The 55,678-nt window shown below is 43.2% G+C and carries 50 protein-coding genes and 1 pseudogene (1 of these 51 only partly in view); 14 read left to right on the top strand and 37 right to left on the bottom strand.

All coding sequences use genetic code 11. The annotated features are described in order from the left end of the window. From BLW54_RS20865 to BLW54_RS14355, 6 genes and pseudogenes are all read right to left on the bottom strand, one after another. Positions 1-227 (bottom strand): annotated as a pseudogene (locus BLW54_RS20865) (group II intron reverse transcriptase/maturase); the annotation flags it as partial. A gap of 578 nt (positions 228-805) precedes the next feature. Next, positions 806-1,402: a lysozyme family protein gene (locus BLW54_RS14375; protein ID WP_074735313.1), complete on the bottom strand. Its 597-nt coding sequence runs from the start codon at positions 1,400-1,402 to the stop codon at positions 806-808. An 87-nt stretch (positions 1,403-1,489) separates the two neighbouring features. Continuing rightward, positions 1,490-2,500 carry a TDT family transporter gene (locus BLW54_RS14370; RefSeq protein ID WP_035510330.1) on the bottom strand — a complete coding sequence of 337 codons (1,011 nt, stop codon included), beginning with the start codon at positions 2,498-2,500 and terminating at the stop codon, positions 1,490-1,492. 194 nt (positions 2,501-2,694) lie between these two features. Next, positions 2,695-3,873, bottom strand: a complete 1,179-nt coding sequence (locus tag BLW54_RS14365; RefSeq protein ID WP_074735310.1) for a type III PLP-dependent enzyme — start codon at positions 3,871-3,873, stop codon at positions 2,695-2,697. Positions 3,874-3,896: 23 nt separating this feature from the next. Then, complete coding sequence (locus tag BLW54_RS14360; protein ID WP_074735308.1) at positions 3,897-5,843, bottom strand: IucA/IucC family protein; 1,947 nt, start codon at positions 5,841-5,843, stop codon at positions 3,897-3,899. Further along, on the bottom strand, positions 5,815-7,656 hold the full coding sequence (locus tag BLW54_RS14355) for an IucA/IucC family protein (RefSeq protein WP_074735306.1): 1,842 nt from the start codon (positions 7,654-7,656) through the stop codon (positions 5,815-5,817). Before BLW54_RS14355 ends, BLW54_RS14360 begins: the two co-directional genes overlap by 29 nt. A gap of 222 nt (positions 7,657-7,878) precedes the next feature. On the opposite strand from BLW54_RS14355, the gene BLW54_RS14350 reads away from it, so the two are divergent. The 3 genes from BLW54_RS14350 (at position 7,879) to BLW54_RS14340 (ending at position 11,850) form a co-directional block, all read left to right on the top strand. Beyond that, positions 7,879-8,625: a hypothetical protein gene (locus BLW54_RS14350; RefSeq protein ID WP_074735303.1), complete on the top strand. Its 747-nt coding sequence runs from the start codon at positions 7,879-7,881 to the stop codon at positions 8,623-8,625. 150 nt (positions 8,626-8,775) lie between these two features. Beyond that, entirely contained in the window at positions 8,776-10,410 is a 1,635-nt protein-coding gene (locus BLW54_RS14345) for an acetolactate synthase large subunit (protein WP_074735301.1), read from the top strand. Between the two features lie 9 nt (positions 10,411-10,419). After that, positions 10,420-11,850 (top strand): aldehyde dehydrogenase family protein, encoded by a 1,431-nt coding sequence (locus BLW54_RS14340; protein WP_074735299.1) that lies wholly within the window; start codon positions 10,420-10,422, stop codon positions 11,848-11,850. Between the two features lie 41 nt (positions 11,851-11,891). Here the strand turns inward: BLW54_RS14340 and BLW54_RS14335 are convergent, their stop codons facing one another. The 3 genes from BLW54_RS14335 to BLW54_RS14325 all read right to left on the bottom strand — a co-directional run bounded on the left by BLW54_RS14335 (position 11,892) and on the right by BLW54_RS14325 (position 15,132). Beyond that, entirely contained in the window at positions 11,892-13,196 is a 1,305-nt protein-coding gene (locus tag BLW54_RS14335; RefSeq protein WP_208598924.1) for a Glu/Leu/Phe/Val family dehydrogenase, read from the bottom strand. 146 nt (positions 13,197-13,342) lie between these two features. Further along, on the bottom strand, positions 13,343-14,320 hold the full coding sequence (locus BLW54_RS14330) for a cation diffusion facilitator family transporter (RefSeq protein WP_074735297.1): 978 nt from the start codon (positions 14,318-14,320) through the stop codon (positions 13,343-13,345). Positions 14,321-14,505: 185 nt separating this feature from the next. Beyond that, positions 14,506-15,132, bottom strand: a complete 627-nt coding sequence (locus tag BLW54_RS14325; protein WP_035510322.1) for an FMN-dependent NADH-azoreductase — start codon at positions 15,130-15,132, stop codon at positions 14,506-14,508. 299 nt (positions 15,133-15,431) lie between these two features. Here BLW54_RS14325 and BLW54_RS14320 point away from each other — a divergent pair, with 299 nt between their 5' ends. Beyond that, a complete protein-coding gene (locus BLW54_RS14320) occupies positions 15,432-15,623 on the top strand; it encodes a YjzC family protein (protein ID WP_074735294.1) in 192 nt (63 codons plus the stop codon). A gap of 69 nt (positions 15,624-15,692) precedes the next feature. Here the strand turns inward: BLW54_RS14320 and BLW54_RS14315 are convergent, their stop codons facing one another. Further along, the gene (locus tag BLW54_RS14315; RefSeq protein WP_074735292.1) at positions 15,693-15,917 is read right to left on the bottom strand and encodes a hypothetical protein; all 225 of its coding nucleotides are present in this window, start codon (positions 15,915-15,917) and stop codon (positions 15,693-15,695) included. 378 nt (positions 15,918-16,295) lie between these two features. After that, positions 16,296-17,306, bottom strand: coding sequence for a DUF3231 family protein (locus BLW54_RS14310; RefSeq protein ID WP_083391541.1), 1,011 nt, complete (start codon positions 17,304-17,306; stop codon positions 16,296-16,298). Positions 17,307-17,472: 166 nt separating this feature from the next. On the opposite strand from BLW54_RS14310, the gene BLW54_RS14305 reads away from it, so the two are divergent. Genes BLW54_RS14305 through BLW54_RS14290 form a run of 4 tightly spaced genes read left to right on the top strand, consistent with a single transcriptional unit; the run spans position 17,473 to position 22,022 of the window. Beyond that, positions 17,473-18,708 (top strand): Zn-dependent hydrolase, encoded by a 1,236-nt coding sequence (locus BLW54_RS14305; RefSeq protein ID WP_074735288.1) that lies wholly within the window; start codon positions 17,473-17,475, stop codon positions 18,706-18,708. Between the two features lie 15 nt (positions 18,709-18,723). After that, on the top strand, positions 18,724-20,334 hold the full coding sequence (locus BLW54_RS14300) for an amidohydrolase (protein ID WP_074735286.1): 1,611 nt from the start codon (positions 18,724-18,726) through the stop codon (positions 20,332-20,334). Positions 20,335-20,390: 56 nt separating this feature from the next. Further along, positions 20,391-20,552 (top strand): DUF3311 domain-containing protein, encoded by a 162-nt coding sequence (locus BLW54_RS14295; RefSeq protein ID WP_244153523.1) that lies wholly within the window; start codon positions 20,391-20,393, stop codon positions 20,550-20,552. Continuing rightward, positions 20,553-22,022, top strand: a complete 1,470-nt coding sequence (locus BLW54_RS14290) for a sodium:solute symporter family protein (protein WP_074735282.1) — start codon at positions 20,553-20,555, stop codon at positions 22,020-22,022. It begins immediately after the preceding gene. Positions 22,023-22,276: 254 nt separating this feature from the next. Here BLW54_RS14290 and panF read toward each other — a convergent pair whose 3' ends face one another. Both panF and BLW54_RS14280 read right to left on the bottom strand, forming a co-directional pair. Next, positions 22,277-23,743 (bottom strand): sodium/pantothenate symporter, encoded by a 1,467-nt coding sequence (gene panF / locus BLW54_RS14285; RefSeq protein WP_074735280.1) that lies wholly within the window; start codon positions 23,741-23,743, stop codon positions 22,277-22,279. Further along, on the bottom strand, positions 23,740-24,027 hold the full coding sequence (locus BLW54_RS14280; RefSeq protein ID WP_035510305.1) for a YhdT family protein: 288 nt from the start codon (positions 24,025-24,027) through the stop codon (positions 23,740-23,742). Before BLW54_RS14280 ends, panF begins: the two co-directional genes overlap by 4 nt. A 228-nt stretch (positions 24,028-24,255) precedes the next feature. On the opposite strand from BLW54_RS14280, the gene BLW54_RS14275 reads away from it, so the two are divergent. Beyond that, positions 24,256-24,558, top strand: a complete 303-nt coding sequence (locus tag BLW54_RS14275; RefSeq protein WP_074735278.1) for a hypothetical protein — start codon at positions 24,256-24,258, stop codon at positions 24,556-24,558. 208 nt (positions 24,559-24,766) lie between these two features. On the opposite strand, the gene BLW54_RS14270 is transcribed toward BLW54_RS14275, so the two are convergent. From BLW54_RS14270 to BLW54_RS14240, 7 genes are all read right to left on the bottom strand, one after another. Next, the gene (locus BLW54_RS14270) at positions 24,767-25,474 is read right to left on the bottom strand and encodes a polysaccharide deacetylase family protein (RefSeq protein WP_074735276.1); all 708 of its coding nucleotides are present in this window, start codon (positions 25,472-25,474) and stop codon (positions 24,767-24,769) included. Positions 25,475-25,972: 498 nt separating this feature from the next. Beyond that, entirely contained in the window at positions 25,973-27,106 is a 1,134-nt protein-coding gene (locus BLW54_RS14265; RefSeq protein WP_244153520.1) for a D-alanyl-D-alanine carboxypeptidase family protein, read from the bottom strand. Positions 27,107-27,428: 322 nt separating this feature from the next. Next, positions 27,429-28,247 carry a MerR family transcriptional regulator gene (locus BLW54_RS14260; protein WP_074735272.1) on the bottom strand — a complete coding sequence of 273 codons (819 nt, stop codon included), beginning with the start codon at positions 28,245-28,247 and terminating at the stop codon, positions 27,429-27,431. A 73-nt stretch (positions 28,248-28,320) separates the two neighbouring features. After that, on the bottom strand, positions 28,321-29,256 hold the full coding sequence (locus BLW54_RS14255) for a siderophore ABC transporter substrate-binding protein (RefSeq protein WP_074735269.1): 936 nt from the start codon (positions 29,254-29,256) through the stop codon (positions 28,321-28,323). 16 nt (positions 29,257-29,272) lie between these two features. Next, positions 29,273-30,031 (bottom strand): iron ABC transporter ATP-binding protein, encoded by a 759-nt coding sequence (locus BLW54_RS14250; protein WP_035510296.1) that lies wholly within the window; start codon positions 30,029-30,031, stop codon positions 29,273-29,275. Beyond that, the gene (locus BLW54_RS14245) at positions 30,025-30,972 is read right to left on the bottom strand and encodes an iron chelate uptake ABC transporter family permease subunit (RefSeq protein ID WP_074735267.1); all 948 of its coding nucleotides are present in this window, start codon (positions 30,970-30,972) and stop codon (positions 30,025-30,027) included. The genes BLW54_RS14250 and BLW54_RS14245 overlap by 7 nt, the downstream gene beginning before the upstream one ends. Beyond that, on the bottom strand, positions 30,956-31,915 hold the full coding sequence (locus BLW54_RS14240) for an ABC transporter permease (protein WP_035510293.1): 960 nt from the start codon (positions 31,913-31,915) through the stop codon (positions 30,956-30,958). Before BLW54_RS14240 ends, BLW54_RS14245 begins: the two co-directional genes overlap by 17 nt. 610 nt (positions 31,916-32,525) lie before the next feature. Between BLW54_RS14240 and BLW54_RS14230 the strand changes: the two genes are divergently transcribed. Then, a complete protein-coding gene (locus tag BLW54_RS14230) occupies positions 32,526-32,744 on the top strand; it encodes an alpha/beta fold hydrolase (protein WP_051744219.1) in 219 nt (72 codons plus the stop codon). Positions 32,745-33,003: 259 nt separating this feature from the next. Here BLW54_RS14230 and ilvA read toward each other — a convergent pair whose 3' ends face one another. The 9 genes from ilvA to ilvE all read right to left on the bottom strand — a co-directional run bounded on the left by ilvA (position 33,004) and on the right by ilvE (position 43,312). Continuing rightward, complete coding sequence (ilvA, locus tag BLW54_RS14225; protein ID WP_083391540.1) at positions 33,004-33,963, bottom strand: threonine ammonia-lyase; 960 nt, start codon at positions 33,961-33,963, stop codon at positions 33,004-33,006. 14 nt (positions 33,964-33,977) lie between these two features. Beyond that, positions 33,978-34,583, bottom strand: a complete 606-nt coding sequence (gene leuD / locus BLW54_RS14220; protein ID WP_074735260.1) for a 3-isopropylmalate dehydratase small subunit — start codon at positions 34,581-34,583, stop codon at positions 33,978-33,980. Positions 34,584-34,587: 4 nt separating this feature from the next. Next, a complete protein-coding gene (gene leuC, locus BLW54_RS14215) occupies positions 34,588-36,000 on the bottom strand; it encodes a 3-isopropylmalate dehydratase large subunit (RefSeq protein WP_035510289.1) in 1,413 nt (470 codons plus the stop codon). A 25-nt stretch (positions 36,001-36,025) separates the two neighbouring features. Continuing rightward, the gene (leuB, locus tag BLW54_RS14210; protein WP_074735258.1) at positions 36,026-37,132 is read right to left on the bottom strand and encodes a 3-isopropylmalate dehydrogenase; all 1,107 of its coding nucleotides are present in this window, start codon (positions 37,130-37,132) and stop codon (positions 36,026-36,028) included. A gap of 17 nt (positions 37,133-37,149) precedes the next feature. After that, positions 37,150-38,694: a 2-isopropylmalate synthase gene (locus BLW54_RS14205; RefSeq protein ID WP_074735256.1), complete on the bottom strand. Its 1,545-nt coding sequence runs from the start codon at positions 38,692-38,694 to the stop codon at positions 37,150-37,152. Beyond that, positions 38,681-39,712 carry a ketol-acid reductoisomerase gene (ilvC, locus tag BLW54_RS14200; protein WP_035510284.1) on the bottom strand — a complete coding sequence of 344 codons (1,032 nt, stop codon included), beginning with the start codon at positions 39,710-39,712 and terminating at the stop codon, positions 38,681-38,683. The genes BLW54_RS14205 and ilvC overlap by 14 nt, the downstream gene beginning before the upstream one ends. Before the next feature lie 24 nt (positions 39,713-39,736). Continuing rightward, positions 39,737-40,258 (bottom strand): acetolactate synthase small subunit, encoded by a 522-nt coding sequence (ilvN, locus tag BLW54_RS14195; protein WP_035510282.1) that lies wholly within the window; start codon positions 40,256-40,258, stop codon positions 39,737-39,739. Next, on the bottom strand, positions 40,255-41,970 hold the full coding sequence (gene ilvB / locus BLW54_RS14190) for a biosynthetic-type acetolactate synthase large subunit (protein ID WP_035510279.1): 1,716 nt from the start codon (positions 41,968-41,970) through the stop codon (positions 40,255-40,257). Before ilvB ends, ilvN begins: the two co-directional genes overlap by 4 nt. Before the next feature lie 439 nt (positions 41,971-42,409). Then, positions 42,410-43,312, bottom strand: coding sequence for a branched-chain-amino-acid transaminase (ilvE, locus tag BLW54_RS14185; protein WP_035510278.1), 903 nt, complete (start codon positions 43,310-43,312; stop codon positions 42,410-42,412). Positions 43,313-43,907: 595 nt separating this feature from the next. Here ilvE and BLW54_RS14180 point away from each other — a divergent pair. Beyond that, positions 43,908-44,024, top strand: a complete 117-nt coding sequence (locus BLW54_RS14180; RefSeq protein ID WP_074735254.1) for a YjcZ family sporulation protein — start codon at positions 43,908-43,910, stop codon at positions 44,022-44,024. Positions 44,025-44,434: 410 nt separating this feature from the next. Here BLW54_RS14180 and BLW54_RS14175 read toward each other — a convergent pair whose 3' ends face one another. From BLW54_RS14175 to BLW54_RS14155, 5 genes are all read right to left on the bottom strand, one after another. Beyond that, positions 44,435-44,623: a hypothetical protein gene (locus BLW54_RS14175; RefSeq protein WP_035510275.1), complete on the bottom strand. Its 189-nt coding sequence runs from the start codon at positions 44,621-44,623 to the stop codon at positions 44,435-44,437. A gap of 30 nt (positions 44,624-44,653) precedes the next feature. Beyond that, positions 44,654-45,850: a putative lipid II flippase FtsW gene (gene ftsW / locus BLW54_RS14170; RefSeq protein WP_074735252.1), complete on the bottom strand. Its 1,197-nt coding sequence runs from the start codon at positions 45,848-45,850 to the stop codon at positions 44,654-44,656. 16 nt (positions 45,851-45,866) lie between these two features. Then, positions 45,867-47,027: a rod shape-determining protein RodA gene (gene rodA, locus BLW54_RS14165; RefSeq protein ID WP_035510273.1), complete on the bottom strand. Its 1,161-nt coding sequence runs from the start codon at positions 47,025-47,027 to the stop codon at positions 45,867-45,869. A gap of 9 nt (positions 47,028-47,036) precedes the next feature. After that, a complete protein-coding gene (locus BLW54_RS14160; RefSeq protein WP_074735250.1) occupies positions 47,037-47,627 on the bottom strand; it encodes a helix-turn-helix domain-containing protein in 591 nt (196 codons plus the stop codon). 114 nt (positions 47,628-47,741) lie between these two features. After that, positions 47,742-47,981 carry a ferredoxin family protein gene (locus BLW54_RS14155; RefSeq protein ID WP_035510269.1) on the bottom strand — a complete coding sequence of 80 codons (240 nt, stop codon included), beginning with the start codon at positions 47,979-47,981 and terminating at the stop codon, positions 47,742-47,744. A 353-nt stretch (positions 47,982-48,334) separates the two neighbouring features. Here BLW54_RS14155 and BLW54_RS14150 point away from each other — a divergent pair, with 353 nt between their 5' ends. The 3 genes from BLW54_RS14150 to rlmN all read left to right on the top strand — a co-directional run bounded on the left by BLW54_RS14150 (position 48,335) and on the right by rlmN (position 52,603). Further along, a complete protein-coding gene (locus tag BLW54_RS14150) occupies positions 48,335-49,162 on the top strand; it encodes a thermonuclease family protein (protein ID WP_074735248.1) in 828 nt (275 codons plus the stop codon). A 346-nt stretch (positions 49,163-49,508) separates the two neighbouring features. Next, the gene (locus BLW54_RS14145; protein ID WP_074735246.1) at positions 49,509-51,188 is read left to right on the top strand and encodes a serine hydrolase domain-containing protein; all 1,680 of its coding nucleotides are present in this window, start codon (positions 49,509-49,511) and stop codon (positions 51,186-51,188) included. A gap of 329 nt (positions 51,189-51,517) precedes the next feature. After that, the gene (gene rlmN, locus BLW54_RS14140) at positions 51,518-52,603 is read left to right on the top strand and encodes a dual-specificity RNA methyltransferase RlmN (RefSeq protein WP_035510266.1); all 1,086 of its coding nucleotides are present in this window, start codon (positions 51,518-51,520) and stop codon (positions 52,601-52,603) included. A gap of 123 nt (positions 52,604-52,726) precedes the next feature. Here the strand turns inward: rlmN and BLW54_RS14135 are convergent, their stop codons facing one another. The 3 genes from BLW54_RS14135 to BLW54_RS14125 form a co-directional block, all read right to left on the bottom strand. Continuing rightward, a complete protein-coding gene (locus tag BLW54_RS14135; RefSeq protein WP_035510264.1) occupies positions 52,727-52,981 on the bottom strand; it encodes a phage holin family protein in 255 nt (84 codons plus the stop codon). 257 nt (positions 52,982-53,238) lie between these two features. Next, positions 53,239-54,372, bottom strand: a complete 1,134-nt coding sequence (gene ald / locus BLW54_RS14130) for an alanine dehydrogenase (RefSeq protein WP_074735244.1) — start codon at positions 54,370-54,372, stop codon at positions 53,239-53,241. Positions 54,373-54,393: 21 nt separating this feature from the next. Further along, positions 54,394-55,678 carry the 3' portion of an aspartate aminotransferase family protein gene (locus BLW54_RS14125; RefSeq protein ID WP_074735242.1) on the bottom strand. Its footprint extends 56 nt past the window's final position, so only the last 1,285 of its 1,341 coding nucleotides appear in the window; its start codon lies off the right edge, out of view — the gene reads right to left on this strand; its stop codon occupies positions 54,394-54,396.

The raw sequence follows: 55,678 nt of genomic DNA, 5'->3' as shown, positions 1-55,678 counted from the left end.
TTGTTTCTTAAAACCTTAATCAATTTGTCAATCTGATCCATGGAAAAACCATCAATAGACCGTTGGTCTACCCCAAGGGTTAGAGCACCATCATTTTTACTTAAATTGTCATAAGCAAGTAAAAAGAAATCTGGATTGTATAATTGACGATAGAGTCTTTTATATTTATACGCATGGTCAAGACTCTTTCTTTGCAGATTGCTTAATACTACTTTTGGACATTGCATAGTGCCTTTCGCACCTCCCCAATTTAGTAGTAAGCTGACAGACTGCTCTCCTTCGCCTTGTACTAGGTTTTCCCTAGCTCTGACTACTACGAGAGCTCCGTTGCCTTATCAGATATTCATAAGCCATACTTCTTGACCGCGAGGTCTTGAAGTTCTCCTTAATAGCCATTGTTAGTGGCATTCTGACTTAGGCAATCCCCATTTAGTAAGCAAGGAACTTGCCTGCATGATATCGGATGCGAGTTTCACACGTTTCTTCCATATAGAAGTGGGCGACAGGACGACCTATTCATAGAGATGACATACAATACCTCTATGATTCCTGTCGAGTTTCGTATATAAGCACCTTCCGAAACTAGTTACGGTGGCCTCCCTAGTGCTATCGTTCAAGCAGTTTAGCTTTCATCCTTATTCATGCGTCATATCTTGCCGTTCAGTCGTGGCTTAGTGCTTAGCCAACTTACGGCTTTCTTGACATGCTATTGTCCCCTTAAAGTTTCCTTTCAAGGTCAGTCAAGTGATACTAGGTCATTAGGCCAGACCTAACGGTTTGCAATCTACCGTGTTTCCTTGCCCCCTTATGGGCGCACAATGTCCCCATAACACGCCTCGTATTGTTCCGCTTCCTGGCGAATGCAATTATATTTCCCCGTATGCTTTAATTCATCATATTTCTTTGAGGAAAATTCGATGGCCAGTTCTTGCGTATAGGTGCCTCCATGATTCCTTACATATTCAATGAATCCAGGTCCGAAATTATACGATTGGAGCGCAAGTTTAACATCTCCATCCGCCTGTTCCAATGTCCCCGCAAAATAAGCAACTCCTTGTTTAATAGAGTGTTCGGGGTCATCAATACAGCCCACTGAACCACATAAAGATTCCGAAGCCTGCATCGGATCTTTTCCCCTGCCCCCAGATTCTTGCATCATCAAGGCCAGCAAGATATCCGTATATTCGCCAATCCCCTCTTGTTCGGCATACATTGCAACCTCGTCTTCATATTGCAGCACTTGAGGAGATAAGTCAGGGCCTTCATCCCCCTCAGTCAGGCTGCTCATCATTCCATCTCCCAGTTGACTTTTCATAGATACATAGACAAGGATCAGAAGGAAAACAGGAAGAAGAAACGCCCCCCCATGCGTTTTCTTCTTTCTCTTATTCTTTTTCGTCATCTTCTCCCCTCTCCTCTCTTCATCCGACACCATTCTCCCTTTATCTTAACACGTCTTTAACTCAAAGACTGCAAGGATGCACAGATCTTAAGAAGAAGGAATTCTACGTTGATCCATATACGCTCTATGAATCCATAAAACCAACTCCCATACCAAGGCGGTCAATACAACCCACCCCCATATCATTTGTACAACTTCCTGCTCCTCGGCAAAGCTTGTTCGGTAAACAGGGGACTCGAGCATGATCATTGTAAATGCATAGAACATACCAAACGTAAAATTACGAGACCACTGGCTCACATGGTACGTGAAGAGGCCATCTTTCCACCCGTATGCACTCACACGTGAAAATGCTCGTACCACCTCAAATCCTTCTACAATCACAATTAATGCCGCAACTAGAAGCCAAAAAAATAAAACAAATGATTCCGTGAATACCCCTGTAGTCACAATTGCTAAACCTGTAATCGATAAGGCTCCATGGATAATACAGTTTGTATTTGTCCAATCCTCTACCAACGTCCAGCTTTTTTTCAAATAGCGGATCAGTATCAGAAGCAGACCGCTCACATACAGAAGGAGACCTAGAAAGATCGCACTATAAATAAGAAAAAGGGAGGGAGTTGAGATCAACTTCCCCCACAAAATGACGAGCGACTGGGTAGCAACAGTAGACAGGAGGATAACTCCATGGGTATTATTGAACATCGGACGCTGCCACAGCTCTTTGAAATTATAAGCACATAAAAACAGAAAAAAGCACCAACACAAAGAATTAATGACTGCTATACTGACAACCACCTTATCTAGAGCTGGTAAATATTTCAAAAGAACTTGACTTAATATAGATAATCCTGCAATCCATGAACCGGTAACAAATGAATTTACGGGATTATTTAAGAAAGGTTTCCAAAACCCCTTTTGAAAACTTTGTCTTAGAATCATAGCGTAAATAATGATGGAAAGCAGCAAATACCCAAACGCCAACCATTCTCCATGGGGGAAAAATTGGTCCCCTGCTCCGTAAAGAAAGATACCGATCGCCATAACAATAGCGCCAGCTGCTGGATTGATCATCTTTTCCTCTTGTTGTCTCATCTATTTCTTTCCCCTTTACCTTCACCCTGTTTCGTTCCTTTGGTCATCAGGAAAACACTTTTCCCCTGAAAAAATCTTCAATCAGGGTCCATTGGAATAATAAACAATATCATTATCCTAAACAACCTTGATTGTACGACGTTTTATTCATCTTGGAAAGAGAAAGCAAAACAAAAACCCGATCTCAGGAGAGATCAGGCTTCATGGAGGTAAACAAATTCCGGCTCTGGATGACTTAAGAATTCATGATGGGAGATTGTCCAAGCATAGGCGCCAGCATATTCAAAAATGACGACGTCCCCGGCCCGCAAACGCGGGACGTACACGGACTTAACGAGTACATCATTAGGGGTGCACAATTCTCCTGTAATGGTGACCTTTTCGTGATACACCTCCGGGCGCTCAAACGGATATGGCCATTCTTCTATGGCGTGGATTCGAAAAGGATGGTTCATTTTCCAGGCGGCCGGTAGTCTAAGGTGATGGGAACCCCCACGGAGGAGGGCAAAGGACTGGTCATGGTTCTTCTTCACATCGAGTACTTCAGTCACATAACTTCCACACGCTGCCGTTAAGAATCGACCCAGTTCAAGGACAAGGGTCAGCCCATCCATTTGATCTTCCAGTCTATGAAGGCCAGCAGCTAATGTAACCCAATCAAAAGGGTCTTCCGGATTCCAGTAATTTATCCCAATCCCACCTCCAACATCAACCATAGAAAGGGGAAGATCAAATTGATCCCGCCAGGTTTTGGATTTTCCCAGACAACTCTCCACAAATCGCAGATGGGCTTGGGCACTTAAATTGTTAGACATTGCGTGAAAGTGAAATCCTTTGATAGAAATATGATTCATGCTTTTAGCCTTCCGTAACAAGGATGGGACCTCACGCTCATCGACACCGAACTGGGTCGGGACCCCTGACATCATGTGGTGGCTTTCCGGTACATCCCGGTTCAAGTTTACTCGGATCAGGACTGGGGTCGGCGTCCCTCTTTGATTAGATAGATATCCGATACGATTTAAATCATGGAAGCTCTCCACATTCAAAGCCTCTACCCCTAAGTCCATCGCTTTTACCAATTCCCAGTCTTTTTTTGCCGGTGCCCCAAACAACAAAGGCCGTTTAAAGCGTGCTGCTTTTTCCATTTCCCCACCTGAAGCCACTTCAAATCCGTCAAGAATGGGAGCTAGTGTAGAAAGGAACCGTTCATCCGGGTTTGCCTTCACTGCATAAAACAGTCGACAAAATTCTGGCAGGCTGTTCTTCAATTCACAGGCATGGGTTTTCAATTTCTTAAGATCATAAAGATAGGCGCAAAGCGGCTTCTTACTCTGTTGCTTTTTTTGTTCTATAAAGTGTTCCATTTTCATTTAAGTACCCCTCCGACCTTCTTTTACACCAGCGGATTAGGCACGGCGTTATATCCGTCTCCTGGACTATTCGTTAGCCGCATTTTTGTTAAGGATTTATGCATAACCGTTGCCTGAAAGAGATATTTCCGATCTTCTTCCACTTGTTCAACAAGATCATTCCTCTCAGCCAATGTATCGAGTACACGTTCACACACGTGCTTTACTTCTGCCCAAAATGTTTGCTCAGGTATATCGGCATACTGGACCAGCTGCCTGATGATTTCCCCGAGATGGTTTTGAAAAACTGTGTAATACAACTTGTTGTGCATGGTTGAATGGTCATTCGTGACACTCACTGAATCAGCTGCAAACTTAGGAGAAATCCCTTGTTTTCTAAGCCGCTCTGGAAAGACACGAGCCCCGCCCCAATCCCGGAAAAAGAAACGGCTCAACCGTCCATTCTTAAACACAGGAATACTGTTTTGCAAATGACCTTCTAGCGCGACACCATATTTAACCATCATCGTTAAATAACCAGGGAGCACTCGATTTACATAAGAAGTAAAAAATTCCCTCACCGCCTGTTCTTCGGTTTGATTTGAAATGATCTGATGCTTCTGAACAAGTTCATGCAAAACTGAACGCTCACTGATCGGGGATTCAGCATAAAGACTCATGCCGGCAACGGCAACTTCCCCTTCTTCCAAATGATCTTCTATGGATTCACGAATCAACATCGTTAAATTCCGACTCTTCAACACATCCTCCGAATGAAAAGCGGCACCTCCCTTTTCATTTAAGGGAACGAATGATTCTAATTGAGGTTCATTGGCTTTGATTTGTTGTATCATTTCTGAAAAAACCGTGGAGTTCAACGCCGTCTGAGTGGAAATTGATCGGACTGTTGAAGTCATTTGACTGTTAACCGCCAGTTTCACTACCGAATGCCCACCTGTTGGTGCTACCGTCCTGAACGAAGAAGTTGCTTCAGCCTCCAGTTGTGTTTTAGGTAATAGCACAATATCACCATTCTCTATTTCTTGATCATAAATCGTCGGAACCACATGGTCATATTGCCATGGGTGGACAGGAAGAATCAAAAATTGTTTTTCCAAGCACCCAAGGTTTCTTAGTTCAGCTTTCGCCTTCTCGTTTAGTTCAGGAAAGGTGGAGGCAAAAGAAGTTCCGTTTGCAAGGATGTGTTCTTTTCTCACGGCAACCAAACGTATGGGAAAGGATTGATGATACTCTGGTGAGTATTTCCATGCATCTTTATAAGTAAGCCCAAGCTTCGTTTTTGCTCCGGGATGAAGGTGGTGACCTTCGACGACGAGCTGTTCATAGAACAAACGGGCAGCATTCCCCTTTTCTAATACGTAATCCAAAGAATTGTAGACCTCAAGACGATCGGCTTCTTCCTTGACCTTCTTTTTCCATTCTTCGTGAAACGTATAAGCTAAGGCTAGATTGGCGCTCCCATTATTCAATTCTTGGACGAAACGATCAACGTTTTTGTAACTCTCTCCCTGAAACAGAAGGTGAACAAGGTCTGAAGCTGACTCGACTGAACGCACATGAGTCCCCTTCCTCTTAACTAGAGGCACCCCGACTTCAACAAATTGAAAGGCGGACATACGCTTAATAGGAAAGAATACTTGGTTATCTCCCTGATGAATAAGTTGGTAAGTCCTTCCTTCTACTAAATCATCCTTTGGTATTCGCTTTTCTTCACTTAAACAGCCGTCGACATAAAGGTTCCCCTCTTTTTTTACAACCGCTATCGCTTTCGTCTGAATCTCTTCAAGGTTTTCCCTGAAAATAGAATTGGACAATTTAGCGAGGATTGATTTTCTCGCTCTTTCACAGTTCCTAAAGTAACAAGAGACACGGGAGGGAAAACGGTCCTTTAGGAATTGCACACACTTTTCTTCTTCCATCCAAAGGCCTTTATTCAAGCCCCTAAGATGATCGGTCAATGGCAGAATCATCCCTGCTCACCTCTTTCTTCTTCTGAAACGGACTCGGGATGTCAATATAAAGGTTATCCGTAAATTGATTGGACAGACGCATTTTCACCAACGCCTTCATCCATGCCGGCCTTTGAAATAGTTCATCCATGTCGAATAAAGCTTCTTTTAAGACCGCCTGATCCCGTTTCAACTCCCTGTACGTTTGTTCAATCGTTTTCCGTACTTCTGCCCACATCCTTTTTTCATCGGCAGCGGTGTTTCTTGCCAGGGCTACAATGATCTCCCCCAAGTGATTATGAAGAAGCGCATGTGAAAATATATCCAAGAGCTCAGAACGGTCTGTTGTTAGAAGATTGGTACTTGGGTCAATCGGTTGGTTCTCAAAGAAATGATCTAAGCGGTCATTCATTATCCGAATACCGCCATAGTCACGAAGTACCGCTCGTTTCGGTTTTCCTTCTTTAAAAATGACCACACAATTTTGTAAGTGTGCCTCCATACTAATCCCATATTTGGTCATCAATGTAAGCACACCTGGCAGAACCGTTCCTGAATAAGCAGCAATAAACGCTTCAGGAGAAGAATATTGCTGAGCCAGGTCTTCTACGATCAACTCTTCAGAAAATGGAGAACTGGCTAGCAAAGCAGCTCCCGGGATCGCCATTTCACCATCGGCCAGGTCCTTTTCTGGATTTTCGCGAAGAATAGCAGCCGCATTTTTTTGTAAAAAATGACGGTCCTTCGATTGATCAGGCTGATAATGAAGTCCACTTACCTCCCCCATTATAGAAAGCTTGCGCGCGAGGGGCGTGTCATCTTGAAAGATTCTTTGAAATAGACGTGATAACAGAGGCCCATTTTTCGTCGACGCGGCTGAAACGGTACGGATGGCACTGGTCATCTGAACGTTCACCGCCGTCTTAATATGATGTTTTTTTCGATCATTTAAGGGCGCCAGGGTACGAAACGAAATGAGCGCCGCCGTCGAAATTCTATAGTCTTTCATCGGGAGAATGTCTTTTTTTTGCAGGGATTTTTTATAATGACTGGTGATCGTATGCTGATATTGCCAAGGATGCACAGGGAGAATTTCGTAATCCTCAGGATCCAGACCATAGGATCTGCAATGATCCTGAAAAGCTGTTTTAAGCTTAGGGTAATCTTGAAATAGAACCGATTTAAACGTTTCTCCCGACCTTGAGGTCCTATGTACACGATCTTGATGCACCATTAAAGGAATGACTTCCGGACGAGCTGCCCATTCAGGAGCATAGGTAGCTATATCCTCGGGACTCAGCCCCATCCTTGTTCGCGAACAAGGATGAATGGTGTGGCCCTGAATGACCCACTGTTCAAAAAAAGTGAGTGGACTTTTTTGCTTACGTGCGAAAGACAGAGTACTTTCTCCGTCCTTATAAATCTGACGCCTCCGCTGTTCTGCAACTGTGAGAGCAAGGGCATAATTTTCTGCACTATTGCGTACTTCTTCATAAAAATCGGGCCGGTTATTTCCCGGGAAAAGTAAACGTAGACAGTCCTCTACAGTCTCAATGATCGTCCTTTTTCCGTGACGAGTCTGGAGGATAATATCTCCTCGTATATCAATATGCTGTAATATGTATACTTTAGAAACCGGTACATGCAGTTCATATTCATTTACAGCGATGATAAGTTTGGTTTGATTATATTTCCACTCATAAGGAAAAACACGTTCGCGTAAAATAGCCTGAATCAATTGATGCAAGACACTTTTGTTCGCTTTTTTTACGTTAGCGGTGTAATTTTGTTCGAGATGGGGGAAATGTTTTTGTATCAGTTTCAATGCTTCCATATGGGTCACCTCTGTAGAGGAAAATAATAGTACTTATGTATTGTAAAGCTGCCTATTCCCTAAATCAACGAATTGCAATCAGCCGGCTATTCACTCATAGGCTAAGCTTACTCCTAAGGTCCTGTCCAATATGCTCGTTCAGTTGTTCGAAGTTATTATTTATTTTATAATTGATAATAGTTATCAGCAATACAAACTATCAAAATGTTGGGAGACATCGGTATGACACGTGTTTTCGAACAAATTCAGAACGATCATCGGATGTATATCGGGGCTGAATATCAGAACCGCATTCATTTTAAAGTCGATGATCTCATAAAAGATAAACAGGCAATGATTGATTTGTTGGAGACTCAAAAACAACAGTTGAATGCCCCGAACCTTGCCATCACAGGATTATTGTTCGGTAAAATGTACTCTGTCTTAACCATGGGTCTGTTTGAAACAATCATCAAGCACGGACTGATCATTGATGCGAATCCCGAAAACATCGGCATTGAAATGAAAGAAAAAAATGCAATGAATTACATGATTGAAGAAGACGCCGTTCATAAAATCACGGACTTACCTGAAGAGAAAATAAAAGAATTCATTCATACTTTTATCTCCGAACATTTGCATCCCTTATTCCAATCAGCCGCCAAAGCTTCGAACTGTAAAATCACTCATATGCGCTCCATTGTTTCTCACAATTTGCATCAGCGTAAATGGATGTTAACGAAAGAGAAGGAAGATCATGAATGGCGCGATACCGTTTTTCATTGGTTCACCTCACAAGAGCTGTTCGAAAAGAACCGACATAACCCGCTTCATTTCAAATTCCGCTTCTATCAGGCTGAAAACGGAAAAGAAACGTACGTGCGCCAGCATTGCTGTATGAAATATATGCTCCACGACGCGGATAAATCCAAATGCTGCCCTACCTGCCCCCTCATCCCGGACGAAGAAAGAGACGACCGCATAAAGTAAAGCCCGAGTCCCAGACTCAGGGCTTTTTCATATGGTTGAATGGAATAATTTGTATGACCTGGTACACCAGAATTTGTAATAGATTTTACCTGCTGTTTTCATAACTTCGCCTCTATTGAGACAAAATAACACTGACAAGGAGGCAAAGAAATGAATGTGGCACAATTATTGGTTAAATGTTTAGAAAATGAAGGTGTTGAATACATCTTCGGTGTTCCTGGTGAAGAGAATATCGACTTGATGGATGCGTTACTGGACTCTTCCATCGAATTTATCACCACCCGTCATGAAACGAGCGCTGCTTTTATGGCTGGCACGTATGGAAGACTTACCGGCAAACCCGGCGTCTGTTTGGCCACACTAGGCCCTGGCGCCACTAATCTATTGACAGGGGTGGCGAATGCGAACATGGATCACTGTCCATTAATTGCAATCACAGGACAGGCTGGGCTCAACCGCCAGCATAAAATTTCCCACCAATACTATGATCTTGTGGACATTTACGCCCCTGTAACCAAGTGGAATGCACAAATTAAGACAGGAGAAATCGTTCCGGAAGTAGTCAGAAAAGCTTATCAGCTCGCCATGCAGGAGAAGCCTGGGGCTACACATATTGACTTGCCTGAAGATGTAGCTGAAATGGAAGTAGACGTGAGGCCTCTTCCGATTACAGGTCACTCCCTGCCACAGGCCGATGAAAAAATTATTCAAGAAGCCGTTGACTTACTTTCCAAATCGACTCATCCAATTATCTTAGCGGGAAATGGGATTACAAGAGGAAAGGCAACGGAAGAGCTCAAAGCACTTGCCGAAAAGGCAGACATCCCTGTTGTTCATTCTTTCATGGGAAAAGGAGCCCTTTCCTGGAAGCATGAACGAAGCCTTCTTACGGCTGGGCTAAGTGGGAAAGACCATATAACCTGCGGGTTTGAGCAGGCAGACTTGATCATTCCCATCGGGTTTGATATGGCCGAAACACCACCACAAAACTGGAACCCAACAGGAGAGACACCTATTTTGCATATCGATACCGAAGAAGCAGAAATTGATTCACATTATCCTGTGGCGCTTAACGTCGTCGGGGATATCAAAGAAAACTTGAAACAGCTTTCGGCAGCGGTCCCGTCCAATAACCGAAATCTCGAGTGGGCGGATTCCATCAGAAGAAAAATACTCGATGAATATGAACACTACCAACAAGATGACGGTTTTCCTGTGAAGCCACAAAAAATCATCTCAGATTTGCGAGAGGTGCTGGAAGATGAGGATATCGTCATTTCAGACGTCGGGGCACACAAGATGTGGATGGCCCGCATGTACCATACAGCAGCTCCGAATACTTGTCTAATTTCCAATGGACTTGCTTCCATGGGCGTAGCTGTGCCAGGCGCGATTGCTGCTAAGATGGCTGACCCCGACCGTAAAGCAGTAGCGGTCTGTGGTGATGGTTCTTTTTTAATGACAGGGGCCGAACTCGAAACAGCTGTCAGACTGAAAGTCCCGATCATCGTGCTGCTTTGGAGAGATGACGGTTACGGATTAATTGAATGGCACCAGATGAAAAAATTTGAGCGACCTTCCTACATCGAATTCGGCAACCCTGATTTTATTAAACTTGCCGAATCTTTTGGTATGGAAGCCATCCAAGTAAACCGGACTACTGATTTACGCAAAGCTCTGGATCAGGCTGTCGCCATGGATAAACCTGTTTTGATCGATTGTCCGGTCGACTATAGCGAAAACATGAAACTGACAGAAAAACTCAACAACATAACGTGCGACTGAGGTGAGAGCATGAAGATAGGTTCGATTATCAACGGTGACGAAATGAAACCATCCAAAGAGACCATGACAGTAACAAACCCTTACAATAATGAAGTAGTAGCTGAAATTGCCCTTGCTGCTGAAGAGGAACTGAATCGGGCGATTGATAACAGTTATGATACTTTCCATCAGACAACAAAGAAAATGCCTGCTCATGAGCGGGGAGATATTTTGCTGAAAGCATCGAATCTTCTGGAAGAGCGACTCGAAGAATTTGCAGAGACCATTACAAAAGAAGCAGGAAAACCACTTCAATTCAGCCGCGGTGAAGTTGAGCGGTCCATGCAGGTTCTTCGCTTTGCCGCAGAGGAAGCCAAACATATGGAAGGGGAAGTGCTTCCCATGGATGCTGCTATCGGTGGAAAAAACCGCTTCGGTTTTACCAAGCGTGTTCCACTCGGAGTAGTAGCCGCCATCACTCCTTTCAACTTCCCATTGAATCTCACATTGCATAAGGTTGCTCCGGCGATTGCTGCAGGGAATACCATAATTCTGAAGCCAGCGGAAAAAACTCCCCTTTCTGCTTATAAGCTTGTTCAGCTGCTTCATGAAGCCGGCCTTCCGAAAGGTGCGTTAAACCTTGTCCTTGGGACAGGAAAAGAAATTGGAGATCCCCTGGTCAAACATGAAAGAATCCATAAAGTCACTTTTACAGGAAGTCTCCCCGTGGGCAGGACCATCCGTAAAAATGCAGGATTTAAAAAAGTGACCCTTGAGCTTGGATCTAATTCACCCAACATTCTTTTTGAGGATGCTGATCTGAATGAAGCCATTCCAAGCCTTGTCAAAGGATCATTCGCTTTTTCGGGGCAAGTTTGTATTTCTGCTCAACGAATTTATGTCCATCAGAACATTTATGAATCATTTTTAAATGAATTTATTCGGCAGACCGAAGCCTTAACCATCGGAGACCCTATGAATGAAGAAACAGACTTTGGTCCGATGATCAATGAAGATGAAGCCAAACGGGCCAAAACGTGGATTGATGATGCCGTTAATCACGGGGCCACCATAAAGACAGGCGGGGAACGTAATGGAACCATACTAAAACCGACCATTATGACAGATGTGAAAAGTGATATGAAAATTATTGCTGAAGAGGTATTTGCTCCGATTGTATCGGTGATCCCTTTTTCCTCTGAAAATCAAGTCGTCAGTAAATCCAACGACTCCATCTATGGACTGCAGGCTGGTATCTTCACCAAAGACATTGACCGTGCATTCCGAATCGCGGACCAGCTCGAAATGGGCGGGGTATGGATTAATGAAATCTCAACGTACCGTCAAGATAACCACCCTTATGGAGGTGTGAAGCAGAGTGGAATCGGACGTGAAGGTGTGAAATATGCTTTAGAAGACATGACGGAAATGAAGTTCTATGGGATCAAGTTAAATGGATAAAAAGTGGTCGCCCCCATTCCCCGGGGCGACCATTTTGTTAGTTATTGATCTTTTTCACCAATCCAGCCTCTGGCATCCATAGCTTTTACTAGTTGAGTAATACCGACCATATAGGCAGCATCCCTCATTCGACATCCCTTTTCATCTCTCATTTGAATAACTTTTTCAAAACCAGCCAGCATTTTCTCTTCTAGCTGCTTGTTAATTTCATCTACTTTCCAATAGTAGTTCATATTGTTCTGCACCCACTCAAAATACGAAACCGTCACTCCACCAGCGTTACAAAGAATATCTGGGATAACAAAAGTCCCTTTCTGCTCGAGTATTTGGTCACCTGCTGGAGTTGTCGGACCGTTAGCCGCTTCTGCGAGAATTTTTGCTTGGATGGTCGGCGCGTTTTCTTTCGTAACCTGATTTTCAACCGCTGCCGGAATGAGGATATCGACAGGCAAGGCAAACATTTTTTCGTTTGTGATTGGCTCTGCTTTTTCATATTTGGAAGCGTAATTTTCCCCTTTATTTGTAAAAGCAAGTAAGTCGGGAATGTCTAAACCTTCCTCTTTGTAAATCCCGCCTTTCGCATCGGTTACGGCTACCACTTTCACACCTAGCTCATGTAAAAACTTAGCCGTCATGCTGCCGACATTTCCAAAACCCTGGATGGCAGCCGTTGCTTCTTTCATATTAATATCGAGTACGCGACAAGCTTCACGTATGGTAAAAACAACCCCTCTCCCGGTTGCCTCTAAACGTCCAAGCGAACCCCCTAAGACGACAGGCTTTCCTGTTAACATCCCTGGAATATTATAGCCGCGAAGCTGATCAAATTCATCCGTCATCCACCCCATCACTTTCGGATTTGTATTAACATCCGGTGCAGGTATATCTTTTTGCGGACCAATAATCGGCGTGATTTTCTTAATGTAATTTCTGCTCAACAATTCTAATTCCCTCTCCGTTAACTTTTCAGGATCGACAATTACGCCACCTTTTCCTCCCCCAAAAGGAAGATCAATGATCGCCGATTTCAATGACATCCATATGGAAAGGGCTTTGACCTCATCTAAGTTTACATCAGGGTGAAAGCGGATACCGCCTTTTGTCGGTCCCAGAATATCGATATGCTGGGACCGGTAACCTGTAAAGCTTTCAATCCGTCCATCATCCATTCGTATAGGAATAGATACCTCAAAAACACGCATGGGTTTCTTTAACATTTGATAAATGTTTTCATGGAACCCTAGTGATTGAACAGACTCTTTTAAAAGCCCCTTCACAATATCATAGGGGTTATGCCCATGTGTCATAATATCTGATTCCACTTTATCGTATTTTTCCTTACCCATTCCTAACACCTCGCCAATTCTAATGATGTATTTGCTTTCCATTTTTTCCGTTCTTTCATATTTAAGTTTTATCTACTTTATGTGTTTTATCCACTTTCTTCCGTTCATACAATTTCTTCCGTACCAGGTCATACATTTTCTTCCAATTAATCTGCACTTTTATCTTTTGGGTCCCAGCTTTGTTTATGATCATCTTTGTCGGATTCTATGATCACTTCAGTGACCCCGCGCTGACTGAGAATTTTCTTTTCGATGCCGTCTAATACGTCATCAATTTTTTCTATCGACATATCAGGATCAAACTCGATCTTCAGCTCGACGTGTAATTCCTCTCCTTCTTTTATGACCATCAGTTTCTGTATATCTCTGACATGAGGGTCCTCAAAGACGAATTGCCCAATTTTCTCTTCCATTTCTTCATCCGCGACTCCAAGGACTCCCTTGGCATTATCCAGAAAAATACGACCGACCACGTAAAACAACATCAATCCAATAAGGACAGATGCGTATCCTTCTGCGGTGTGGAAAGGGGTATACGTGGCAATGAGAATGGAAATCATAGCAATTAGTGCGCCAGCAGTTGCCACCATATCTTCCAAAAAAACAAGTTTCGTTGCTGGTTTAGCACTGCCGATATTTTTCAGACTCACTTTTATTACGGCTAATCCTTTGACATTTTTCTCCCCAATATCCGCGACAATTTCTTTCATCGCTTTATAAAGGACGAACGATTCAAGGATTGCAGCAATGCCGAGAACCATTAAATTTAACCAGAGCCATTCCCCGCTTTCTGGCGGATGAAGAATATGATGAATACCTTCTTTAATCGTTTCATAAGCCAGAATTCCAACAATAATAACTGCCCCTAAAAGGACTAAGTTAACCAGACGCGCAAATCCATTTGGAAACTTATCTGTCGGGGCTTTTTTACTTAAGGCTGAACCTATAAAGACAAAAAACTGGTTAGCCATATCCCCGATACTGTGCATCGTTTCAGCAAACATGGCCACATTACCTGTAATGAAATACGCAATTCCCTTAATGAGAGCAATCGTTGCGTTAATAATTGCCGCCCATAACGCCGGCCTGTTCCCTTTCTTTAATAAAACCAATAACTCGTTCATTACTAACTCCTTCCCAATCCTCAGCCTCACCCTATAGTTTCCCAAAACCACCAAAAAATCATTCCACCAATTGTCTTAAACTGTCATACCAGGTCATACAATTTCTTCCGTACCAGGTCATCCATATATTTCCAAACAAAAAAGACACCCCATTTTGGAGTGCCTTTCTTCGCTTGATCTTTTATTTAGAATGAAGCGGCGGTTGTTGCTGCTTCTTCCAGTCCGTCTTCGATAATTTCCGCTGCGCGATCAGGGTATTGGTTGTGACCTTCTACGACAAGCGTAGTAATGTCTTCCACACCCCAGAAACGGAGCATATTTTCCACATAATTAACGGCCATTTCAGCTGACTTGGCTGGTCCTTCGGAGTACACCCCGCCACGTGCGTTTAGCAGAGCTACCTTTTTATCAGGAAGCAGCCCAACAGGTCCTTCTTCCGTATAACGGAAGGTTTGCCCGGCTTGCGCAAGATAATCAAAATACGTGTGCAATACGGCTGGGATAGTAAAATTCCATAGAGGGAAGGCAAAGACTACTTTGTCCGCAGCCAAGAATTGATTCAAGTAGCCTGTAACCGTATTCGTTGCTTCCAATTCAGCTGGAGTCAGCTCCATACCTTTAGAAAGCTTAAACATACCATTAATTTTGTCTGTGTCATAATAGCCCAGGTTTTCTTCGAACAGATCAAGCTCTTCTATTTCATGATCCGGGTGGGCTTTTTTATAATTATCCAGGAAAGTGTGATACAGCTTAACGCTCACAGACTGTTCCATAGGACGAGAATTTGCTTTTACGAAAAGTACTTTTGTCATCGTAGGGACCTCCATCTATCTAAATGTATGATTCGTGTAACAACCAGGGGGGATTAACCAACAGATTAGTTATTCGAAATACCGTAGTATTTTATGTCCGCAATTCGAGAAGTTGCTACAAAAACTATTCAACATGGTATATCATATAAACTTCTCATCCACTTGTCAAACCGTAACCATTGAAAACAGGAAACTTCAACTAATGTAAAGATTTCAGAAAAAAAGTTTATATTCTTTATATCCGGTTATATACCTAATGTGCGCACAACCACAACAAATTCGAAAGGGTGTTTTAGAATATGGCAGAACGTTACAAAACAGGCGAAAAAGCTCCAGAGTCAGGTACTTACGAATTTGATGGTTTAGTAGACGGACGTAAAAAAGATGAGGTAACAGATGATGAAAAACATGTCGAATTGAGCAATGGTGATACGTTCCCTCCTCTACGTTCCAGTAAAGAAGCAGCATACTGGAAAAAAGCCCAGGGCTGATACAAAGAGTCCTGAACATCCAAATCAACAAAAAAAGTCCTGAGCACCCCCCCTGCTCAGGACTTTTCTTCATTTTCTCTTTCCATCAATTACTTTAAAAACAGGACCTTGTTCTTCATCCGGGTGGTATTCAAAAGAGGTAATCGTCGCTCCTATTCCGATTGTAAGTGAACCATCTGATTCCACACGAAATAACGTCCCGGGTTCTTTAACGCGAATCGACTGGACATTGTGTCTGGCAAAGACCTGCTGCAAATCACCAATCAGTTCATCTTTTCCATATGTGAAACCCATTTTGTCACTCCCTATGATAATCCTCAATTAATAGTAGGATATGTTAAAAGGAGGACAATCATGCTAAACAATCAAAGGCATTTTCCTACGACCAGCCATAGCGCTCCTTATATTTTTTTAACGCTATTAAATCTACCGTTGGACAGAAAATAAGGTACCGATAATGAAAGAGAGAACACGAAAAGGAAGAATAAATGATATGGCAGTTATACGATCACATTCAAACATTTCTATTCAGTAACAGGAAACACCCAACGTAAAAAAAGCAAGATAAAAACATCACCCATCGGTAATTTAGCTTGTGCTGCAGCCCTTATTCCTGCCCCTAAAAACCCACTCTTCCATAACAGCTACTCGTTCTTCTTGACCATCACATTTTTATTCTTGGAATAGTTTATGACGATCGGCAGCTGACGGCGGGGACTCCATCCACCCATGTTCGATCATAATCTTGGCTCCGTCCTCTGCATAACGTGATAATTCTACGATTAGGCGGCCATACAATAGGCTTAGATCATGTCTCGGCCCCGAGGCCATTGCTACCCCATATTGACCAATTCCTGAACCGATCAAAGCCGTAATATGATACATCATCAACTTATCTGAGAATGGAGGTTCTGTCGATGATGTTACTTCAGATGCTAAATTCAACGCCCCCGGGTGTAAATCTTCTTCCCGAAGTACGGATTGAAACTTATCAAAATGTTTGTTCGCCAATTCAAGGCCACGTTCAAAATATCTTTGTACTGCTTTATTTTCCGCTACTTGAGCAAATCCGATAATTGTAGCTGCACCTAACGCATTTCGCTTGGCATTATAAACTAGATTCGCCACTTCAACTCCAAGAAGCGGCCGCTTATCACCAAACCACCCAGCTAGAAAACTTTGCTTTTTTACAAAATTTACTTTTTCAGTTTTTGGTATTTCCGGCGTCCGTATTAATACCCCTTTTTTCTTACCTACCTCTTTAGCCATATTATGCAACTTCTTCGTCTCATCGAGACAATCACTGTAAAACCCGATCATATCGGACCGATCAGATATAGATAGAGCTAAACTGTACGCAGTAAGTCCAAACTTCCCCATATTTGATATATACTCCAAATAAAAACGATCGGAAAATAAACGCGGCGCTTCCATATTAACATCTGCATCCGTAAATCCGAGGGGGATGGCACAATGTTCCTGCTTTAAAAAATCTCGTACTTTGGAAATATGTTCCTCAGAAATTTGCAGAGCATATTCCAATACTTGTTTAATCTCTTCATCTTTTACATGGGACAAATAAAATTTAATTCCACAAATAGCCATCGAATCATTCTGATAAGAAGTCCACAAATTGGATAATTCAGCTGCTGTCAAAGCTGTCCATTGATTCCCTGACATCATACTCTCCTCCAAACCAAGTCTTTATAAATAGGTTTCTCTCGATAGTAACAAATATTCGTAAAGAAAAATGAAGCCCAGACATGAATCGATCGTAGTTTTACGTTTTGTCAATTGTCAGATAATTTCGAACTTGATATAGTTAATAAAAACGAGGAGGAGATGCAACTTGAAGATCAATCAAAAGAGATTTCAGGAACATATGGAAACCCTGGCAGAAATCGGACGAATCGGAGAAACAGGCGTATGTCGTCTCGCCCATTCGAAAGAGGATCGTGAAGCTGTCGATGTTGTACGAATTTGGATGGAAGAAGCAGGTCTTACCACACATATCGATGGATTCGGTAACCTTGTTGGCCGAATCGAAGGACAGGCAAAGGACCTGCCGATTTTACTTTTAGGGTCCCATATCGACTCTCAACCTTATGGCGGCCGCTTTGACGGGACAGCAGGCGCATTGGGAGCGATTGAAGTCGTACATACAATGAAAGATGAAGGAGTTACCCCCAACCGCACCATTGAAGTGATTTGTTTCGCAGACGAAGAAGGGTCCAGATTCAACAAAGGCGTCTTTGGAGTCCGAGGCATCATTGGTCAGCTTGAAGATGGGGAACTGAAACGAAAAGATAAAAACGGTATCACCCGTCTCGAAGCATTAAGAGAATTTGGGGTGGAACCGGATTTGAGTCAAAGTCCTGTGTACAAACAAGGGGATATTGAAGCTTTCCTCGAACTTCATATCGAACAAGGACCAGTCCTTGAATCAAAAAATAAACCTGTAGGCATTGTCTCGGCAATATCTGGGCCCATCTGGCTGACAGTCACCCTTGAAGGTTTCGCCGGCCACGCAGGTTCTGTACCCATGAACTTAAGACAGGACGCTTTCCTCGGCGCCTCCATTATCACAAAAGAATTCAATGAACTCGTCCGCAAGGAAGGTACACCAAATACCGTCGGAACGATCGGCAGTGTGCAGACATTCCCGAATTCCCGCAATATCATCCCTGAAAAAGTCGAATTCACCATCGACCTTCGTGATATCGATTTAGATGCTCGTACCCGCCTTGAAAGGAAGCTATACGAAATCATCGAAAAAACCAGCAAAGAACTCCACCTTGAGTACTCTATCAGTGAAGACACCCGCAGTGACCCACGCTATTGTGCAGACTGGATAAAGGACATTATGAAAGAACAGGACGAAAAGCTAGGATACCAATCTCCTACATTGATGAGTGGGCCTTTCCATGATGCTTTATTCATGTCTTATATTAGTGATTACGGCATGATTTTTGTCCGTTGTGAAAAAGGGATCAGCCATAATCCACTGGAATTTGCGGAAATGGAAGACATGCAAAAAGGGGTGGAACTCCTTTACCATACAGCCGTGAAGATCGCCCAGTCATAAAAGGAGGGAGAAAAAATGAAAGCAAGTAAAGTATTTATTAACGGAGAAGTGGTGACGGTTGACCATAACTTCTCCGTCCAAGAAGCCCTTGCTATTAAAGGGAGACATATCCTCGATGTCGGATCGACGAGTCATATGATGTCATTGGTGGATAACGAAACAGAAGTCATCGATTTAGAAGGAAGAAGCCTCCTGCCAGGATTCATTGACTCCCATGCTCACCTTGAGTTATATGGGACGAACCAGCTTGGGGTGAATTTAAAAAATGTCAAGGATATTGACAACGTTATTGAGAAACTCAAGGAACGCGCCAAAGCGACGCCAAATGGAGCGTGGATACGTGGATGGGGGTATAATCAAAATCAACTGGCCGAACAAAGACACCTGACAAAATGGGATTTGGACAAAGTGTCCACCTCTCACCCCATAATCGTCGTCCGCACATGTGGGCATATCTCTTGCGTAAATAGTAAAGCCCTTGAAATAGCTGGGCTTACAAACACTTCGAAAGATCCATCTGGTGGTTCCTACCTCAGAAAAGGTGGAGAACTTACCGGCCTACTGCTGGAGGCCGCTCATATGGAAATGTTTCAGCTGGCTGATTATTCCGAAGACGACGTCATGCTAGGTCTCCAAACGGCATCCGATCATTTTTTACAAAAGGGGATTACGAGTGCCCACGATGCTGGTGGTTACGGATCAAAGCACATCTCGTATTTACAAAAAGCTGTCCAAGAGGGAAAAATTCAACAAAGACTTTACGTCATGTTTGGATCACTCTATGATTCACCGGCGGTTGTAGAAGCCGGTTTGAAAAGTGGCATAACCACAGGGTTAGGGAATGAGTACTTCAGAATCGGTCCGGCTAAAGTCTTTATCGATGGCAGCAGTAGTGGACCAACATGCAAAACCCGGAAGCCATATACGAGCAACCCCGAGGATTCAGGAATTCTATACATGAATCAGGAGGAATTGGACTCTCACCTTTTACCATCTCACAAGGCAGGGTGGCAAATCACCTCCCATGCCATGGGAGATGAAGCCGTAGACATGTTGCTCCACACTATTGAGCGAGCGCTCGATCAAAAACCAGCCTCACAGCACCGACATAGATTGGAGCATGCAGGGATTACACCTCCGGATCTCTTGCAAAGAATTCAGACCACCCAGGCATTGCCTATTCCCAATCCTGCATTCCTCTATGAATTTGGGGATGGATATCTACGTGACTACGGGGAACGTGTCCACCACTTTTTCCCTTTAAAGAGCTATTCAGAACTTGGTATTCCATTTGCTATTGGTTCCGACAGCCCGATCACAACTGTCGATCCACTCGTTGGTATCCATGCAGCCGTAAATAGAAAAAGCAAGCAGGGCAACACCATCGGGGCCGATCAAATGATTACTGTAGAAGAGGCTATTCGTGCTTACACATGGGGAGGAGCTTACGCCAGTTTTGAAGAAGAAATCAAAGGCAGTCTGGAAGCAGGAAAACTCGCTGATCTTACCCTTCTTGATCAATCAATTTTAAGCTGTGCCCCCGAAAACCTTAAAGACATCCAAGTCGAAATGACCGTCCTGGATGGAAACATCGTATACGAAAAACAAAAGGAGGATGTCCATTGACCAAGCAAAGATTCTCAAAAATTTATTGCCTGTCATTACTTGTGCCTTTTCTTTTAATGGTCTTTCCACTTTTCTCCATCGGAAACAGGGAAACACCATTCATTCTCGGTTTGCCTTTTTCCGTCTTTTGGGTTATTTTCTGGATTATCATCACCTTCCTCCTCGTACTTTTCCTATATAAAATGGACCCAGACAAAGACGAAAAGGAGGTTCATTAAATGGCTCAATGGCAAATCGCAATGATTATGATGATCGGTTACCTCGTAGTTGCATTATTTATCGGGATATTGGCCGGTCGTAACCAAGATAAAAGCTCATTAGAAGAATTTACAACTGCCAAAGGGAACCTTGGATTATTTGTTATGTGGTTCTTAATGGGCGGGGCCGTTTTTAGTGCCTTCTCTTTCCTTGGCGCACCCGGCTGGGCGTTTTCGCGCGGGGCACCAGCTTTGTATATCATCACATACACAGCATTTGCCATACTCCCATGGTACATCATAGGGCCGAAAATAGGAGCCATTGGTCGTAAGCACAACATCTATACAGTTGCGGGCTTCCTGCAGCTCCGTTATTCCAGCCGGCTGATAGCGATGATCATCGGTGTGATCGCTCTGTTGGCTTCTATCCAATATCTAGCGACTCAGATGAAAGGGATGGCTTACATATTCAACATCATGACTGAAGGCAGGATTCCATTCTGGCTTGGGGCCCTGCTTTCGTATGGAATTGTTGTTGTCTATGTTGCCACAGGCGGTTTACGCGCAGCTGCCTGGTCGGATGTCTTCCAAGGAATTCTCATGATTATCATTTCCTGGACCGTTGGCCTTACGATTGTCAATCAGCTTCATGATAGTGTGCCGAACATGTTCCGGAACTTAACCCAAGACACTCCCGGCTTTCTTCAAATTGGGGCAGAAGGGTCAACGATGTCCGCCATGGCTTATACGACGACCATTCTCGTATCAACGATTGGTTTTCTCATGTGGCCGCACCTGTTTTCCAAATCATATGCTACAAAAGCACGTACAATTAAGAAAACGGTACTTGTGTATCCCCTTTTCGCCTTATTCTTAATTCCCTTGCTTTTTGTTGGGTTTTCTGCCGTCAACGTCATTCAATCTGATCAAATTGGTTCACCGGACGAGATTCTCCCATTCCTGATCACTACGGTATTAACATTACCAGGCTGGGTTTATGGTCTTGTAGGAGCAGGAGCCCTGGCAGCTGCCATGAGTACGGCTGATGCCATCACTCACAGTGCTTCGCTTGAATTTACCGACGGTTTTGTCCGTAATATCAAAAGAGATTTATCCTCCAAAGCGACCTTGTTAATCATGAGGATCGGTGTTTTTGTGATTGGGGGGCTCGCCTATTTCATCACTGTCTTCGGGGGTCAAGGACTGATCGCCCTTTTACTTGGTGCCTATGGGTCCATTGTCCAATTCGCACCAGGGGTCTATGGAGCCTTGTATTCCAGAAAAATAACGGCTCCGGCAGTCATTACTGGTTTACTTGCCGGAACAGTAACCAACTACTACTTCCAGCTTGTGACAGACTCAACACCGCTGGATATCAATCCCGGTATCCTAGGTTTGATGGTGAACATTGTTCTTGTTATTATCGTTAGTTCGTTTACACAAGGAAAAGAGATACCAATGGCTGAGGAATATCGAAAAGTCGGATCATAAGCTCGATAACTACACTCTTGACAAGCTTTACTCACATATCAAAGGGAGAATTCTTTATGATGAAGTTTCCTGAGAAAAAGGCGGTGGAAGTTGCAGCCGGCTTTCATAAAACTATTTTTCCCACAAAAAATCTCAGAGCCTGATTAAGCTCTGAGATTTTTTTATTTCTATTAGACTAGCTATCTCGCTAGTGTACGAATGAAAAGTCAGCAAACTTTTAAACGTAAAAGGGGAACACATCCCCCTCCCCTTTATTAGGCGCTCCATAATTTTTGAAAGACACGCGCCTGTATCTCCGCATGTCGTTTTACTGTCACTAAACTGACAAGTATATAAGCACATAGACTTAAGACCACAGGAAGCACAACCGTGTGCATACCGAAAGCTTCAGGCATAAAACTGTGGAATAGAATATAGCTGATAACCCCCGTCACAATGGAAGCCATGGCACCACTGGCGTTTCCCTTCTTCCAATACAGCCCCATAATGACAGGCCATATAAAGGCCGCTTCTAAACCTCCGAAAGCAAATAAATTTAACCATATTAACAGCTCCGGGGGCTGGATAGCCATAACAAATACAAGCAGACCAATTACAGCAGTTACCCCGATACTCAACTGCTTCACCGTCCGGTCATTGGCTTCAGGTTTTACATAATTCAAATACACATCTTTAACAATAGCTGAGCTGACCAAAAGCAACAGCGAATCAACGGTCGACATGATTGCAGCCATTGGAGCAGCCAAGACGATACCTGCGAGCCATGCCGGCAGTACTTCCATGGCAATCCGTGGCATAACCGTATCTCCCACTTCGATTCCAGGTAGTATCGGTCGTGCAAACACGCCCGTCAAATGCATGCCAAGCATGATAACCCCGACCACCGCGGTCCCAATAATGAGCGCCCGATGCATCCCGCGTGAACTTTTATAACTCATAGCCCGGACAGCCACTTGAGGAAGACCAACCACGCCGACGCCGACAAGTATCCAGAATGAAGAAACATACAAAGGCGTCAGCGAGCGGTCAGCCCCATACGGTGAGATGAAGTCTGGATTTTCAGCAGCCAAATCAGAAATAATGTTTCCTACCCCGCCTCCTGCAATAATCGTACCGATGAGGATGATCATCGTCCCCAAAAACATGACGACTCCCTGCACCGTATCTGTAATCGCTACCGCCCGAAAACCCCCGATGATGACATAGATAAGGACCGACACAGCAAAAATGAACAGAGCAGCCGTGTAAGATAACCCAGTCAGAGATTGAATTAAACGTGCTCCCCCGACCCATTGGGCAGCCATGGCAGAAAACAGAAAAATAATGATGCTTGCCGAAGACAATATAACTACCCACTTACTTCGGTAACGCTCTTTCAAGAAGTCAACGAGGGTGACAGCACGAATTTTCCTTGCCATAATAGCAAACTTCTTCCCAAGCACAGACAGGACGAAATATCCCGTTGCGAGCTGGGTCATCGATAGAAGCACCCAGCCCAGCCCTACTGTGTAAGCAACTCCCGGTCCCCCGACAAAGCTGCTTGCACTTCCGTAAGTGGCGACCATCGTCATTGCAAGAATGAATCCACCAAGCTGGCGGCTCCCCAGAAAGTATTCTTGCAGAAAGTCTGCGGTTGTTTTTAAGAACTTTGATGCATAAAATCCGATAAAAAAAATGACAATTAAAAATAAGAACAATGGGATAATCACTTCCCCATTCATCTTGCTTCCTCCTCTTCGTCCTCAAGTGGAACTTCTTTAAATAAGAAGACAACAGCAAGAACAACAAGGATGAAAATCACCACAGTTACGACAATACAACTATAGAAAAACCAGGCTGGGAGACCGAAGACATACTCATATTCTTCTACAGGTCCAGAACCGAGCCCGTAAGCAAATCCATACCACAAAATAAAGTTGATCACGACAAGGCCAACACCTATGATTGCCTCCCTGTTCGCAATTTTATATCGAGGATCTTCCCCCCGATTTTTTTTACGATTCATCCATGTTCCCCCCTTACAAAACCACTCATATCCTATTTATCTTTTAAACTCCCTTTCTCAGCTTACCGAAAAAATAAACTTCTGTCTTCTCCCATTTTCTAGATCGAAGTGCTACTCCATCCCTTACGTGCATAAGGTATGTATGGGCTTCGATCGACAACATTCACCTTGCGATTTTTTGTTCATCATGTAAAATGGATATATTCATAGAAAAAGGGAGTGCTTTGAATGAAAAGACACTTAGCCTTTGGAATCGTTTTACTTTTTCTCTTGTTTTCGTTGCCTGTTTCATACGGCGACCATCACAGCGGCTATTTCAAAGGTGACGTTCAGGAAAGCACTCTAATTGAATACTCGCCCTCTACAGATGACTACTCCGATAAAACAGCAATCATTAGTGCTTTCGCTGGCTTTATTCTATTAATTAGCATCGTTATCCAAGAAACGAGTAAATCCGGGCGTCCTTTTCGTAAGTTATTTTTCCTGAACCCTGTCTTTTATCAATCGAATTATGTGATCCAAAACCTTTGATGTTGCAGAATCAGCCAACAATCAAAGGAGGTTACACCAATGATATGGTTCAGAATGATTATGATTGCCATGTTTTCTGTGACAGCATTATCACTGCTGTCTTACCAAGGAACTGAGATCTACCATGCTTTCCTTGAGTTTTTCAATAAAGAATAACTCTGACCCATACGCTTTTATAGAGCGTATGGGTTTTCTTATCTCCTGGCCTCTACTCCTCTTCATATCGCTGTAATTCATCGACGGTAACAAAGGAATAGCCCTTTTCAGTCAGTGATTTCAATATACCCTCGACGGTTGCTAACGCCTTCTTTCTCTCTCCATACATGGGATGAAGTAAAATGATCGATCCTTTTTTCACATTCTCATTCACATAGGTCACCTTATCCTCAACTGTGGAATAAAACGTATCTGGTTCCAAGTTCCACGTGATCGTGTCCATATTCTTCTGTTTTAAGTAATAAGGCAAACCGAACAGTTTCTTTCCATAAGGCGGGCGGAAATCTATTTTCCCTTCATATCCTGACTCCCTGATTAACTCATTCGTACGATTCAATTCTTTTTTATAAAAAGCGTACGACTTAAAAACCATCTTTTCATGGGAATACGTATGGTTGCCGACTTGATGTCCAGCCTCTACAATCTCCTGCGCCTTCTCCATGTTATCTTCCATATCCTTTCCTATTAGAAAGAATGTCGATTTGGCTTCATATTGTTGTAATAATCCAAGTAGATCGCCCACATGCTCCGTCGGCCCATCATCAAACGTCAGGGCAACGACTTTTTCATTAGTTTCTACCTGATCTGTAAGATGTCCAAATACCTGGAAACTTCTCGCATTCATCCATTGATAGACTCCATAGACCAGAGCAAGCATAAGTAGAAAAATAAATCCTGTAATCCAAAGCTTCTTTTTCAATAAAAATCTCTCCTTCATTATATTCAATCATAAGGAAAGCCAGGGGTACTGACAAGGACAAAATTCAGCAAATGGGCCCGATCTGACAAGCTCAAAAGGACCTTCCCGTTGACCTATGAGCTCGAAAGGATTCGTTGAAGCTGGTCTTAGACAAACATGAACGCCCTAAAAAGCGCACGAGTTATATTCCCTCCACTATAAGTCTTCTGTAAAAAAATTGAATGGTTGAGTACGTTGAGAAACATCACCGTCCATATAAATTCAATGGCACGACGAGAGTCATTCTCTTTTATTTTCTGCCCTACACCATTCTCATCCTTTCTATCCCAGGAATTCGAAATTTTATGTAAAAATAAGGTTTGAAAAGGATGGGATGGGGGATATAGATAGGGAATGAATCGACTTGGATGATCCCCACCATAGAAATTCGTTAACTATAATCCTTTCATAGACAGCAAAAAACCTCCCTCAATAAGGAAGGTTTCGATTTTACAACGTTCATTTTATTTCTCCAAAAAGTTCTGTCACCCATAAACGTCTCGGGAAGATAAAAAAAGGCCAATAATCTTTCCAGCTTGCCTCCTCAACATCAGAGGATTGTTCTGTAGATTCTTCTTTCTTTACTTCTTTTAGTTTTATAGATTTAATTTCCGTATCATCATCATAAGAGATAACCATTCGTCCATTATTTTCGATGTTCTTTTCTACCTTTTCTCCTATTAAATGAGTATATGGAACCTTTTCTGGCAGCTCATATTCTTTCTCTAAGTCGTGAAATTCTTCTTCAGGCTTGAACATGGATGTTTCATAATGTTTAAATCCATAATCAAGCAGTTTTTTCGTATCTTCGTAGGATCGATCTTTAGAAGAACTGTTCATCGTTATGACAATAAGGCCTGTATCGCCACGTACAGCGCTGGTAGCCAGGGTAAAACCCGACTGTGGGACAAATCCTGTTTTGCCACCAATTACTCCTTCATAAGGATCTTCCCTCATTAAAAGATGGTGTGTGTAAAGGGTGGCATCCCATTTTTGCCCATCCCATTCCAAAACTTCCATTCCATAGATTTGTTGGAACGTCTCATTGCCCTGGGCATATTGAGTGATTTTAGCCATATCCTCAGCTGTCGTCCTATGTTCTGGATCAAACAACCCATGAGGATTTTGAAAATGGGTGTTTTTCACCCCTACCTCTTCTTTTAAATACGTATTTAAATCATCAGAGAACTGTTCCACACTGCCACTCAAATGCTCAGCAATAGCAACACCCGCATCATTAGCTGAATTTAACAACAGCCCTTCAACCAGCTGTCGCAATGTAGCTTCGTCGCCTTCTTCAAGAAAGACACTCGATCCTCCCGTTTCATAAGCACGTTTGCTGACGGTAACTGTCTCATCAAGGTCTCCATGTTCTATTGCATAAATAGCCGTAGCGATCTTTGTTAAACTAGCAGGATACATTTGTACATCTTTGTTTTTTGAATAGAGGACTTGGCCCGTATGGGCTTCAAGAACCACCGCTGCTTCACTATGAATGGATGGAGGTTCAGGTTCTGTCACTGCCTCTGTTCGTGTTGGACTGATTATCTGAATAAACAACAATGCTGTAATGAGTAGAGTGATTTTCTTCAATTCGATGACTCCTTGTATATAAGATAAAATGGTAGAATTAACAAGAACATTCATCTGTTCACTTTTTTCCATCTACCAGTATATACACAATTGTCGAAATTTGTAGAAAAACCAAGAATTTTTAAATGAAATGTAATGTTTTTGTAACGTATTTGGATAATTCAAGTAGAATTTCCATACTCAAATGCACTGATTCACCTGCACAAGGATAAGCAAGGAATGATCAGGACATTGTTCCAACATTCATTGACTTTTTAATATTCTAGACAAAAATAAAAATCCAGCTTTATGCCGGATTTTATCTCCCCTTGTTCCCCCTTATTTAGATAGGAATAACAGGAACTTGTATTTCGCACAAATGCTCATCCTTATGTTTAGACACATAATGATCAATGATCACACGTTCGATGGCTGCTCCTGCCTGTTGATACCCTTGGTCTTCTATGTAATTCATAAGCCTCTCATAATATTCGGGTGTTTCTATTCGAGCTTCATTGCAATATAAACAGGCATAAGTCATGGCTGGAAGGACATTCGAATATGGACTATCTCTCTTTTCCTCGTCCATCAGAAAGATTGATTCATACGCTTTATAACGTTTGGAGTGTATAGCCTTCTTTGGAAGTGTCACCCCAACTCCACCAATAAATATCGAGGCTTTTCGATCTGTCAAATTTTCCAGCTTTCTCAATGCCAGCTCCAATTCGGCATAAGAATGGATCGGTTCCTTCAACTCTAGCACATGCCGCTCAGGCAGGAATTGCAATACAGGCTCCGTGCTATCTTTCTTCTTTCGTGCCCACTTCAATTCTTCCATTCGATTTTTTGCCCGTTGTCTTACCTTTTCTAATTCTTTTATTTGTTGAATGGCAGACTCTTCTTGTTTTTTTAACAAACGATAAAAAAGGTCAACATCTCTTTCCTCAAATACACTTTTAATCTCTTTTAAAGGGGTTCCTAATTCACGTAGATAGTGAATGATGTTCAAATGCTCGAACTGTTCTGTCGAATAATAACGGTATCCTGTCCGCTCATCTACTTCATAAGGTTTAAATAAATCAATCTCATCATAATACCTTAATGTTTTTACGGGAATTTTGTGAAGCTTAGATATTTCCCCGATAGTAAAACGTCCGTGCATAATGATTCTCTCCTTCTCACAATCTTACAAATGGAAAAGAAGCAAAGGATTACTCTCCTCTGCCTCTTCCTACTTATTTCATACTTGATTCTATTTCATCCACCATTCCCTGCACTGATTGCAGACCGCCGCCTGATAAGTACCAGTAGTTTGGATCAAGGTAAACAATTTGCCCTTCTTCGTAGGCTGTCGTTTGTTTAACTAAATCATTTTCGATGGTTTGTTTCGCCGCAGGTTCATCATTTACTACCGCATCCCTGTCAATAACAAATAAATATTCCGGGTTTTGTTCAAGGATGTATTCAAATGAAACGTTCTGTCCATGTGTGGCTACATCAATCGTTTTATCTACAGCCTGGACCCCAAATGTATCGTGAAGAATGCCAAAACGAGACCCCTCTCCATAGGCGCTCACTTTTCCACCATTGGAAAGCACAATCAATCCTTCCGCTTCCGCCGTTTTCTCTTTTAGTGACTCGACATGATTTTCAATAGTAGAGAGTTTCTCTTGGGCTTCCTCTTCTTTGTCAAAGATCTCTGCAAGCATATTCACATTTCCTTCAAAGGACTCCATATAATTCTCTGCATCTAATTCCACATATATAGTCGGCGCGATTTCTGCAAACTCTTCATACAAATCCATCTGACGGCCGGAGATGATAATCAAGTCTGGTGCGACTTCATAAATTTCCTCAAAATCCGGTTCTTTCAGGCCGCCGACATGAGCGTAATCGTCTCCGTTATAATCTGAAAGGTAGCTGGGAAGAGAATCTTTCGGTACTCCTGCCACTTCGACTCCTAATTCATCTAATGTATCCAATGTGCCAAAGTCGAAAACGACAACTTTTTCCGGATTTTTCTCTACGGTTGTTTCTCCGAGTTTATGATCGATGGTTACTTTCTCTTTTTCCTCTTTCTCTTCACTCGTCCCTTCTGCTTCACCTTCATTTCCACATGCAGCTAACAACAATAAAAGTCCTGCCATAATCATCCAAGTGATTTTTTTCATTTTCCATCCACCTCTTTTATGCGAAATAAACGCAGATTTTATTTTGATTAATGTGTTGAACAGGGATGTCCATGTCGTAGACATCACTCAAGCATTCCCGGCAGATCATTTCATCCACTGGTCCCTGCTTTCGAACCCGTCCATCTTTTAGAGCGACAATATAATCCGAATAACAGGATGCGAAATTAATATCATGAATGACAACAATCACCGTTTTACCTAGTTCATCAACTAACCGTCTCAAAACTTTCATAATTTGAACGGAATGTTTCATATCCAGGTTGTTGAGTGGTTCATCAAGTAAAATATACTCGGTATCCTGGGCGATGACCATCGCAATAAATGCTCGTTGCTTCTGGCCACCGCTTAACTGATCCAGAAAGCTGTCCTGAATTTCCTCAAGTTCCATATAAGCGATGGCTTCATCTACTTTTTCCCAGTCTTTTTTCTTCAGACGCCCCTTTGAATAAGGAAAGCGGCCAAATGAAACGAGTTCCCTCACCGTAAGCCTTACCGTTAAATGATTAGACTGTCTTAAAATCGCGAGTTTCTTCGAAAGTTTTGGGGAATCCCAATCTTTCACTTCCTGTCCATCTAACCGGATCGTCCCTCCATCATTAGAGAGCAGCCTGCTCATCATGGAAAGGACTGTACTCTTACCGGCCCCATTTGGACCGATCAACGATGTGATCTGTCCTTTAGGGATATCGATGGTCACATCGTCGACCACTTTTTTATTTTCGTAACGTTTACTGACGGAAAATAACTTCATGATAATCGATTCTCCTTTAGTAAAAGATGAATGAAATATAGACCCCCGGCAAAATTGATGATGACACTAATGGTAGTGGAGAACGTAAAGACCCGCTCGACCATCCACTGTCCTCCAACCAGTGCGATAATAGCAATAAGAGAAGAGCCGATCATCAATAACGAGTGGCGGTAAGTCGGCAGAAAATGATAAGCAATGTTAACGACGAGAAGTCCGAGAAATGTGATCGGTCCGACAAGCGCCGTGGCTACTGCAATAAAAATAGTCACCATAATCAATAGGCGTTTAACAACTGCCTCATAAGGAACTCCTAGATTAACGGCATGAGAGCGCCCTAAAGAAAGGACATCCAAATACTTCATATCTCTCATCATGCAGAGGAATGTAACCACCAATACCCCGATGCTGATATATAGAAGTTCGGTATTCACATTGTTGAAGCTTGCAAACATTTTGTCCTGAACCACCTGGAACTCATTCGGATCGATCAGCACTTGCATAAAGGACGAGAGACTTTCAAATAACGTCCCAAGAATGATACCGACTAGTAACAGCAGGTAAATGGGCTGTCCCTCTTTTTTGAATAAAAATCGATAGAGAATCAACGCAAAACCAACCATGAATACAAGCGAGAGTCCGAAATTTACATATTTGTTCATAAGTGTAAGATGGGTGGACCCGAATATGAAAATAATGAACGTCTGTAACAGTAAATATAAGGAGTCCAAACCAATCATACTCGGGGTCAATATCCGGTTATTGGTGATCGTCTGGAAGATCAGTGTCGCCAGAGCAATGGCTGTCCCTGTTACGATGATGGCCAAAACCTTCATCGTTCTTCTCGGAAGGACGTACGCAGCATTTCTTAAATCTGTGAAAAGAAACAAAGCGACAAGTACGATTGCAAGTAGGAATAATATGGTTATCTTAGTTCGATGCCGCATACGCTTTTCTCCTCAACAACAAATAAATAAACAAGCCGCTTCCAATAACGCCAACAGTTAATCCAATCGGAATCTCATAAGGGTAAATGATGACACGGCCAAGAATGTCACAAAATAGAACAAATAACGCTCCGAGCAGCGCCGTATGCCCCAGACTATTCCTTAAGTTATCCCCACGGTAGATAGAAACAATATTAGGAACAATTAATCCCAGAAACGGAATTGCCCCGACAGTTAAAACCACAACAGCCGTCATTAAAGCGACAATGAACAAACCAATGTAAACGACCTGTTTATGATTCAGTCCCAGGTTTTTCGAAAAATCCTCCCCCATCCCGGCAATGGTAAACCGATGGGCAAATACGTAGGCAAGAACAACAAGCGGAACACTTATGTATAAAAGCTCGTAATCCCCCTTCAGAATCATCGAAAAGTCACCCTGAAGCCATGAAGACATGCTTTGAATAAGATCATAACGGTAAGCCAAAAATGTGGTTATCGAACTTATCACATTTCCAAGCATGATCCCAATTAGTGGAATAAATATAGCGTCCTTCAACTTGATCTTATCCAAGATCTGCATAAAAATCATTGTTCCGCCTAATGCAAAAAGAAATGAAATGCCTGTTTGGACAAGAGGACTTGCAGATGAAAAGAAAATCAGTGAAATCACAATCCCCAGCCTTGCCGAATCAATCGTCCCCGCTGTAGTTGGAGACACAAACTTGTTCCGACTGAGCTGCTGCATAATCAGACCACCAATGGCCATACTCATTCCAGCAATAAGAATACTTATAAGACGTGGAATACGACTAACCCAAAAAACATGCCACTGTTGCTCATCCCACATGTGTACATGAAATAGGGATAATTCAGAAACCCCAATAAAAAGGGAAAAAACAGACAATAAACAGACTACTACTACTAAATACCTTCGCTTCATAAACAGACTCTTCCTAACCACCATCAATTGATATTGATTCTCATTATCTATTACAAATTATACTATAAACGCTCCAGTTAGTGGAAGGTCAATATATATTTTCAGAAAATATCCAGCTGTTTCAAAATAATTGGGACGAGAATAGGGCCTATATCTTACAAAAGGAGGACGCTAAATGTCACACTATATCGAGATCGATCATGAACGCCACATTTGAAGATATTGGACCACAGGAAGGACAGCTTCATGGAATTGTTCTCCGAGGCTTCGGAAAATCTGATAAACCCGTGTTCGAGTATGACCCCGCTCCCCACGCCCATGCCGTTAGGACGGTTCCTTCAATTGAAAAACTTCTATGTAATAGGCTTCTCAATGGGTGCTCCAATTGAGGCAACAAAATATGCGAATAAGTAACTGTATCCACTTATTTTGGCCGGACCAGCGGCACCGAGCTTCACACAAAGAAATGGCTATCCCCATGGCATGAAAAAAGAAGAACTTAATGGTCTGATTGAACAACTTCAACACGATCGTCTTGCGTCCTGATAGACTTCGGGGAAGGGCTCTATCACACAGACGTCTCTGCCCCTTCAAGGAGTGGTTCCACGGATTGGGACTTGAAGCTTTCGCCCATGCAACCATTGCCTGTGCCAAGGCGCTCCGCGATGAGGATTTGCGCAGAGAAGTGAGTGACATCAGAGTTCCCACCCTTGTTCTCCATGGGAAACATGATGAAATTTACGACGTCTCTTTTTTTGAAATCCTGAACGAAAAAACCCCTCAAAACACCCTTATTTCATTTGAGAATAGCGGTCATGGGCTGGTTTAATAAGATGAAAAAGAGAAGGTTAACGAAGCAATGTTGGATTTATTGAAAAGGTAAAACTCTACCGTCTAAGAGGATTTCAGGTTTTAAGCAGCCAACTCTGCGTTTCATGTCTCCTCTTTCAAACCGGTTCTCATTATAAAAATTTCAACCGATATAAAAAAGGAGAACCGCTTGTGAAAGTGGTTCTCCTTGGTATCTCATCTCTGTGTACCAAAAAAAGCAAGGAAGAAAGTTCACACTCTCTTCCCTGCCCATCATCTTAAGCGATGACCACTTTTTTCGGATTTGCTAGCTTCTGAATCAACGGCAATCGGGAAATATCCATATTCCCTCCACTTAACACCACACCGCACTGCTGCTGCTCAAACGTGTTACAGGTGCTCAAAAGACCAGCGAGTGCTGTCGCTCCGGCTCCTTCCACAAGGGTTTTTTCACGTTCCAGCAACATGAGCATGGCTTCAGCGATTTCATGTTCTTCCACCGTGATTACCTGATCCACATATTTCTGGATGCACGTATAGGTCAGTCTCCCTCTCTCCTTCACAGCAATCCCGTCAGCAATCGTCGAGACAGAGGTCAGTTTTTCAGGCCCTTTTTTATACAAAGCATTGTACATAGACGGGGCTTTGGCAGATTGAACGCCGATCACTTTGATATCCGGCTTCAATTGTTTGGCAGCAAACGAGATACCGGCAATCAAACCACCGCCCCCTATAGGAACGAAGAGACGTTCCAGATCCGGCTGTTGCTGCAGCATTTCCACTGCAACCGTTGCCTGCCCTGCCATGACCTCATAATCATCGAATGGATGAAGAAAGGTGGCCCCACTACGATCCTGTTCAAGCACGGCTGCTTGATAGGCTTCTTGAAAAGACTCGCCCGTCAGGACGACCCTAGCCCCATAACCTTGTGTTGCTTCCACTTTTGCCCGCGGAGTCCCTTCCGGCATGAAGATCTGCGCCTGAATTGCTCGTTTCGCTGCCGCCAAGGCTACACCCTGGGCATGGTTTCCAGCAGATGCTGCAATAACTCCTCGGGATGCTTCTTCATTCGTTAGACAAGCGACTTTATAGGAGGCTCCCCGCACTTTGAAAGCACCTGTTTTTTGTTGGTTCTCCATCTTGAGATATACATGCTGTCCAGTCTTTTTATTGAAGGTAGTTGATGTTTGCAGTGGCGTGCGGTGCACCACCTCTTGCAATTGTTCCTGCGCATCCATGACTTTAGCTAGCGTTAAGAAATCCCCAATGTCTTCACTCCTTTGTTTTGTTTTTCATACTGGTCGATTTTGTCTTCGTGCGTCAACGTGACGGCAATTTCATCCCAGCCATTCAACAACATTTCCTTATGGTACGGTTGAATTTCGAAGGACACTTCAAAATCTCCGTCATCAATGGTTTGCTTCTCTAAATCGACCTTGAGCTCATACTTTTCTCTCTCCGCCTTTTCCATCAGCTGTTCGATCACCGGCTTCGGCAACTGGATCGGTAAAATTCCGTTTTTAAAGCAGTTGTTGTAAAAAATGTCGGCGAAACTCGGGGCTGCAACAACCTTAAAACCGAAGTCCTGGACCGCCCATGGCGCGTGTTCCCGTGAGGAACCACACCCGAAGTTTTCACCGCCGACAAGAATGGAAGCCCCATCATACTTCGGATCATTTAATGAGAAATCATCCCTTTGTGACCCATCATCCTTAAATCGCCAATTATAAAAAAGGAACTGGCCAAATCCTTGCCGCTCAATCCTTTTCAAAAATTGTTTCGGAATGATTTGGTCTGTATCAACATTTGTACGATCCAGTGGATAAACCAGACCCCGGTGCTGTTTAATTGGTTCCATTCTCTCAACCTCCTACAGTACTGGCATATTTTCTGACATCGACAAAGTGGCCTTCCAATGCAGCAGCTGCTGCCATTTCCGGACTGACGAGATGGGTACGGGCTCCGTTACCTTGGCGCCCCTCGAAATTCCGATTGGAAGTAGAAGCACATCGTTCCCCCGGTGGAACGATATCATCATTCATGGCCAGACACATGCTGCATCCGGCCTCGCGCCATTCAAAACCTGCCGACAGAAAAATCGTATCCAGACCTTCAGCTTCCGCCGCATCTTTCACTGTTTTGGAACCCGGTACGACAAGAGCTCTCACTCCTTCGTGGACCCGTCTACCACGTACAATTTCAGCCGCCTTTCGCAGATCACTCAACCTTGAGTTTGTACATGAGCCAATAAAAACATGCTCCACAGGGATGGACTCTATGCTCTGGTTTGGCTCTAGCCCCATATAATCAATGGCACGTTCGATTCCGTCACGGTCTTCTTGAACAAACGTTGGATCCGGTACTTGACCGCCGATAGGTACACATTGGGAAGGATTCGTTCCCCAAGTGACTTGCGGTTCAATTTCATCAGCGTGAATGGACAATGTCTGGTCATAAACGGCTCCTTCATCAGACGCGAGGGACAACCATTGTTCAGCCACTTCCTCAAAGACCTCTCCTTCAGGTACGTAACGTTTCCCACGCAAGTAATCGACCGTGGTGGCATCCGGGCTGATCAATCCTGCCCGGGCCCCTGCTTCAATGGACATGTTACAAACGGTCATCCGTTCCTCCATGGAAAGATTACGAACGGCTTCTCCTGTATATTCAATTACATAACCTGTACCGAATCGGACTCCGTATTTCCCAATGATCGCAAGAATCAAGTCTTTTGCTGTCACTCCGGTCCCTAGCACTCCATCAACCTTCACTTGCAACGTCTTCGGGCGGGATTGCCACAAGGACTGCGTTGCAAGAACATGTTCTACCTCACTAGTTCCGATACCAAATGCAAGTGCTCCGAAAGCACCGTGAGTGGAGGTATGACTGTCTCCACAGACGATCGTTTTCCCAGGTTGTGTCAATCCAAGCTCTGGACCGATGACATGGACAATTCCTTGATCCGGGTGATGGATATCCGCAAGTCTGATACCAAACTCATCACAATTTGTCTTCAATGTTTCCATTTGCTTTTTGGAAACTTCATCTTTAATCACATTGCGGTGAATCGTCGGGACGTTATGGTCCATTGTTGCAAATGTCCGGTCAGGACGTCTTACTTTCCTGCCGGCCATCCGCAACCCTTCGAACGCCTGGGGAGAGGTTACCTCATGAATCAGATGCAAGTCGATATAGAGGAGGTTCGGCTTCCCTTCTTCTTCGTGGACGACATGCTGATCCCAAATTTTTTCTACAATAGTTTTTGGCTGACTCATTCCGTTCCGCTCCCTTCTTTCCTTGTTATACGTAGCAACGCATAATGTTTTCTGTGGTATCACTAGTACTAATTTGATCTACTACTCTTCTTGCTAAGTCACTTCCATTGACAACCGTGCCTCGAACAAGATCAATATCTGCTGTATGATACCCTTCATCTAATACTTCCTGCACAGCCGCTTCTACTTGTTCCGCTTCTTCTTCCATTCCAAATGAATGTTTCAACATCATCGCGACTGATAGAATACTAGCCAAAGGATTGGCTTTATCCTGACCAGCAATATCCGGAGCTGAGCCATGAACGGGCTCATATAGACCCACACCTGATTCATTCAGACTTGCGGATGGAAGCATTCCAAGTGATCCAGTCAACACGGAAGCTTCATCACTTAATATATCGCCGAACATATTTTCAGTCACGATAACATCAAAGTAAGCCGGATTTGTAACGAGTTTCATTGCTGCTGCATCGACAAGCATATGCTCTACCCTTACGTCTGGGTACTGGTGTTTCTTTTCTTCCACCACTTCACGCCACATCCGGCTCGATTCCAGAACGTTCGCTTTGTCGACAGAAGTCACATGCTTCCTTCTTACTTGAGCACTTTGGAAGGCTCGATCAACAATTCTTTCCATCTCCCTTCTATCATAAGCCAGGGTATCCACGACTGATTTTCCGTTATTCCGACGTTCACGAGGTTCACCGAAGTATAGACCTCCGGTCAATTCACGAACAATGAGCAGATCACTGGCCGCCACAACCTCCTGTTTCAAAGGTGAAGCATGGAGCAACTGTTGAAAAGCTTTGACAGGACGGAGGTTCGCAAACAAGCCAAGCTGCTTGCGAATACCGAGCAGTCCTTTTTCGGGTCTCATGTGGCCAGGAAGTTCATCCCATTTCGGCCCGCCAACGGCTCCTAAAAAGATGGCGTCTGCCTTTTTGGCTGCTTTCACGGTATCTTCTGGAAGTGGCGTTTCATGATTGTCGATCGCAACTCCTCCGATATCATGACTCTCAAAAGTAAAGCTATGCTGGTAACGTTCAGCAACAGCCTGCAAAACACTTTTTGCTGCTTTCGTTACTTCTGGACCGATCCCGTCTCCTGGCAAAAGTACGATATGTTTCTCCATGTGCATCCCCCTTTTTGTTATACTTGCACTTTTTGGTAAGCCTCTTGAGTCCTTCGATAAAGCGTACGGTTAACAGCATTCAAGAAGGCATGAGCAGAAGCTTCCAGTACATCCTGTGCAGAGCCGCGGCCCGATGCTTTAACTCCATCAACGGTCAATTGCACATGAACTTCTGCAAGAGCGTCACGGCCTTTGCCGATCGAACTTAATTGATAATCCTGCAAATGGACATCTGCTTCGATCAAATCATCAAGCGTATTATAAATGGCCTCTACGCTTCCTTCTCCAGTGTTCGCTTTTTCGACCTCTTCTCCGTCTGGACGTGTCAAAAGAATGGTAGCTGTCGGACGATTGATGCTTCCATATTGGACTTGGAAAGCTTTCAACTCGTATTTAGCCTGGTCTTGGTTTTCCGTCTGTGTATCTGTCAAAATAGCGAAAAGATCGTCATCTGTTACTTCCTTCTTCTTCCCTGTCAATGCTTTGAACGAGTCAAAAGCCTCTTTCAACCTCTCTTCATTAAGAAAAAATCCAAGCTCTTCTGATTTTTGTTTAAAGGCATGTCGTCCGGAGTGTTTTCCTAACACCATTCGATTGGAATCGATGCCAACCATCTCTGGGGTAATAATCTCATAAGTGGTTGACTCTTTCAGAATACCGTCTTGGTGAATTCCTGATTCATGAGCGAAGGCGTTTCGTCCGACGACCGCTTTGTTCCCAGGCACTTGCATTCCCGTTAGTCGGCTGACAAGATCACTTGTGCGCTTAATTTCCTTCAAGACAAGTCCTGTTTCATACTCAAAACGGTCTTTACGGATTTCCAAAGCTACAGCAATTTCTTCTAGCGCTGCATTTCCCGCACGTTCTCCAATTCCATTAATGGTCCCTTCAATTTGACCGGCTCCATTTTCAATCGCTGCAAGCGAGTTTGAGACGGCCATTCCAAGGTCATCATGGTTATGAGTCGACAGAATCGCCTGATCGATATTTGGAACATTCTCTCTTACATATCTGAAAAGACGTCCGATTTCATCCGGTGTTGTGAAACCGACTGTATCAGGCAGGTTGATAACACTTGCCCCAGCGTCAATCACTTTTTCAATAATGTGAACGAGAAATTCTTGATCGGAACGCAAGGCATCTTCTGCTGAAAACTGGACATGCGGAAATTTTTCTTTAGCATAAGCGACCATTTCAACCGCTTTTTCAACAACTTCATCTGGGCTCTTTTTCAACTTATGTGTCATGTGGATCGGGGAAGTGGCAATAAATATATGCAGCCTCGGCTCCGCTCCGCCTTTCAAAGCCTCCCAGGCAATGTCAATGTCACGCTTGTTCGCTCTCGCTAATCCTGTTACAGAACAACCTCTTACGGTATCAGCGATCTCTTTGACCGCGTCAAAATCGGCTTGAGAGGAAGCGGGAAATCCCGCCTCCATGATATCTACACCTAAACGCTCCAGCTGCTTCGCAATTTCCACTTTTTCCAAGCGATTCAAATTGACGCCAGCGGATTGTTCTCCGTCTCTAAGGGTTGTATCAAAAACATTAACGTGAGCCATGGGTGACCACATCCTTTTCTTTGGATTGGGACTGCTTAACGAACGGCATCAGTTCACGGAGCTCTCTACCCACCTTTTCAATTTGATGATTGTTTTCACGAGCATTGATCGCATTAAATTCTGGACGATTCACCTGATTTTCTAGAATCCAGCCTTTTGCAAACTTTCCTGTCTGAATATCAGTCAGAACATCTTTCATACGTGCTTTCGTGCTCTCATCGATCACTCGTGGTCCTGACACGAAATCTCCCCATTGAGCCGTGTCAGAAATGGAGTAACGCATACCTTCCAGTCCGCCTTCATACATCAAATCAACGATCAGCTTCAGTTCATGCATACACTCAAAATAGGCCACTTCAGGCTGATAACCTGCTTCTGTTAATGTTTCGAATCCTGCTTTGACAAGACTTGAAAGACCGCCGCAAAGAACCGCTTGTTCTCCGAATAGGTCGGTTTCTGTTTCCTCTTGGAATGATGTTTCAAGGACACCTGCTCGACCGCCACCGATTCCTTTCGCGTAAGCCAGCGCAATTTCTTTTGCTTCCCCTGTTACATCCTGCTCGACTCCGATCAGCGCTGGTACACCTGCTCCTTCTTCAAAGGTACGGCGGACAAGATGTCCAGGGCCTTTTGGAGCAACTAGGAAGACATCAACGTCAGATGGAGGGACCACCTGATTAAAGTGAACATTAAACCCGTGAGCAAATGCTAGTGATGCACCAGATTTCAAGTTTGGTTTGATGGAATCTTCATAGACTTTCGGCTGGTGCTCATCCGGTAGAAGAACCATAACTACGTCCGATTCAGCAACGGCTTCTGCAACTGTTTTCACTTCCAGTCCATCCTGCTCGGCTTTATCCCAAGACTTCCCTTTGCGAAGACCGACAACAACGTTATGTCCGCTTTCCTTTAAGTTTTGGGCGTGAGCATGACCTTGAGAACCATAACCTACAACAGCCACCTTCTTATCTTTTAGAACCTCACCTTGAATATCATTGTGATAGTATACATGTGCCATTTTTACATCCATCCTTTCAAAAAGTTATTTTAATAGAGAATAAGACTTGAATTCTGCCACTTGCGGTTGATGACCACGAGTGAACGCAGTCAGCCCTGTTCTGGCGAGTTCCTTAATCCCATATGGCCTTAGAAGATCGATGAGTGCATCGACTTTGTCTGACTTACCAGTGACCTGTACCGTGACGCTTTCTTTACTTACATCAATGATCGATGCCCGAAACGGTTCAATAATACCTTGGATTTCGCTTCGGATTTGCGGGTTACTAATGACCTTAACCATCGCAAGCTCACGCGCCACAATCGCCTTATCCGTAATATCTGATACTTTCAAAACTTCAATCTGTTTGTTCAACTGTTTTGTCAGTTGTTCGAGCTTACGATCGTCTTCCACTTCCACAACGAACGTCATTTTAGAAACTCCTTCTGTTTCTGTTCGACCAACTGAAATGCTTTCAATATTAAATTGACGTTTAGCTAAGAGCCCTGTAACTCTGTTCAGCACACCACTTCTATTATGAACGGTAGCTGTGACGATTCGCCTCATCGTTTCACCCCAATCATTTCATGTAGTCCTTTACCTGGAGCAATCATCGGATAGACGTTTTCTTTCTGGAGAACACGGCAGTCAATAACCGCCGGTTGATCATCGGCCAGAACTTCAGGTAACACTTCTAAAAGTTCTTCCTGGGTTTCCATCTTGTAACCTGCAATTTGATAGCTTTCTGCAAGCTTTACAAAATCCGGCTGTACATCAATAATCGATTCCGAGTATCGTTCACTGTAAAACGTTTCCTGCCACTGCCTTACCATGCCAAGCGCCTGGTTATTGACAATTAATACTTTGACCGGAAGTTTTCGTTCCTGTAGCACCGACAACTCCTGCATCGTCATCTGAAATCCACCATCTCCAACAACTGCGACACAAGTAGAATCCATGTCGGCTAACTGTGCTCCGATTGCGGCCGGGAATCCATAACCCATAGTGCCAAGTCCACCCGATGTTACCCAACGGTTTGGGCGGTCGAAATGATAGTATTGCGCGGCCCACATTTGATGCTGCCCGACATCTGTAGTTACCACTGCTTTCCCATCGGTATATTCATAGACTTTCTGCATCAGCCACTGAGGAACGATGGCTTCTTCCGGCAAGTCATGCCACAGAGGGTAATCCACTTTATTTTGACTGATGGCTTCCATCCATCCTTTATGATCCAGGCCTTTCACAGGCTTCTCATTCAAAGAAACAAGTGCCGCTCTTGCATCTGATACAATCGGAATTTGAGTTGGAATATTCTTCCCAATTTCAGCAGGATCTATATCGATATGAGCGATTGTTGCATTGGGGGCAAAATGTTTCAGGTTCCCTGTCAACCGGTCGTCAAATCTTGATCCGATATTGATAAGCAAGTCACATTCGTAAAGCGCTGTATTGGCTGAATAAGTGCCATGCATGCCGGCCATGCCAAGCGATAAATCGCAGCTGCCAGGGTAACTGCCCAGACCAAGCAGTGTAGTTGTTACTGGAAGCTGATAGTTTTGAACGAATGTTTTTAATTCCTCTGATGCTCCGGCATGAATAACCCCGGACCCGGAGAGAACGACTGGCTTCTTCGCTTCCACAAGTGCGTCATGGAGTTTGTTGATTTGCAGCGGATTGGGTTTTACGGTCGGTTGATATCCTGGCAAGTGAAACTCACTATCGACTTGCTTCTCATGGACGGTTGAACTAATATCTTTTGGTATATCAACGACTACCGGTCCCGGTCTCCCTGTTGTTGCGATATGGAAAGCTTCATTGACGATTCGCGGCAAATCTTCAATTTCCTGGACTTGATAATTATGTTTGGTAATCGGTGTCGTGATCCCCATGATGTCTGATTCCTGAAAGGCATCTGTTCCAATAACCCCTTTGGCCACCTGCCCTGTAAAGATGACAAGTGGAATCGAATCCATCATGGCATCTGCAATTCCTGTGACTAAGTTGGTAGCCCCCGGACCTGATGTACCGATGACGACTCCTGCTTTTCCAGAAACTCGGGCATATCCTTCCGCCGCATGAATCGCTCCTTGTTCATGTCTAGGAAGAATATGGTCAAAACTTCCTTCCGCTCGGTAAATAGCATCATAAATCGGTAAAACTGCTCCTCCTGGATACCCGAATAACGTTTCGACACCTTGAGCGATCATAGCCTCGACGAGCAAATCAGCTCCTGTTTTCGCAGCGGTCTGCTGTTCCGCACTTGCCTGTGCCTTCATTTTTTCATCCCTCCTGTATGAAAATATCTTTGTTAAGCGGCCGTGCCGCTGAAAAACCTTTCGCCTTTCGAACAAAAAAGAGACCTTCTTCCTCCTCATATTCCATACACACAGCAGTGTTGTAAGAATGTGAGGGGTGAAAAGGTCTCTCTTTACTTCCACGGTACCACCCTCATTCGTGAAGCTATTTAAGCTTCACCTCATGGAGTCTAATCAACTCCTTTTGATAACAGGTGCGGTGAAACACCTGGTCCCGCCTACTAGATTCACGTTCAGCGCGGACACTCAAGGATGATGTCAGAATAAGATGTATTTCCGGGCTTCCAGCAACCCCGGCTCTCTGGGAATACAAGAACTTATTCCTTTATTCCTATCATCGTGTTCAAATGATTCAATTTTTAATGGCCTCAACTAAAAGCTCTGCTCTACATGCTCTATTTCAACTTACATGCGCTTGGTCTTTGCTGTACACTTTGTATCCGTCAGTGGTTGTTACTTTTCTGAACTCTGAAAGCAAATGATTAGTGACGACTCCAGGTTTTCCATCGCCAATTTTACGTTGATCCACTTCTACAACTGCGATAACTTCTGCTGCTGTTCCTGTTAGAAAAACTTCGTCTGCTACATACACATCATGTCTCGTAAATGGTTGTTCCTTTAATTTGTACCCTTTTTCCTCTGCTAAATCGATGATGGCATTTCGAGTAATACCTTCAAGGGCTCCTAAATAGGTCGGTGGTGTGAAGATCGTTCCATTCTTTACGATAAAGATATTATCAGCGGACCCTTCTGTCACGTACCCTTGGTCGTTCAACATAAGTGCTTCATCAACACCTGCCTGATTGGCTTCCATTTTCACGAGAATGTTATTCAGATAGTTCAAGGATTTCACTTGTGGCGGTAACACATCCGGCCTATTTCTTCGGCTTGAAACCGATGCAAGCCGGACCCCGCGTTCATATAATTCTTTCGGAAACAAAGCGAGTGCTTCAGCAATGACAACCAAACGAGGATTTGCACAGCTGGTTGGGTCAAGACCCAAATTACCTTTGCCTCTGGAAACAACGACACGAATGTAGGCGGTCTCCAACTGGTTGCGGCGGACGGTTTCCGCAATAATCTCTTCAAGGTCCTCCTTGTTATATGGGATATCGAGCATGATTGACTTCGCTGAATCGTAAAGGCGTTTCAGATGTTCATCAAGCTTGAAAATGTTGCCTTCATAAACGCGAATTCCTTCGAACACCCCATCTCCATATAAGAAACCATGATCATAAACGGAAATAACGGCCTCTTCTTTTTTCACATATTCGCCGCTCATATAAATCCATTGGCTGCTCATTCTCAGCACTCCTTTCTTTTATAGTTTAATGTTTAAAATCAATAAAGAATGATAAAGAAAATGTGGACCCTTTTGGTAAGGAGTGTTCTTACATTTTCAGGGTCCAATCTCAGGTCTTTCGCACGAACCAACCAAACGATTGAATGTGATCGATGTGGTTGATTGAGGACTACTTTAAACCCATTTCACAGGAAGGTCAACAGGTTTTCAGCAAATTTTCTGAAGACTCGAAACATTCAATTTTATAGTGAAGCGCTTACACCCTTGTGTGGCTTGACTTCTTGTTCGTTTTTCTCTTTTATTTTTTTCTTTTTTATCTCCGTGGAGTAAATAATTACAGAGAAAGCGGAAGAATTTACTGGAGGGCGGATGACCATTCATTCATGATTGATTACGGTGTTAGGAAGCCAAAATATGTAAGATTGATTGGTTTTACAGAGGAATAGACATCTTAAAACATCCGGGGGACAGTTGGGAATTTAATGGAGACATAAGGACGTTTATAAAGAGATTTTGCCTAACTAGTCATCCGCCCTTCCTTTACAACTCGTCATCACATAATGTGTCGTATAGGTTAAAAAAGGTGGTGGAAAATATGAGCTGGTATGGTGGCTGTGGATACGGCGGCGGAAGCGGATACGGAAGCTCTTTCGTATTGATCGTTGTATTGTTCATCCTTTTGATTATCGTAGGAGCTTCTTTTTATAACTAATAGAGCTGAATGTGTGAACTTTCTTTACCCGTTCCAAGTGGGTTTACACACAAACAGAACAGACAGTTCAAGATGATCTTTTCGCTGTGCTGTATAGATGTGCAAAAAAAGAACCAGAGGTATTCACCACCTTCTGGTTCATTGTTCGTTATCTTTAAATATTAGAAAAGGGATGACATAATTTTCCTTGTGCAGGAATGGGTGTAATGGAGGCAAGGCATTTTCCATTAGACACTCTACCTGTAGGATGTCTCCCTCTTTTCATGCCAGAGCGTACCTATGCTCTGGTTTTTTTATCTATCCTTTATTACCTTCCTATCATGTATATCCTTCTTTTATGGGGCTGACATTCATTCTTCGATAAATGCCGGTCTCCCCATCCTTAAGAAAGCCGAACAAGTCTCTGACTTTCATTCAACCCTCCATGCACATTCTTTTTTATACTCCAAGTTGATGGTAATCTGCTGCAACTCTGGTAAAGTCATTTCGATCGTTCTCTTACCAAAGGCATCCTCTGTGTAACCTAATTCCCTTAACTGATCTATCAAAACGTACCTGTCTTGATAAGAATTTTCGGGGGGATAAACAGATATGATCATTCAATCAACTCCTGAACAAAGATTGTAATACTATGTTCTTTCTACATCTTTACCCCTAATCCCTTTTTTGAATCGATCTTTCTTTTTTTTAGCAGCCTCGGGTTTCTTAATAGATGACTGAACGATCTTTCGGTTTGGAACAGATGATAAGTTAATAAGGAGCCCTGCGGATATGAATGTTACTACTAAGGATGATCCTCCATAACTAACAAAAGGTAACGTGATTCCGGTAATCGGAAGCAAGCCCGATACCGCGCCTAAATTGAAAACCGCCTGGATCAACAATTGAAATGTCAACCCCAGGGCTAAGAGCTTCCCAAAAACCGTTTGGGTCTGATGTGCAATCTTCACGCCTTTAAGCATAATGTAAAGGTATGTACCAATAACAATAGCAACACCAATGATTCCTAATTCTTCGATAATGACAGCCATAATAAAATCAGTGTGAGCTTCAGGCAAATATCCAAGCTTCTGAGTACCGCTTCCTAGACCATTCCCATTCAACCCACCAGAGGCGATTGCCATATAACCGTGGAGGAGTTGAAACCCATCTCCGGTAGGGTCATCGAATGGATTTAAATAGGATGTCAGCCGCTTCACTCGATAAGGAGAGGATAGAGCAAAGCTTGCCATTCCTATCCCTGCTATACTTACAAGCATAAATAAATGTCTTTTTCTAACACCTGCTGCAAGCACAATCACTCCGCATGATAACAGGATTAATGACGCTGAACCCAAATCCGGTTGCTGGAGTATAAGCAGAAACACAGCACCTAAAATAATCAACGGAGGAAAAACGCCTTCTTTGAACTTGTCTATGTAGCTTTGTTTCTTTGCGTAGATAAAGGCGAAGTAGATCAACATAAACAACTTTATCATTTCAGTTGGTTGGAATAGCATCCCCCCCACAGCTAACCATCGTTGGGAATGATTCCGTTCCACTCCGATTCCAGGAACCAATACTAGAAGGAGAAGGATAAAAGAAATCAGCACAAGAAAGGGACTCCATCTTTTCAGCCAGCGAATGGGAATCAAAGCGGCTGCAACAAATAAAACACCGCCAGTCAAAAACCAAGTCTTTTGTTTTCGATAGAAGTATTCATGATTTTCATACATTCTCGAACCTAAAGAATAACTCGAACTATACACCATGATAAGCCCGAATATAGCAAACATTAGGAGGACGACTATGAAAGACATATCCATAGACCTTACCTTTTTCATCATCAAAAATTCGCCCCCTTTATCTCATGGGCTTTTGCCCAAACCAATACGCCTTTGAGTGACGATGTACACTAAAAACTAAACCAAGAGCCATCATATTGGTCAACAAGGCACTCCCCCCATAGCTGATAAAAGGTAACGCCAGACCTGTAATAGGCATGAGGCCAATCGTCATTCCAATATTCTGGAAGACTTGAAAAGCAATCAACCCAATGGTACCTACACAAATATAAACACCAAACAAGTCATTCGCTCGAAAAGCAATTGTCATAATTCGATAAATCAATAAGAAATACAAACAAATTAATAAGCTTGCCCCCATAAATCCTAACTCTTCCCCTATGACAGCGAAAATGAAATCCGTGTGGGCTTCAGGAACCCGGCCGCTTTGTACCTGGTCTCCCCCTGTTATCCCTTTTCCTACTAACTGCCCCGAGCCAATACCTAATATGGATTGTTTCAATTGGTATCCGTAACCTGAGGCAAATTGTTGAGGGTTCAGCCAGCCATAAATACGCCCAAGTTGGTGAGGTTTAAAAATAGAGGTAAACGTGTCGTAAGCATGCACATACATCCATACGAGTCCTACGAATACTGAAGTCCCTATTGTCAGTAACAAAGAAATCATTTTAGTAGAGATGTTGGAAACAAAAAGAACAATTCCTCCAGCAGCCAAGATCATTAAAGAAGAGCCTAAATCCGGCTGTAAGAGAACAAGCGCTGCTGGGACCAATATATATAAGAGGCCTTTGAGCGTTGGTAAAACACTTCGACCAAAGGGGAGCTTCTCTTGTCCCATTTTTTGAAATAAATGGGCTAAACACAAAATTAATGTGATCTTCATAAACTCCGACGGTTGAAGATCAAACACTCCTAAACTAATCCATCTTTGGGATCCATTTTTCGTTATTCCAATGAACGGTACAAGGAAAAGAAGCGAAAGACTTGCTAGATAGAGAGGGAAAGCCCACCTTGTCAATAATTCATAGTCAAAGTAAGCCAAACCTAACATCAACGCTGCACCAATCGCGTACCAAATCAATTGTCGAATCACAAAATAAAAAGGCTGTTCTTGAACATATTGTCCAGATCCACTGTATACCGATAGAAGGCTGAAGGATAATAATCCCAAGAGGACCACCAGGAGTGTAGAGTCTAACGATAAATCTTTCTGCTTCATCATGTCGCCCTATTGCTTAACGGAAAGCATGTGGATAACGGTTTGAATAGCCACTGCATCATCAACATAGCCCAGAGGAAAGACATAATCAGGGACCACATCCACAGTAAAAATGAAATACAGAAGAGCGCTTCCCATCAAAGCCAATTCTTTTTTGGATCCTTGCTTCTCCTTAAAACGTTCATACATGGTTTCAAGTGTAGTGAGAGGAGGTCCCATGCTCCCCACTTCCTTAAGCTTATATACAAAATTCTCCAACACTGTCCTTCGCCCTTTGTCTGTTTCAGATAATTTTTCATAGGAAGACAGCTTACGTTCCACTTCTTTTTTACTTAGGTGTTCCCCACCCACAAATTGTTCAATATTGAGCAAATCATCTTTTTCCTCTTCTTCAATTCCAGCTCTCACCAGTAACTCTTTCAGTGGGAGGTTTAATGTTTTCGAAAACGTTTGTAAGTGTTGAAGGTTTGCTTTTCTTTTTCCACTTACTATTTTGGAGATGGTAGCCACATCTACACCTGTCTGTTCACTAAATTTCCTCATAGATAACTTTCGATCTTTCAAGGTTTGTTTCAACCATATGCCTAGTGATTCTTCCACTCTATTTCCTCCCTATTTTCCTAGTTTCTTAATTACAAATTACCCGAGTGTTGACAAAATGTCAACACTCGGGTCAATAAGAAGGACTGTCGTCTATGGACAGTCCTTCTTATTTTATATATGGCCAAAGAACTTTTCGGCTTTTTCTAAGTAGGGTTCTTCTTCAGGCATCAGCTCATACTCTTCCACAATAGCATCTACCGGACATACGGATACACACGCTCCGCAGTCAATACATAAATCAGGGTTGATATAATACTGATCCTCTCCCTTTTCAATACAATCGACAGGACAAACGTCGACGCATTCGCCGGCTTGTTCGCCTTGGCAAGGTTGTGTAATGACAAATGCCATAGGTACTCTCTCCCTATTCCTTTAATAAATCTAGTGTCTCGAAAAACAGCCCCTTTTGTCAATAAGGAACAGTAGAGAAAAATTGGTTACTTATATCCCAGAAAAACAGAATGAAAGATGGCTAGAATCGGATTAATCGGGATGGGGACGGGGCTAATTACACTTTGGTGAAAAAATTCAAAAGAACTTGACTCGGCTTTCGAACGAAACCTGCTTAATAAGACTAGCTTCACAAGAAATCAACTGTATGATCTATTTTACTCACAGACATGGAAATTAGAGAATAGTAAAATATGAAGAAGCTTTCAAACGCGTGCTCCGTTCGTGTTTTTATTCATCAAAGGAGTGAGACTATGACACCTTGGAACCGCCCTGTTTATTGGCTCCTTCTCGTGCTAGTGATGCTCTTTCCCCTTTTGACAAGTTGTGCGACAGAAACCCAACCTGCCGAAAAGTCGAATGACCACATCGAACAACAAGAGAAGTTAAATACAGAAAAAGAAGAAAATCAATTAAAAAAAACGAAGGATGCATCAAAAGAAGCAGAAGTTGTCAAAGCCATTGTTACAAACGTTGTCGATGGGGACACCATCGACATTCAAATAAATGGCAAAGAAGAACGCGTACGTCTCCTACTTGTGGATACGCCGGAGACTGTACATCCAAATAAACCCGTTCAGCCTTTTGGCCCAGAGGCCAGTCATTTTGCTAAACAAAAATTAGACAATAAAGAAGTACGAATCGAATATGATGGACCAAAACGGGACAAATACGACCGATTACTGGCTTATGTGTGGGTAGATGGTGAAAACTTCAACCAGCAACTTTTAGAGAAAGGATTGGCGCGGTACGCTTATGTCTATAACCCGCCCTATACACACGCGGATTCCATGCAGGAAGCGGAATCAAGGGCACAACAGCAGGAAAAAGGGGTCTGGAGTATTGATGGCTATGTCACAGAAGACGGATTCCTGGAGGAAGCACCTATAAATGAAGAACCAGCTTCTACAGATGATAAAGGGAACCTCCCCTATGACCCTTATGGATCGGACCGGGATTGCAGCGATTTCTCTTCACAGGAAGAAGCCCAAGCCTTTTATGAAGCAGCCGGTGGTCCAAAAGAGGATCCGCACAGGCTTGATGGAAATGATAACGACGGTATAGTTTGTGAAAGTTTATAAACGGAAGGAGGACTTACGGGACAACGTAGTCCTTCCTTTTTTAATAGGAGATGGGAATAACCAGGAAACGATTCCTGCCTAGGATCATTCCCATTTCCATTATTTTCAAACGATTATTTGAACATATCTTCTCTTTCCTGCGGCAATGAGCCATTGAAACATGATTGGACCATGAGGATACCTCTATTGAAACCCGCCTCGCTCTATTTTTAAGAAAACCAATCCACTACCCTATCATTCTATAATCCTTTCCACCTAAGTCTGTTTTTTCCATTCCTACTAAAGTGGTATAGACGACTAGTTGATAAAACTCGTATGCTTATATTATCAAAGAAGGAGGTATGAAATGAAAAAGAAAGCCGTATCTATTATATTGACAACTGCTTTAGGAGCCACTATATTTACCCCCACCACAAATTTCGCCACCCCAGGACCCAACATAGAGAAAGGATTGAAAGGAAATGCCCATTCGTCTCCCAGTAGTGTTCATCCCGTTTTTTCCTGGGATCAGCCAGGACCATCTTCTCCCGTTCTTCACCCAGGTTCCATACGAGGTGCCGGCATGAGAGCAGAACCCTTAAAGAAAATCGATAATCTCCTACAAAATGCAATAGAAGACAAAGTCATGCCAGGAGCGGTTGCTTATGTAGCACGAAGGGGACATATCGTTAAACAACAAGCCTATGGATATGCACTAAAATACAAGGATGATAACTTTACAGAATCCGAAAATCCTATACCAATGAAAGAAGATACAATATTTGATCTTGCCTCTATTAGTAAAATTTTCACTACGACGGCGGCCATGATTTTATATGAAGACGGGAAGTTTAAATTAAATGATCCTGTCGCCAAACACATCCCGGAGTTTGCCGCAAATGGAAAAGAAGACGTGACGATTGAACAGCTCATGACTCATACCAGCGGATTTAAACCCTGGATCCCGCTTTACACAGTTGAAGGAGACAGGAATGACCGTCTTCAGCATGTTTTTCAACACCCTCTTGAAAATGAACCAGGCTCCACCTACACCTACAGCGACCTCAACATGATCACTCTCGGAGCATTAGTCGAACGCCTGTCAGGGATGCGCCTTGATGAATTCGTCAAACAAGAAATCACAGCTCCCCTCCACATGAACGACACAATGTATAATCCAGATGATCACTTAAAACATAGAATTGCTGCAACGGAGGAACAGCCATGGGCCAATCGCGGACTCGTATGGGGAGAAGTCCATGACGAAAGCGCCTGGTCTCTGGACGGCGTTGCCGGTCATGCTGGGGTATTCTCTACAGCGAGCGACCTCGCTAAATTAGCCCACATGTTTTTAATGGATGGTGAATATGGGAACAAACGAATCCTCAAGCCTGAAACCGTTCAATTACTAACAGAAAATCGAATACCTGAATTCCCGGGGGACAATCATGGACTTGGATGGGAACTTCACCAAGGCTGGTACATGGATGCCCTCTCCAGCCCTGGTACTTACGGACACACAGGGTATACTGGAACATCGATCGTGGTGAACCCTGCGAACGACACGATTGCCATCCTTTTGACAAACCGAGTGCATCCAACACGGGAAACAGTGTCTACCTCCCCAACAAGGAGAGAATTTGCCCGCAAAGTGGCTGATGCCATTCCAGTCCAAATGGACAAAAAAGCTGAACCATGGCATGCGGGTTATGGAGATCATGAGGAAAAACATTTAATAGCGGAAATTGAACCTGGTGATGCTTCCCTATCTTTTAACACATGGCATGAAATGGAAGATAGTTACGACCTAGGGGAACTACAGGTGAGCAAAGATGGAGAAACATGGACGACCCTTGAAACCTATACCGGCGACAGTAACGGATGGGTGTCTAAAAATGTTCCACTTCCTTCGGATACCACCCATATCCGCTTCACCTATAAAACAGATGGAAGTGTCAACAGTCGTGGCTGGTACGTAGATCAGTTAAAATGGGATGGAAAAGAAATCGAACCCTCCAGTGATTCTTGGCAAAAGCGGTCCTATTAATAAAAGGCTCAGAGCAAATAGAAATGCTCTGAGCTTTTCTATTGTCATACTAAAGAAAAGCAGCCCTTTCTCCTGGCTTTAAGGAAAGTCATCATCGATTACGCTTTTTAAAAAGAAACACGAACGGAAATCCTATATTCCTCTCTATCCTTGCGGGAAGAACACTCTTTTACATCTAATGAATGGATGAGGGGTTCTTTTCAAATACCTTTGTATATACATTCCGTACAGCTATTTTTGTAAAATTATAACATTCGCTTTCTGGTTGTTTATGTCTCTTATATCGATTATTATTGGAATAGCGATTTTTTTTAAAGAGGAGCGTATTTATGAAACGATCCATTTACGGATTGACATTTGAACAACTGACAGATTGGCTTATCGATCATGGAGAGAAAAAGTTTCGCTCCAAACAAGTCTGGGACTGGCTCTACCAGAAACGTGTGACAGACTTTTCACAAATGAAAAATGTGAACCAATCCTGTATTGACCTGCTTACTGAAAACTTCACAATCGGGACGTTATCAGAGGAAATTAAGCAGGAATCTAAGGACGGGACAGTTAAATTTCTTTTTAAGTTGCAGGACGGGAATGTTATTGAAACCGTATTGATGCGTTTTAACTATGGCTTATCTGTATGTGTGACCACACAGGTCGGCTGTAACATTGGCTGTTCATTCTGTGCGAGTGGCATTTTGCGTAAAAACCGTGACCTTACCAGCGGTGAAATTGTAGAGCAAATCATGCAAGTTCAACAGCATTTAGATGGTCAAGGAAACAACGAGCGTGTCAGCCATATCGTTGTGATGGGAATTGGCGAGCCTTTTGATAACTACGATCATTTAATTAACTTCCTGAAAGTCGTGAATGATAAAAAAGGACTTTCCATTGGTGCCCGCCATATTACTGTATCTACAAGTGGGATTGCTCCAAAAATGTATGAATTTGCTGATGAGGGCATCCAAATTAACTTGGCTCTATCCATTCATGCACCAAACAACGAACTGCGAACGAAAATTATGAAGATTAACCGTGCCTATCCCCTCGAGAAATTAATGCCTGCGATTGACTATTATCTCGAAAAAACCAATCGCCGAATTACCTTTGAGTACATTTTGCTTAAAGATGTCAACGACCATAAGAAAGAAGCAGAAGAACTAGCGGACTTGTTGAAAGATAAACGACACCTATCTTATGTCAACTTGATTCCCTACAACCCTGTCGCTGACCACCCTTATGAGCGAAGTGAAAAAGAATCGATCCTTACGTTCTATCAGACGCTGATGGACAGAGGAATTAAGTGCGGTGTACGTACAGAACACGGGACTGATATCGATGCAGCTTGCGGTCAATTGCGCAGTAAACAAATCGAAAAAGAAAAAGCTCGCAAAAAGAAAAAAATGCAAACGAACTAAAAGCACGAGGCTCAGACCTCGTGCTTTTTTTATACCTTCATCTATTCCATTCTTTCATGGGAATAGCTTTTACCTAAAACACTTAAAGGTGCGGTCTTAAAAGGGGACAATATAGCACTCCTTCTAACCTTTCTGTTCCTCCGCCTGTTTTTCTAAGAAATACTTCACACCTGCGACCGTACCAATCCCAAGCAGTGCGTATTTTAATCCCTCTACCGTTGTCCCCGGTGAAATACCTTGCTGCCAATAAGCAAAAGCTATTCCTAATACAACTGCAATAATCGGAATGTACCGGTTCGAAACCTTGTTCGTCTGCCTCACTGCATACAACAACACAGCAAGACCAGCATAGGGGGTGAAGTCTGTAAGAAAATCCATGGTGCACACCTCCTTAAAATAGGTCCTGTCAATGATCGTGATTTTCAAGTAAACTTTCTCTGATCATCACTCCCCTTCAAGACACGTGGAATGCATTACAGCAGGAGGAACCTAGCACGATCATTTCCATCATTCGATCTCTGTCTCCTAAAGAACAAAACACTTATTCCAATCGTATTCATGAATTTATTTTTTCATGTATACCTAACTGCATAAAAATAACGGCCTCCTTTTAATGAAGAAGACCGTCATTTCTTTTAGGATATGAACGTTTTAAATCCCATTGCCTTTTCAACGTCTAAATAATCAAGGTTATGAGCTTCTGCCACCTCTCTATAGGTTATACTCCCGTGCACAACATTGACCCCTTTTAACAAGGCTGCATTATCCACGCATGCTTTTTCAAATCCCTTATTGGCAATTTGAACCGCGTATGGAATTGTTACATTGGTCAGGCCGATGGTTGACGTCTGTGGGACTGCACCAGGCATATTCCCTACCGCATAATGAACAACTCCATGCTTCGTATAAGTTGGATCATCGTGTGTAGTGACATGATTCACCGTTTCAACAATCCCTCCCTGATCAACGGCCACATCCACAATGACACTCCCTTTCCTCATCGATTTAACCATGTCCTCACTCACAAGTTTAGGAGCCTTTGCACCAGGAATAAGCACCGCACCTATGACGACATCTGATTCACGAATTGCCTCCCTCAAGTTCAAAGGATTCGAGGTAAGTGTATGAATAGAAAGACCAAAAATATCATCGAGCTGCCTGAGACGCTCTGGGCTGAGGTCGATAATGGTGACATCGGCTCCCAAGCCAACAGCGATTTTCGCTGCGTTAGTACCAACAACCCCTCCTCCAATAATGGTTACTTTTCCACGCTTCACACCAGGAACTCCTCCAAGAAGAATTCCTTTCCCACCATACATACGTTCTAAATATTGCGCGCCTTTTTGAGCGGCCATTCTACCAGCTACCTCGCTCATCGGCGTAAGCAATGGCAGGGATCCATTTGATGCCTGGACCGTTTCATAAGAAATAGCAACGACTTTTTTCTCTTGTAAAGCTTTCGTCAATTCCTCATCAGCCGCAAGATGCAAATACGTAAACAAAATAAGTCCCTCATAAAAATACCTATACTCTTCAGCCAGCGGCTCTTTTACCTTCAGTACCATCTGTTGCGCCCAGGCCTCCGCAGCTGTCTCAACTATTTTGACGCCCACTTCTTCATACTGATGATTGGAAAATCCCGAATGTTCCCCTGCATCCGTCTCTAAAAAAACTTCATGCCCTTCATTGATTAAATGAACAGCCCCTGCAGGAGTGATGGCCACACGGTTTTCATTGTTCTTTATTTCTTTTGGAATCCCTATACGCAAGGTCCCTTCCTCCTATCAAAGTCAAACGGATTGAATCGCCTCCACGACTGTGTCTAATAAAAGGGTGACATCCTCTTCTTCAATAGATAACGGGGGTGCCAGTGTCAAAACATTGTTAAATCCTGCGACTGTCATTCCGTTCTTTCCAATAATTACACCTTTTTCCTTACAATAGCCGATTATTTGATTCACTTTTTCAACGGCCAGTGGTTCTTTAGATTGTTGATCTTCCACCATCTCAATGCCGATCAACAGCCCTTTTCCTCTTACATGCCCAACATTCTTATGATTCTGCAGTCGATTGCCTAAATCATTGAGGATCGTTTCCCCTAGCAGACGAGAACGTTCGAAAAGGTTTTCTTTTTCCATAATCTCAATATTTTTTAATGCTACAGCACAGGCGGCTGGATGCCCTCCAAACGTATTAATATGACGGAAAAAATCATACGAATCATCACCACAAAAAGCTTCATAAATGTCACGTTTTACTGCTGTAGCTGAGAGTGGGAGATAAGCACTCGTAATCCCTTTCGCCATCGTAATTATATCCGGCTTAATTCCATAATTCATAAATCCAAAAGGCTTCCCGGTACGCCCGAATCCACAGATGACTTCATCTACGATCATTAGCGCTCCGTGCTTCTCACAAATCTCTTTGACTTCTTTCATGTATGGTTCAGGAGGAACAATAACCCCGCCTCCTGTAATAATCGGCTCCATAATAACTCCAGCAATGGTTTCCCTGTACTCCCATGTCATCACATTATCCATTTCCTTCGCGCCCCACCGGTCTTTTTCACTATGGTTATTACGATATTCATCCGGAGGAGCAACATGGAGGAATCCCTGTCCAAGCGGCTCATATTTATATTTTCTTTGCGCTTGACCTGTAGCCGCTAATGCACTTGCCGAATTTCCATGATAGGCTCTATATCTAGAAATGAATTTAGTGCGGTAATGGTCTCCCTTTTGCTGATGATACTGACGAACCATTTTAAAAGCAGCTTCGTTGGCTTCCGATCCACTGTTTGAGAAAAAGATGACATAGTCATCCCCGATCATCTGATTAATTTTTTCCCCTAATTTAATCGCTGCCTCATGGCTTTGAGTAAGGGGCATGTAGGATAAATCTTTTATTTGTTCATATGCAGCTTGTGCAAGCTCTTCCCGGCCATATCCAACATTGACACACCAAAGCCCTGACATTGCATCAAGGTATTGATGTCCGTCGATATCTGTAATCCAGGATCCCTTTGCATTCTTTCCTACCATCGTAGCTTGGGGATTATACGGTTTCATTGAATGC

Origin of the sequence: Halobacillus karajensis, from assembly GCF_900108515.1 — a bacterium.
Taxonomy (GTDB): Bacteria; Bacillota; Bacilli; order Bacillales; family Halobacillaceae; genus Halobacillus; species Halobacillus karajensis.
This window is presented reverse-complemented; position numbering and strand designations above follow the sequence as displayed.

Bases quoted from the DNA above. Each gene is read 5' to 3' on its own strand.
- BLW54_RS14335 (WP_208598924.1), bottom strand. From the start codon at position 13,196: ATGGGTAAGGAAAAATACGATAAAGTGGAATCAGATATTATGACACAT.
- BLW54_RS14340 (WP_074735299.1), top strand. From the start codon at position 10,420: ATGAAGATAGGTTCGATTATCAACGGTGACGAAATGAAACCATCCAAA.
- BLW54_RS14175 (WP_035510275.1), bottom strand. From the start codon at position 44,623: ATGATCATATCTGTTTATCCCCCCGAAAATTCTTATCAAGACAGGTAC.
- BLW54_RS14260 (WP_074735272.1), bottom strand. From the start codon at position 28,247: ATGCACGGACGTTTTACTATCGGGGAAATATCTAAGCTTCACAAAATT.
- rlmN (WP_035510266.1), top strand. From the start codon at position 51,518: ATGAAACGATCCATTTACGGATTGACATTTGAACAACTGACAGATTGG.
- BLW54_RS14345 (WP_074735301.1), top strand. From the start codon at position 8,776: ATGAATGTGGCACAATTATTGGTTAAATGTTTAGAAAATGAAGGTGTT.
- BLW54_RS14205 (WP_074735256.1), bottom strand. From the start codon at position 38,694: ATGGCTCACGTTAATGTTTTTGATACAACCCTTAGAGACGGAGAACAA.
- BLW54_RS14315 (WP_074735292.1), bottom strand. From the start codon at position 15,917: ATGGGTTTCACATATGGAAAAGATGAACTGATTGGTGATTTGCAGCAG.
- BLW54_RS14375 (WP_074735313.1), bottom strand. From the start codon at position 1,402: ATGACGAAAAAGAATAAGAGAAAGAAGAAAACGCATGGGGGGGCGTTT.
- ilvN (WP_035510282.1), bottom strand. From the start codon at position 40,258: ATGAGGCGAATCGTCACAGCTACCGTTCATAATAGAAGTGGTGTGCTG.
- panF (WP_074735280.1), bottom strand. From the start codon at position 23,743: ATGAATGGGGAAGTGATTATCCCATTGTTCTTATTTTTAATTGTCATT.
- BLW54_RS14275 (WP_074735278.1), top strand. From the start codon at position 24,256: ATGAAAAGACACTTAGCCTTTGGAATCGTTTTACTTTTTCTCTTGTTT.
- BLW54_RS14355 (WP_074735306.1), bottom strand. From the start codon at position 7,656: ATGGAAGCATTGAAACTGATACAAAAACATTTCCCCCATCTCGAACAA.
- BLW54_RS14365 (WP_074735310.1), bottom strand. From the start codon at position 3,873: ATGAAAATGGAACACTTTATAGAACAAAAAAAGCAACAGAGTAAGAAG.
- ilvB (WP_035510279.1), bottom strand. From the start codon at position 41,970: ATGAAGGCACAGGCAAGTGCGGAACAGCAGACCGCTGCGAAAACAGGA.
- BLW54_RS14350 (WP_074735303.1), top strand. From the start codon at position 7,879: ATGACACGTGTTTTCGAACAAATTCAGAACGATCATCGGATGTATATC.
- ilvC (WP_035510284.1), bottom strand. From the start codon at position 39,712: ATGGCACATGTATACTATCACAATGATATTCAAGGTGAGGTTCTAAAA.
- ilvE (WP_035510278.1), bottom strand. From the start codon at position 43,312: ATGAGCAGCCAATGGATTTATATGAGCGGCGAATATGTGAAAAAAGAA.
- BLW54_RS14245 (WP_074735267.1), bottom strand. From the start codon at position 30,972: ATGCGGCATCGAACTAAGATAACCATATTATTCCTACTTGCAATCGTA.
- leuD (WP_074735260.1), bottom strand. From the start codon at position 34,583: ATGGAACCAATTAAACAGCACCGGGGTCTGGTTTATCCACTGGATCGT.
- ftsW (WP_074735252.1), bottom strand. From the start codon at position 45,850: ATGATGAAAAAGGTAAGGTCTATGGATATGTCTTTCATAGTCGTCCTC.
- BLW54_RS14145 (WP_074735246.1), top strand. From the start codon at position 49,509: ATGAAAAAGAAAGCCGTATCTATTATATTGACAACTGCTTTAGGAGCC.
- rodA (WP_035510273.1), bottom strand. From the start codon at position 47,027: ATGAAGCAGAAAGATTTATCGTTAGACTCTACACTCCTGGTGGTCCTC.
- BLW54_RS14310 (WP_083391541.1), bottom strand. From the start codon at position 17,306: ATGATGTCAGGGAATCAATGGACAGCTTTGACAGCAGCTGAATTATCC.
- BLW54_RS14280 (WP_035510305.1), bottom strand. From the start codon at position 24,027: ATGAATCGTAAAAAAAATCGGGGGGAAGATCCTCGATATAAAATTGCG.
- BLW54_RS14370 (WP_035510330.1), bottom strand. From the start codon at position 2,500: ATGAGACAACAAGAGGAAAAGATGATCAATCCAGCAGCTGGCGCTATT.
- BLW54_RS14150 (WP_074735248.1), top strand. From the start codon at position 48,335: ATGACACCTTGGAACCGCCCTGTTTATTGGCTCCTTCTCGTGCTAGTG.
- BLW54_RS14325 (WP_035510322.1), bottom strand. From the start codon at position 15,132: ATGACAAAAGTACTTTTCGTAAAAGCAAATTCTCGTCCTATGGAACAG.
- ilvA (WP_083391540.1), bottom strand. From the start codon at position 33,963: ATGGATGCGCAGGAACAATTGCAAGAGGTGGTGCACCGCACGCCACTG.
- BLW54_RS14155 (WP_035510269.1), bottom strand. From the start codon at position 47,981: ATGGCATTTGTCATTACACAACCTTGCCAAGGCGAACAAGCCGGCGAA.
- BLW54_RS14320 (WP_074735294.1), top strand. From the start codon at position 15,432: ATGGCAGAACGTTACAAAACAGGCGAAAAAGCTCCAGAGTCAGGTACT.
- leuB (WP_074735258.1), bottom strand. From the start codon at position 37,132: ATGGAGAAACATATCGTACTTTTGCCAGGAGACGGGATCGGTCCAGAA.
- BLW54_RS14295 (WP_244153523.1), top strand. From the start codon at position 20,391: ATGGTCTTTCCACTTTTCTCCATCGGAAACAGGGAAACACCATTCATT.
- BLW54_RS14360 (WP_074735308.1), bottom strand. From the start codon at position 5,843: ATGATTCTGCCATTGACCGATCATCTTAGGGGCTTGAATAAAGGCCTT.
- BLW54_RS14180 (WP_074735254.1), top strand. From the start codon at position 43,908: ATGAGCTGGTATGGTGGCTGTGGATACGGCGGCGGAAGCGGATACGGA.
- BLW54_RS14290 (WP_074735282.1), top strand. From the start codon at position 20,553: ATGGCTCAATGGCAAATCGCAATGATTATGATGATCGGTTACCTCGTA.
- BLW54_RS14300 (WP_074735286.1), top strand. From the start codon at position 18,724: ATGAAAGCAAGTAAAGTATTTATTAACGGAGAAGTGGTGACGGTTGAC.
- BLW54_RS14135 (WP_035510264.1), bottom strand. From the start codon at position 52,981: ATGGATTTTCTTACAGACTTCACCCCCTATGCTGGTCTTGCTGTGTTG.
- BLW54_RS14240 (WP_035510293.1), bottom strand. From the start codon at position 31,915: ATGAAGCGAAGGTATTTAGTAGTAGTAGTCTGTTTATTGTCTGTTTTT.
- BLW54_RS14255 (WP_074735269.1), bottom strand. From the start codon at position 29,256: ATGAAAAAAATCACTTGGATGATTATGGCAGGACTTTTATTGTTGTTA.
- BLW54_RS14330 (WP_074735297.1), bottom strand. From the start codon at position 14,320: ATGAACGAGTTATTGGTTTTATTAAAGAAAGGGAACAGGCCGGCGTTA.
- leuC (WP_035510289.1), bottom strand. From the start codon at position 36,000: ATGAGTCAGCCAAAAACTATTGTAGAAAAAATTTGGGATCAGCATGTC.